The 57,671-nt window shown below is 66.1% G+C and carries 52 protein-coding genes and 2 tRNA genes (2 of these 54 running past the window's edge); 16 read left to right on the forward strand and 38 right to left on the reverse strand.

The features are described from left to right. The 4 genes from ptsP to tilS all read left to right on the forward strand — a co-directional run. Positions 1-249 carry the end of a phosphoenolpyruvate--protein phosphotransferase gene (ptsP, locus tag V5740_RS08560; protein WP_347302069.1) on the forward strand. Its footprint begins 2,022 nt before the window's first position, so the window shows 249 of its 2,271 coding nt (coding positions 2,023-2,271); the start codon falls outside the window, past its left edge; its stop codon occupies positions 247-249. A gap of 124 nt (positions 250-373) precedes the next feature. Continuing rightward, positions 374-1,258 (forward strand): helix-turn-helix transcriptional regulator, encoded by an 885-nt coding sequence (locus V5740_RS08565; protein ID WP_347302070.1) that lies wholly within the window; start codon positions 374-376, stop codon positions 1,256-1,258. An 81-nt stretch (positions 1,259-1,339) separates the two neighbouring features. Continuing rightward, positions 1,340-2,296: a tetratricopeptide repeat protein gene (locus tag V5740_RS08570; RefSeq protein ID WP_347302071.1), complete on the forward strand. Its 957-nt coding sequence runs from the start codon at positions 1,340-1,342 to the stop codon at positions 2,294-2,296. Next, positions 2,259-3,230 (forward strand): tRNA lysidine(34) synthetase TilS, encoded by a 972-nt coding sequence (gene tilS, locus V5740_RS08575; protein WP_347302072.1) that lies wholly within the window; start codon positions 2,259-2,261, stop codon positions 3,228-3,230. Before V5740_RS08570 ends, tilS begins: the two co-directional genes overlap by 38 nt. Positions 3,231-3,373: 143 nt before the next feature. Here tilS and V5740_RS08580 read toward each other — a convergent pair whose 3' ends face one another. The 8 genes from V5740_RS08580 to V5740_RS08615 form a co-directional block, all read right to left on the reverse strand. Beyond that, positions 3,374-6,163, reverse strand: a complete 2,790-nt coding sequence (locus V5740_RS08580) for a phosphoenolpyruvate carboxylase (RefSeq protein ID WP_347302073.1) — start codon at positions 6,161-6,163, stop codon at positions 3,374-3,376. Positions 6,164-6,191: 28 nt separating this feature from the next. Then, complete coding sequence (eda, locus tag V5740_RS08585) at positions 6,192-6,803, reverse strand: bifunctional 4-hydroxy-2-oxoglutarate aldolase/2-dehydro-3-deoxy-phosphogluconate aldolase (RefSeq protein ID WP_347302074.1); 612 nt, start codon at positions 6,801-6,803, stop codon at positions 6,192-6,194. Continuing rightward, complete coding sequence (gene glk / locus V5740_RS08590) at positions 6,800-7,786, reverse strand: glucokinase (RefSeq protein WP_347302075.1); 987 nt, start codon at positions 7,784-7,786, stop codon at positions 6,800-6,802. Before glk ends, eda begins: the two co-directional genes overlap by 4 nt. Further along, positions 7,783-9,597, reverse strand: a complete 1,815-nt coding sequence (edd, locus tag V5740_RS08595) for a phosphogluconate dehydratase (protein ID WP_347302076.1) — start codon at positions 9,595-9,597, stop codon at positions 7,783-7,785. Before edd ends, glk begins: the two co-directional genes overlap by 4 nt. Next, complete coding sequence (gene zwf, locus V5740_RS08600) at positions 9,590-11,014, reverse strand: glucose-6-phosphate dehydrogenase (RefSeq protein WP_347302077.1); 1,425 nt, start codon at positions 11,012-11,014, stop codon at positions 9,590-9,592. Before zwf ends, edd begins: the two co-directional genes overlap by 8 nt. Positions 11,015-11,191: 177 nt before the next feature. Further along, positions 11,192-11,992 carry a transglutaminase family protein gene (locus tag V5740_RS08605; RefSeq protein ID WP_347302078.1) on the reverse strand — a complete coding sequence of 267 codons (801 nt, stop codon included), beginning with the start codon at positions 11,990-11,992 and terminating at the stop codon, positions 11,192-11,194. A 48-nt stretch (positions 11,993-12,040) separates the two neighbouring features. Further along, complete coding sequence (locus V5740_RS08610; protein ID WP_347302079.1) at positions 12,041-12,442, reverse strand: GAF domain-containing protein; 402 nt, start codon at positions 12,440-12,442, stop codon at positions 12,041-12,043. 119 nt (positions 12,443-12,561) lie between these two features. Further along, positions 12,562-13,272: a GcrA family cell cycle regulator gene (locus V5740_RS08615; protein ID WP_347302080.1), complete on the reverse strand. Its 711-nt coding sequence runs from the start codon at positions 13,270-13,272 to the stop codon at positions 12,562-12,564. A gap of 201 nt (positions 13,273-13,473) precedes the next feature. Between V5740_RS08615 and V5740_RS08620 the strand changes: the two genes are divergently transcribed. Beyond that, positions 13,474-14,280, forward strand: coding sequence for an ABC transporter permease (locus tag V5740_RS08620; RefSeq protein WP_347304483.1), 807 nt, complete (start codon positions 13,474-13,476; stop codon positions 14,278-14,280). Here V5740_RS08620 and V5740_RS08625 read toward each other — a convergent pair. Beyond that, positions 14,277-14,696, reverse strand: a complete 420-nt coding sequence (locus V5740_RS08625) for a secondary thiamine-phosphate synthase enzyme YjbQ (protein ID WP_347304484.1) — start codon at positions 14,694-14,696, stop codon at positions 14,277-14,279. The genes V5740_RS08620 and V5740_RS08625 overlap by 4 nt on opposite strands. A gap of 65 nt (positions 14,697-14,761) precedes the next feature. Here V5740_RS08625 and V5740_RS08630 point away from each other — a divergent pair, with 65 nt between their 5' ends. The 4 genes from V5740_RS08630 to V5740_RS08645 all read left to right on the forward strand — a co-directional run bounded on the left by V5740_RS08630 (position 14,762) and on the right by V5740_RS08645 (position 21,134). Continuing rightward, positions 14,762-16,075: a DUF2254 domain-containing protein gene (locus V5740_RS08630; RefSeq protein WP_347302081.1), complete on the forward strand. Its 1,314-nt coding sequence runs from the start codon at positions 14,762-14,764 to the stop codon at positions 16,073-16,075. Between the two features lie 12 nt (positions 16,076-16,087). Then, positions 16,088-16,948, forward strand: coding sequence for a CoA ester lyase (locus V5740_RS08635; protein WP_347302082.1), 861 nt, complete (start codon positions 16,088-16,090; stop codon positions 16,946-16,948). A gap of 122 nt (positions 16,949-17,070) precedes the next feature. Further along, positions 17,071-20,013, forward strand: a complete 2,943-nt coding sequence (locus tag V5740_RS08640) for a TonB-dependent receptor (RefSeq protein WP_347302083.1) — start codon at positions 17,071-17,073, stop codon at positions 20,011-20,013. Further along, positions 20,013-21,134 carry a glycoside hydrolase family 43 protein gene (locus V5740_RS08645; RefSeq protein ID WP_347302084.1) on the forward strand — a complete coding sequence of 374 codons (1,122 nt, stop codon included), beginning with the start codon at positions 20,013-20,015 and terminating at the stop codon, positions 21,132-21,134. The genes V5740_RS08640 and V5740_RS08645 overlap by 1 nt, the downstream gene beginning before the upstream one ends. Position 21,135: 1 nt before the next feature. Here the strand turns inward: V5740_RS08645 and V5740_RS08650 are convergent, their stop codons facing one another. After that, positions 21,136-21,414, reverse strand: coding sequence for a hypothetical protein (locus V5740_RS08650; RefSeq protein WP_347302085.1), 279 nt, complete (start codon positions 21,412-21,414; stop codon positions 21,136-21,138). Further along, entirely contained in the window at positions 21,399-22,079 is a 681-nt protein-coding gene (gene lipB, locus V5740_RS08655) for a lipoyl(octanoyl) transferase LipB (protein WP_347304485.1), read from the reverse strand. Before lipB ends, V5740_RS08650 begins: the two co-directional genes overlap by 16 nt. Before the next feature lie 82 nt (positions 22,080-22,161). On the opposite strand from lipB, the gene V5740_RS08660 reads away from it, so the two are divergent. Then, positions 22,162-22,965 carry a glycerophosphoryl diester phosphodiesterase membrane domain-containing protein gene (locus V5740_RS08660; protein WP_347302086.1) on the forward strand — a complete coding sequence of 268 codons (804 nt, stop codon included), beginning with the start codon at positions 22,162-22,164 and terminating at the stop codon, positions 22,963-22,965. 13 nt (positions 22,966-22,978) lie between these two features. Here the strand turns inward: V5740_RS08660 and V5740_RS08665 are convergent, their stop codons facing one another. The 12 genes from V5740_RS08665 to V5740_RS08720 all read right to left on the reverse strand — a co-directional run bounded on the left by V5740_RS08665 (position 22,979) and on the right by V5740_RS08720 (position 34,510). Beyond that, positions 22,979-23,596: a methyltransferase gene (locus tag V5740_RS08665; protein ID WP_347302087.1), complete on the reverse strand. Its 618-nt coding sequence runs from the start codon at positions 23,594-23,596 to the stop codon at positions 22,979-22,981. Positions 23,597-23,803: 207 nt separating this feature from the next. Further along, positions 23,804-24,358: a (2Fe-2S)-binding protein gene (locus V5740_RS08670; protein ID WP_347302088.1), complete on the reverse strand. Its 555-nt coding sequence runs from the start codon at positions 24,356-24,358 to the stop codon at positions 23,804-23,806. A gap of 74 nt (positions 24,359-24,432) precedes the next feature. Further along, the gene (locus tag V5740_RS08675) at positions 24,433-25,227 is read right to left on the reverse strand and encodes a response regulator (protein ID WP_347302089.1); all 795 of its coding nucleotides are present in this window, start codon (positions 25,225-25,227) and stop codon (positions 24,433-24,435) included. A 341-nt stretch (positions 25,228-25,568) separates the two neighbouring features. Continuing rightward, positions 25,569-26,000, reverse strand: coding sequence for a response regulator (locus V5740_RS08680; protein ID WP_347302090.1), 432 nt, complete (start codon positions 25,998-26,000; stop codon positions 25,569-25,571). An 83-nt stretch (positions 26,001-26,083) separates the two neighbouring features. Continuing rightward, positions 26,084-27,232 carry an N-acetyltransferase gene (locus V5740_RS08685; RefSeq protein WP_347302091.1) on the reverse strand — a complete coding sequence of 383 codons (1,149 nt, stop codon included), beginning with the start codon at positions 27,230-27,232 and terminating at the stop codon, positions 26,084-26,086. Positions 27,233-27,252: 20 nt separating this feature from the next. Then, the gene (locus V5740_RS08690) at positions 27,253-28,077 is read right to left on the reverse strand and encodes a sterol desaturase family protein (RefSeq protein WP_347302092.1); all 825 of its coding nucleotides are present in this window, start codon (positions 28,075-28,077) and stop codon (positions 27,253-27,255) included. 289 nt (positions 28,078-28,366) lie between these two features. Then, positions 28,367-28,591, reverse strand: coding sequence for a hypothetical protein (locus V5740_RS08695; protein ID WP_347302093.1), 225 nt, complete (start codon positions 28,589-28,591; stop codon positions 28,367-28,369). A 152-nt stretch (positions 28,592-28,743) separates the two neighbouring features. Beyond that, the gene (lptG, locus tag V5740_RS08700; protein WP_347302094.1) at positions 28,744-29,844 is read right to left on the reverse strand and encodes an LPS export ABC transporter permease LptG; all 1,101 of its coding nucleotides are present in this window, start codon (positions 29,842-29,844) and stop codon (positions 28,744-28,746) included. 3 nt (positions 29,845-29,847) lie between these two features. Beyond that, positions 29,848-31,122 (reverse strand): LptF/LptG family permease, encoded by a 1,275-nt coding sequence (locus tag V5740_RS08705; protein WP_347302095.1) that lies wholly within the window; start codon positions 31,120-31,122, stop codon positions 29,848-29,850. 28 nt (positions 31,123-31,150) lie between these two features. Continuing rightward, a complete protein-coding gene (gene clpS, locus V5740_RS08710; RefSeq protein ID WP_347302096.1) occupies positions 31,151-31,579 on the reverse strand; it encodes an ATP-dependent Clp protease adapter ClpS in 429 nt (142 codons plus the stop codon). 142 nt (positions 31,580-31,721) lie between these two features. Next, positions 31,722-32,402 carry a phasin family protein gene (locus tag V5740_RS08715; RefSeq protein WP_347302097.1) on the reverse strand — a complete coding sequence of 227 codons (681 nt, stop codon included), beginning with the start codon at positions 32,400-32,402 and terminating at the stop codon, positions 31,722-31,724. Positions 32,403-32,617: 215 nt separating this feature from the next. Beyond that, positions 32,618-34,510, reverse strand: a complete 1,893-nt coding sequence (locus tag V5740_RS08720) for an alpha/beta fold hydrolase (RefSeq protein ID WP_347302098.1) — start codon at positions 34,508-34,510, stop codon at positions 32,618-32,620. Between the two features lie 143 nt (positions 34,511-34,653). Between V5740_RS08720 and V5740_RS08725 the strand changes: the two genes are divergently transcribed. The 4 genes from V5740_RS08725 to V5740_RS08740 all read left to right on the forward strand — a co-directional run bounded on the left by V5740_RS08725 (position 34,654) and on the right by V5740_RS08740 (position 36,880). Then, positions 34,654-35,853: an LL-diaminopimelate aminotransferase gene (locus V5740_RS08725; RefSeq protein ID WP_347302099.1), complete on the forward strand. Its 1,200-nt coding sequence runs from the start codon at positions 34,654-34,656 to the stop codon at positions 35,851-35,853. A gap of 123 nt (positions 35,854-35,976) precedes the next feature. Then, complete coding sequence (locus V5740_RS08730) at positions 35,977-36,657, forward strand: winged helix-turn-helix domain-containing protein (RefSeq protein ID WP_347302100.1); 681 nt, start codon at positions 35,977-35,979, stop codon at positions 36,655-36,657. 53 nt (positions 36,658-36,710) lie between these two features. Continuing rightward, positions 36,711-36,784, forward strand: a tRNA-Cys gene (locus tag V5740_RS08735). A 20-nt stretch (positions 36,785-36,804) separates the two neighbouring features. After that, positions 36,805-36,880, forward strand: a tRNA-Thr gene (locus V5740_RS08740). 251 nt (positions 36,881-37,131) lie between these two features. Here V5740_RS08740 and V5740_RS08745 read toward each other — a convergent pair. From V5740_RS08745 to V5740_RS08810, 14 genes are all read right to left on the reverse strand, one after another. Then, the gene (locus tag V5740_RS08745) at positions 37,132-38,307 is read right to left on the reverse strand and encodes a recombinase family protein (RefSeq protein WP_347302101.1); all 1,176 of its coding nucleotides are present in this window, start codon (positions 38,305-38,307) and stop codon (positions 37,132-37,134) included. Beyond that, positions 38,308-38,835, reverse strand: coding sequence for a recombinase family protein (locus V5740_RS08750; protein WP_347302102.1), 528 nt, complete (start codon positions 38,833-38,835; stop codon positions 38,308-38,310). Further along, a complete protein-coding gene (locus V5740_RS08755) occupies positions 38,828-39,238 on the reverse strand; it encodes a DUF2924 domain-containing protein (RefSeq protein ID WP_347302103.1) in 411 nt (136 codons plus the stop codon). Before V5740_RS08755 ends, V5740_RS08750 begins: the two co-directional genes overlap by 8 nt. Beyond that, entirely contained in the window at positions 39,235-39,402 is a 168-nt protein-coding gene (locus V5740_RS08760) for a DUF3489 domain-containing protein (RefSeq protein ID WP_347304486.1), read from the reverse strand. Before V5740_RS08760 ends, V5740_RS08755 begins: the two co-directional genes overlap by 4 nt. Before the next feature lie 40 nt (positions 39,403-39,442). Beyond that, positions 39,443-39,787, reverse strand: coding sequence for a hypothetical protein (locus tag V5740_RS08765; RefSeq protein ID WP_347302104.1), 345 nt, complete (start codon positions 39,785-39,787; stop codon positions 39,443-39,445). 387 nt (positions 39,788-40,174) lie between these two features. Then, positions 40,175-40,837, reverse strand: a complete 663-nt coding sequence (locus V5740_RS08770) for a putative 2OG-Fe(II) oxygenase (protein ID WP_347302105.1) — start codon at positions 40,835-40,837, stop codon at positions 40,175-40,177. Between the two features lie 54 nt (positions 40,838-40,891). Next, on the reverse strand, positions 40,892-43,618 hold the full coding sequence (locus V5740_RS08775; RefSeq protein WP_347302106.1) for a TonB-dependent receptor plug domain-containing protein: 2,727 nt from the start codon (positions 43,616-43,618) through the stop codon (positions 40,892-40,894). Between the two features lie 736 nt (positions 43,619-44,354). After that, entirely contained in the window at positions 44,355-45,158 is an 804-nt protein-coding gene (locus V5740_RS08780; protein WP_347302107.1) for a class I mannose-6-phosphate isomerase, read from the reverse strand. A 172-nt stretch (positions 45,159-45,330) separates the two neighbouring features. Next, positions 45,331-46,797: a glycosyl hydrolase family 28 protein gene (locus tag V5740_RS08785; RefSeq protein ID WP_347302108.1), complete on the reverse strand. Its 1,467-nt coding sequence runs from the start codon at positions 46,795-46,797 to the stop codon at positions 45,331-45,333. An 18-nt stretch (positions 46,798-46,815) separates the two neighbouring features. Then, on the reverse strand, positions 46,816-48,603 hold the full coding sequence (locus V5740_RS08790; RefSeq protein ID WP_347302109.1) for a glycoside hydrolase 43 family protein: 1,788 nt from the start codon (positions 48,601-48,603) through the stop codon (positions 46,816-46,818). 14 nt (positions 48,604-48,617) lie between these two features. Next, the gene (locus tag V5740_RS08795) at positions 48,618-49,502 is read right to left on the reverse strand and encodes an ROK family protein (protein ID WP_347302110.1); all 885 of its coding nucleotides are present in this window, start codon (positions 49,500-49,502) and stop codon (positions 48,618-48,620) included. Beyond that, the gene (locus V5740_RS08800; protein WP_347302111.1) at positions 49,499-51,373 is read right to left on the reverse strand and encodes a glycoside hydrolase family 97 catalytic domain-containing protein; all 1,875 of its coding nucleotides are present in this window, start codon (positions 51,371-51,373) and stop codon (positions 49,499-49,501) included. Before V5740_RS08800 ends, V5740_RS08795 begins: the two co-directional genes overlap by 4 nt. Before the next feature lie 59 nt (positions 51,374-51,432). Continuing rightward, on the reverse strand, positions 51,433-52,626 hold the full coding sequence (locus tag V5740_RS08805; RefSeq protein ID WP_347302112.1) for a glycoside hydrolase family 88 protein: 1,194 nt from the start codon (positions 52,624-52,626) through the stop codon (positions 51,433-51,435). A gap of 1 nt (position 52,627) precedes the next feature. Further along, a complete protein-coding gene (locus V5740_RS08810; protein WP_347302113.1) occupies positions 52,628-53,980 on the reverse strand; it encodes an oligosaccharide MFS transporter in 1,353 nt (450 codons plus the stop codon). A 332-nt stretch (positions 53,981-54,312) separates the two neighbouring features. On the opposite strand from V5740_RS08810, the gene V5740_RS08815 reads away from it, so the two are divergent. Together V5740_RS08815 and V5740_RS08820 are read left to right on the forward strand one after the other, a co-directional pair. Continuing rightward, on the forward strand, positions 54,313-55,323 hold the full coding sequence (locus V5740_RS08815) for a LacI family DNA-binding transcriptional regulator (protein WP_347304487.1): 1,011 nt from the start codon (positions 54,313-54,315) through the stop codon (positions 55,321-55,323). Positions 55,324-55,325: 2 nt separating this feature from the next. After that, positions 55,326-56,735: a glycosyl hydrolase family 28 protein gene (locus tag V5740_RS08820; RefSeq protein WP_347302114.1), complete on the forward strand. Its 1,410-nt coding sequence runs from the start codon at positions 55,326-55,328 to the stop codon at positions 56,733-56,735. On the opposite strand, the gene V5740_RS08825 is transcribed toward V5740_RS08820, so the two are convergent. Further along, positions 56,732-57,671, reverse strand: the end of a protein-coding gene (locus tag V5740_RS08825; protein ID WP_347302115.1) for a heparinase II/III family protein. 1,415 nt of this gene lie beyond the right edge of the window; only the last 940 of its 2,355 coding nucleotides appear in the window; the start codon falls outside the window, past its right edge — the gene reads right to left on this strand; its stop codon occupies positions 56,732-56,734. The genes V5740_RS08820 and V5740_RS08825 overlap by 4 nt on opposite strands.

Here is a 57,671-nt window from a genome sequence, read left to right on the forward strand (position 1 = left end):
CATGACGTGCGGCTCGGCGTCTGCGGGGAGATGGGCGGTCGCCGACTGGAGGCTCTGGCGCTGCTCGGTCTCGGCATTCGCCGCCTGTCGATCACCCCGGCAGCGGTCGGCCCGATCAAGGAACTGGTCCGCCGCGTCGACCTGCGGGAGGCGGAGGCGGCGATGACCGGCTGGCTGGCCTCGCCCCCGCCGAACCTGCGAGAGGTGATGACCCGCTGGGCGGAAGACCGCGGGATCGACGTGGATTGAGGACGGGGGACATTCGCGCTCCTGTTAACCATCGGGAGGCTGCGCTTGACTTGCCCCCCTTCCACCCGGCACTTGCCACCGACGCGGGCAGCAACAGGGACCGGCAGAACGTGCCGGATTTGGGATGAGCGACTTCGATCAGGCAACCGGCGGCACCCACGGCATCGGGGCTGAACTGCGCGCCGCGCGCGAGGCGCGGGGCCTCTCGCTGGAACAGGTGGCGGCCGACACCCGCATTCCGCAGCGGCACCTGGTGACACTGGAAAGCGGCGCCTTCCACACCCTGCCCGGCCGCACCTACGCCACCGGCTTCGCCCGGTCCTATGCCAAGGTGCTCGGCCTCGATCCCGATGTGACCGCCGATCGCGTCCGCGCCGAGATGACCGACGCGCGCGAACAGGATGGCAGCGCCTCGTTCGAACCGGGCGACCCTGCCCGCGTGCCCAGTCGCGGTCTGGTCTGGCTGGCGTTGGCCGCGGTGGTCCTGCTGCTCCTCGCCGGGTTCTTCATCATGCGTCCGCTCTTCGCGCCGGCGGCGGAACTGCCCAGCCTGGTCGAACAGCAGCAGCAGGAACAGGCTGCCCGGCAGGCGGCGCTGGCCCGGCAGCAGGCCGGCCGCGCCCCCGGCCAGCCGGCCGGCGCACCCGCGGGCCCGGTCGTGTTCACCGCGACCGTGGATGGCGTGTGGGTCAAGTTCTACGATTCCACCGGCCGCCAGCTCATGCAGAAGCAGATGGCCATGAACGAGCAGTACCAGGTTCCGGCCGACGCGCAGGGCCCGCTGCTGTGGACCGGGCGGCCCGATGCGCTGCGCATCACGATCGGCGGGCGCGAGGTGCCCCGGCTGGCGGATGACGACATGATCATGAAGGACGTGCCGGTTACCGCAGAGGCGCTGCTCGCCCGCAACCAGCCGACACCGACGCCAGCGGCAACTCCGCCAGCGTCCCCCGCGCCCGGCTTCGTTCCCTCCGCCGTGCCGCCGCGCCCGGCACAGCCGGTGCAATGATCGCGGCCGTTCAGGCATCGTTCCGCCCGTTCGCCGTAGTGGACGCGGCTCCCATGCAAGAGAAGGATTGACGTCTTGGCGATGAACAGCCGCATACGGGCACTTGTGGGTCTGGCCCTGCTCGGCACTGCGCTGGTGCCGGCCGGCGCGCAGGCTCAGGACAATTCGGAAGCCCGCCTGCGTCGTATCGAAAGCGAGCTGCGCGCGGTGCAGCGCGCCGTGTTCCCCGGTGGCGATGGCCGCTATTTCACGCCGGAGGTCGATACCTCCGCCCCGCCGCAGGGTACGCCCGCCCCCGTCGCCGCACCCAGCGGCGGCGCGGTGACCGACATCCTGGCGCGGCTGGATGCGGTCGAAAGCCAGATGGCCCGCGTCACCGCCCGCAGCGAGGAGCTGAGCTACCAGCTCACGCAGATGGAAGAGCGGCTCGGCCAGCTTGAGACCACCGGCGCCACCGCCGCGCCCATCGGCGCCGCACCCGTCGGCGTTGTGCCGGCCCCAACCACGTCCGCAGGCTCGCCTGCCGCATCGACGCCGACGTCCGGCACCACCACGCCAAGCGCACCCGCCGCGCAGACCCGCAGCGCCGCCCCCAGCCCGGAACGGGTTGCCGCGGTGCAGGCCGTCGCCAAGCCGCAGACCGACGATGCAGGTGACGATGAATACAGCTACGGCTTCCGCTTGTGGCAGGCAGGCTTCTTCCCGGAGGCACAGCAGCAACTGGCGCTGTTCCTGCAGCGTTACCCCAGCCATGCGCGCACCAGCTGGGGCCGTAACCTGCTCGGCCGGGCCTATCTCGACAATGGCCAACCTCGCGAGGCGGCAACGCATTTCTTCGAGAACTATCAGTCGAACAAGCAAGCGGACCGCGCGCCCGACAGCCTGCTGTATCTCGCCGAATCGATGATCGCCATCAACGACACCAACCGCGCATGCATCGCGCTGGCGCAGTTCGGCGACGAATATCCGGCGGTCGCCACCGGGCGGTTGAGGGAGCAATATGAACGCAACCGCAGCCGGGTCCGCTGCAGCAACTGATCCGGCGCTGGCGGCACGCTTCGCCGCCAGCCTGGCCCGGCTGCAGCCCACCGCCGGGCGGATCGGCCTGGCGGTCAGCGGCGGGGCCGATTCACTGGCGCTGTTGCTGCTCGCTCAGGCGGTGCGCCCCGGCGGCTTCGCCGTGGCCACGGTGGATCACGGCCTGCGCCCCGCCGCCGCCGCCGAATGCGCGATGGTCGCGGATGTCTGCGCCGCCCGTGCCATTCCCTGCACCATCCTCTCCGTCAGGCCCGATGCGGGCAATCTGCAGGCGCGCGCCCGCGATGCCCGATATGCCGCGTTGGGTGCATGGGCGTCAGATCATGGCCTTGGCGCCTTGCTGACCGCGCACCATGCCGACGATCAGGCCGAAACCCTGCTGATGCGCCTCAACCGGGGGAGCGGCACGGCCGGTCTGTCGGGCGTGCGTGCCCGCGGCAAGGTGCCGGGCAGCGACCTTCCGCTGCTCCGCCCGCTGCTTGGCTTTCGCCGCCGGGACCTGGCCGCGCTGGTCCGCGCCCATGGCTTGACGGCAGTGAACGATCCCAGCAATTCCGACATCCGGTTCGACCGGGTTCGTGTCCGCCAGGCGCTTGAACAAGCCGACTGGCTCGACCCCGCAGCCCTCGCCGCCAGCGCCGCCCACCTCGCCGATGGGGCGGAAGCGCTCGCCTGGGCGGCCGATCGGGAGTGGGCGGAACAGGTGAAGCAGCAGGGTTCCGCCCTGCGCTACCTGCCGCATGCTCCGCGCGCGATCCGGCTGGCCATCGTCACACGTGCGCTTGCCTTGCTGAGCCACGCGCCGCGCGGCGGCGATGCCGCTCGCCTGCTCGACCTGCTGGAAGGCGGCAGCGGCGGCAATGTCGCCGGTGTGCTGGCCCGTGCGCTGCCGGACGGCTGGCTGTTCACGCCGGAACCGCCGCGCGGCGGGTGAAGTCGGCCAAACAAACCGCTTTCCTACAGCCCCAGCGCTGTGGCCCAAGCGACCGCATGCACCGCCGCACCACCACCGCCGACCGCATCCGCCTCTCTTGGGAGGAGCGGTCGTGGGAGGTGTCAACTTAGTGTCAACTTCCGTTAACCATGCGCGCCGAAATGGTTGGCGATCGCGGTGCCGATGCGCAGTGACAGCTGGTATGCCCGGTCGATCGGCTCGATGAAGTCGCGCCCGATGCTGGCATAGCCGGCATCGCCGCCCTCCGGGTAATCGGCCGGTTCGCTCAGGGCGAAGTCGGCCGGCTTGGGGAAGCTGGTGGGGAAGGCGCGGCGCAACTGCGCCAGTGCATCGTCCACCCGCAGGGTGAACACCATCTCCAGCACGTCCTCCCGGCTGACATCGTTGGCCCGGCTGAAGGCCGGGATCGACATGACCCGCAGGAACATGTGCTGGAACAGCGCCAGCCGCAGCGCCTGCAGCGCGCCGATCGCCCGCCGCGTCTCTTCGCGGTAGGCATTGCCGTCCGCCGCCTTGTCGGCACCCGGCAACTGGCTCATCAACTGGTGCAGCTTCAATGCGTCCGCCCGCAGCCGGCTGGCGAGGCGGCGGAAGACACCGACCCGGTCGTCCTTGACCAGATACTCGGCCAGCGCCGCGCATGGCCCCATCAGATGGTCCTCCATCCCGCGATAGGGTCGGCTGGCCCAATAGGCGGAATTAAACAGCTCGCCATAGGCGGCCACCGTCTTGATGCTCGCCAGTGCGTTGGCACTCCGCACCAGCCGCAGGATCTGCTGCCCGCGCGCGCTGTCGGCCAGCAGCTCGACCAGGTCGGCACTGCCGCCATCGGCCGCACTGCCGATCCCGGCGATGACGTTCACCGGGTAGCCCAACTGCTGCAGGATGGCATTGTGGGGAATGGCGCGGATCTGCCGCAGTGACATCTCGCGATCCGCGGTGATGTCGCTCTGCCGCCGGCTGACGCGGCTGCCGGTGGAATTGAGCAGGCCCAGGCCGAAGGCGGTGACCGCACGGGCGTAGGTCCGGCTTTCCAGATGGCCGTGCTGATGATCGCGCACCGCGCGATAGAAATCGAGCGACAGGTCCGTCCGCTGGTAGAACGGGTCCTCCGCCGCCTCGGGATCGCCGGTCCTGGGCCGCGCCTCCGCGATGCGGGTCAGCGTCGCCAGCGCGAGTTCGGGCGTGGCAAAGAACAGGTAGCCGTCGCCACCCTGGAAGCTGACCTCCGGCTCCAGCACGATCCCTGCATCGGTGAAGCGATCACGCGCCCAATTGCTCAGCGGCCAGCTCAGCCGGTCGGCCAGGCTTGCCGGGTGGGCGCCGCGGCCCATGCTCTCGCCATGGGTGTCGAACACCAAAGCGGCCACGTCGGTCAGGCCGTTGGCAGCCATCGCCGCCGCCAGCCGCCCCTGCAGCCGCTCGATCGCCAGGCTCGCGGGCACCTGCCCGACGAAGCGGCCCGCATCGGAAAAGCCGGTCTGGATTGCCACCCGGCCGCGCTTCCGGGCGTAGGCGCGGTATTCCTCCTCCGCCAGCAGGGCGTCCAGCAGGCGGCCGCCATGCTCCAGCGCGTTCTCCGTCTCGAACAGCGGCGACACGTCGACCCGGTCGGCGATCCCGAACAACTTGGCGAAATAGAGCGCGGCCAGCACGGTCGCCGGCTCCTCGCATTCCGCCACCAGCATGCGGATCGGCGCGTCGGCATCGATGTGATGCAGGATCTGCGCCATGGCCAGGAACTGGCGGATGGCCGTGCTGCTCTCGATGGCAAGCGAGGCGAAATTGGCGCGCAGCGGCTGCACCTCCGCTAGGGCGCGGCGTAGATGGACGATCGCGCCCTTGCTGCTGAGGTCCAGCTGGCCATCGGGGTCCAGCCGCCGGCGCAGGCCATTGTGCAGTTGCTTGGCGTTAACCCGGAAATGGATCCACCCCATGCCGAGGCCGTCAGCCCGCATGGCTGCGGCCAGTACCTTCAGCTGGACGGCCCGCCCGCCGCCGACCTCCGCCGCTTCTGCCTCCAGTCGGTCGATATAGGTGGCAAGCGACAGCAGTTTGCGGGGGTCGGCCGCGGTCAGCCGGTTCGCCGCTACGGACAAGGCGGCCGGATCACCGAGGTCGCCGGCGAAGTCAACCGCCCGCGCGGCGGCATAATCAGCAGCCGGCCCCAGTTCCGCCAGCAGCGGATGGGCTCCATCGATCGCTGCCAGCTGATCGCGATAGCGGGCGAGCCGCTGCGCCTTCTCCGCCAGGCGGAAGCCGATGGAGGCGGACCAGGTGATGTCCGTCCGCCCGTCCATGTCGTAACCGACCCAGGTGGCGAACCGGAACGGGATCGGTTGGAACCGGGCCCATTCGTCGGGCCAGCATTCCTGCGCATGGGTCAGCAGGCGGGCGGTGATCGCGTCGCGGGCATCCTGCCCCCGTGCCATCGCGGCCATCGCCTCGTCATGTTCGAAGGCGAGCGTCACTGCCTTTCGCGTAGCCGGGGCGACACAGCTGTCCTGTCCGATCGCGCCGTCCTGGCTGGCTGCCTCCGCCACCGCGCGCGCTTGTGCCGGTGCGAGCAGGAAGGTCGGATGCGCGGTGAACACGGCGTGGAGCTGCGGCCGCTCCCACTCCTGGCGGAAGGCGCCGAAGTCCGTCGCTTCCAGCCCGGCACCCAGCGCGCGGTCGTTCTCCGCCACGGCAACCGGCGCCACCAGCCGCCGCAGCCGCTCGGCACGGCCAAGCAACGCGGAACATTCCAGTTCCCCGACCAGCACCTCGCACTCGTCCAGCGTCATCCCGCCACCTTCCAGCAGGCGGGACAGGTCGAGCGAGAGCTGGAACACCGGGTTGAACAGCGGCGTCTCGGCTGTCCGGCCATGCAGTTCCAGCAGGCGTTCCGTCAGTGCCGCGACCGTCTTCATGCCGGTATTCCCTCTCGCATCGATCATCCTACCGGGGCAGCTTCGCTGCTGCGGCCGCCAGCTGCTCGATCTGTTCGGGGCTGCCACCGCGCGGCGCGACCCAGCTGCCACCGACGCACAGCACCGGCTCCAGCGCCAGCCATTCGGCGGCATTGTCGACCGAGATGCCGCCGGTGGGGCAGAAGCGTACCTGACCAAACGGCGCCGCCAGCGCCTTCAGCGCGGGAATGCCGCCCGCCGCAGTTGCGGGGAAGAACTTGAACTCGCTGAGGCCCAGCTCCAGCCCGCGCATGATGTCGCCGGCATTGGCGATGCCAGGCAGGAACGGTACGCCCTTGGCGATGGCCGCGCGGCCCAGCGTCTCCGTCAGGCCGGGGCTGACGATGAACTCGGACCCGGCGGCCACGGCCTCGTCCAGCTGCTGCGGATTGGTGACGGTGCCTGCGCCGACAATGGCGCCAGGAACCTGCTTCATGGCGCGGATCGCATCCAGCGCGGCGGGGGTGCGCAGCGTCACCTCCAGCACGTTGAGGCCACCCGCCACCAGCGCGCGGGCCAGCGGCTCGGCTTCGGCCACATCGTCGATCACCAGCACCGGGATCACCGGGGCGGTGCGCATCACCTGTTCGATCGGGGTCACGCCTGCTGCTCCTTTGGAAACTGACACTGGAATGCGGCCACGGCGCCGTACAAGCCGGGCTGCGGATGGACGATCAGGCGGACCGGGATGCCCGCCATCATCTGTTCGTACCGGCCCTTGAACCGGAACCGTTCGGCAAAGCCGCTGGTGGGCAGCAAGTGCTGCAGGCGCAAGCCCAGCCCGCCGGCGATCACCACCGCGCTGCTGCCATGGGCCAGCGCGTAATCGCCCGCCACGCTGCCCAGCGACAGGCAGAACCGGTCCAGCGCCGCCACCGCCAAGCTGTCACTGCGTTCCAGCGCACGGGTCCAGATGACCCGATCGTCCAGCTTCTCCGGCTGGCGTTTCTCCAGGGTGGCGAGCGCATCGTAGATCTCGCAGATGCCGGGACCGGCCACGATCCGCTCCACCGAGACGCGGCGGTGCCGGGCGCGCAGGCGTTGCAGGATCAGGTCGTCGATATGATCCATCGGGGCGAAGTCGACGTGCCCGCCCTCCGTCGCCTGCACGTGGTAACCGCCGCCGGGCAGATGCAGGAAATGCGCGACGCCCAGACCGGTGCCCGGGCCGATCACGCTGACCGTACCGGCAGAGGGAAGGTTGCCGCCGGGCCCGCACAGATGCACCAGCTGGTCCTCCGGCGCGCGAGCCACCGCATGCGCCACGGCGGCGAAGTCGTTGAGCACGGTCACCCGGTCGATGCCAAGCTGTTCGTCCAGAGCGCCGGTGTGCAGCACCCAGCTGTTGTTGGTCATCCGCACGGTGCCGCCGGTGACAGGGCCGGCAATGGCGATCGCGGCGGCGCGCGGCGCCTGCCGGCCGATGCGCCGCTCGAATTCCTCCCACGCGGTCTGCAGGCTGGCGAAGTCGCTGGTGCCCAGCGTCACGGGCTCGCCCAGCGCTATGGTGCCGGCAGGCTCCAGCCGCGCCAGAGCGAAGCGCGCATTGGTGCCGCCGATGTCAACCGCGACAAGTTCCGTCACAGGCCGGCCAGCGCCAGCATCGCGGATCCGCCCTTCTCCGCCTCGTCCGCGCCGTGGCGGAACATGGCGAACAGCTCGCGCGCGGTGCCCCCCTGAGGCAGCGGAGCGGCGGCATCTTCCCGTACCGACAGGTCGGCACTGGTGCTGAGCGTGCCGTCTTCCGCGCACAGGCGCACGATGTCGCCGTCACGCAGGCGAGCGAGCGGTCCACCGCCCAGCGCCTCCGGGCTGACATGGATCGCGGCGGGCACCTTGCCGCTGGCGCCGGACATGCGGCCGTCCGTCACCAGCGCCACGCGGTAACCGCGATCCTGCAGCACGCCCAGCGGCGGGGTCAGCTTGTGCAGTTCGGGCATGCCGTTCGCCCGTGGTCCCTGGAAGCGGACCACCACCACGACGTCGCGATCCAGCTCGCCCGCGGCAAAGGCCTCGGCCACCTGCTTCTGGGTCTCGAATACGCGGCACGGCGCCTCGATCGTCCAGCGCGACGGGTCGACCGCGCTGGTCTTGAAGCAGCCCCGGCCAAGATTGCCTTCGACCAGCCGCATGCCGCCATCGGGCTGGAACGGCTCGCCCACGGGACGCAGCATAGCCTCATCCCCGGTCGGCCCGATGTCGCGCCAGGCAAGCTGGTCGCCGTCCAGCCATGGCTCCTGCCCATAGGCGGTCAGGTCATCCCCGCCGACGGTCATGATGTCGCGATGTGCCAGACCCGCATCCAGCAGTTCGCGGATGATGTAGCCGATACCGCCGGCCGCGTGGAAATGGTTCACGTCGCCCGCCCCGTTGGGGTAGACGCGCGCCAGCAGCGGTACCGCGTGGCTCAGTTCCGCCAGATCGGTCCAATCGATCTGGATGCCCGCGGCGCGGGCGAAAGCGGGGATGTGGATCGCGTGGTTGGTGGAGCCGCCGGTCGCCAGCAGGCCGACGGCGGCGTTGATGACCGCCTTCTCGTCCACGCAATGCGACAGCGGGCGGTAATCGTTGCCGTCCCGCGTGATCTCAGCCAGCCGGTGCGTCGCCGCACGCGTCAGCGCCTGCCGCAGCGGGGTGCCCGGCTGCACGAAGGCGGCGCCCGGCAGATGGAGGCCCATCAGCTCCATCATCATCTGGTTGGAGTTGGCCGTGCCGTAGAAGGTGCAGGTGCCCGCCGAATGGTAGCTGCCGCTCTCGCTCGCCAGCAGTTCCGCACGCGTCGCCTTGCCCTCCGCATAGAGCTGGCGGACCTTCTGCTTTTCCTTGTTGGCGATCCCCGTCGGCATCGGGCCACCCGGCACGAACACCGTCGGCAGGTAGCCGAAACGCAGGCCGCCAATCAGCAGGCCGGGCACGATCTTGTCGCAGATGCCCAGCATGGCGACGCTGTCATACATCTGATGGCTGAGACCGACGGCGGTCGCCAGCGCGATCACGTCGCGGCTAAACAGCGACAGTTCCATGCCGTCCATGCCCTGCGTCACGCCGTCGCACATCGCCGGCGTGGCGCCGGCGACCTGCGCCGTTGCGCCCACTTCGCGCGCCCACAGCTTCATCTGCGGGGGATAGGCACCGTATGGCTGATGCGCGGAGATCGTGTCGTTATAGGCGCTGATGATGCCGATGTTCGGCCCCGCCTTGGTCATGATGGAGGCCTTGTCCTCCCCCGCCGCGGCAAAGCCATGGGCGAGGTTGGAACAGGGCAGCGCCACGTTGCGGTCGCGGTGCTTGTCGCCTTCTTCCGCCATCAGCGCCAGATAGGCGGCGCGACTGGCGCGCGAGCGTTCAATCACGCGGTCGGTCACGCGCTGCAATGCGGGATGCAGATTACTCATGCCAGCTTACTCCGTCGCGTTCGGCGAGTGCGATGGCGGCGCTCGGCCCCCAGCTGCCCGCGCTGTAAGGCTTGGGCGTCAGCCCTTCTTCCTGCCAGCGGGCGCGGATACGGTCGATCCAGCTCCATTGCGCCTCCACCTCGTCGCGCCGGACAAACAGCGTCTGGTCGCCATGGATCAGGTCCAGAAGGAGCCGTTCGTACGCCATGCGCCGCTCGTGCCCGGTCAGTGCGTCGGGCATCGCAATGTCGAGCGGGATTTCGCGCAGCGCCATACCCTTGCCCAGGCCCGGCACCTTGGCCATCAGCGTCAGCGTGACGTCTTCCTGCGGCTGGATGCCGATCACCAGCCGGTTGGCCTTCAGCCTGGCGCCCGCGAAGATGGAGTGCGGCACCGGGCGGAACTGGATCACGATCTCCGTCACGCGGGTCGGCATGCGCTTGCCGGTGCGCAGGTAGAACGGCACGCCCTTCCACCGCCAGTTATCGACGTGGGCCTTGATCGCGACAAAGGTCTCCGTGTCGCTTTCGGCTTTCAATTCCTCGTCATAGCCGGGCACGATCTTGCCGCCGGACGCGCCGCCGCGATACTGGCCGGTCACGCTCTCCCCCGCGGCCACCGGGCGCAGCGCGCGCAGCACCTTGACCTTCTCGTCCCGGACCGCGCCCGCATCGAAGGTCACGGGCAGTTCCATCGCCACCAGCGCCAGCAATTGCAGCATGTGGTTCTGCACCATGTCGCGCAATGCGCCGGTCTGGTCGTAGAACTCCGCACGGCTTTCCAGCCCGACCGTCTCACCCACGGTGATCTGCACGTGTTCGATATGCTGGGCGTTCCACAGCGGTTCGAACATGATGTTGCCGAACCTGAGCGCGATCAGGTTCTGCACCGTCTCCTTGCCCAGGTAATGATCCACCCGGAAGATGCGATCTTCCGGGAAGGCGGCGGCGACGGCGTCATTGATGTCGCGGCTGCTGGCGAGATCATGGCCGAGCGGCTTTTCCAGTCCGATCCGCGTGCCGTCACCCGCGAGACCGCAATCGGCGAGGCCGCTGATCGTCGCCTCGAACAGGCTGGGCGCCATCGAAAGGAAGATCGCGACATCACCGCCGCCGACCTTTTCCGCCAGCGCGCGGTACCCTTCCGGGTTGGTGGCATCCAGCGGCTGGTAGCTCAACCGGTTGAGGAAGTCGGCCATCCGGCCACGCCGCTGCGCCGGCAGGAACTTCTCCACCGCCTCCCGCGCGAAGTTGCGGAATTCGGCATCACTGTATCCGTGGCGAGCGGTGCCGACGATGCGAAGACCTTCCGGCAGCAGGTCATCGGCGGCAAGCGCGCACAGCGACGGCAGCAACATGCGCTGCGACAGATCGCCCGTCGCGCCGAACAGCAACAGCGTCCCGGCTGCCTGCCTCATCGCCATCCGCCTTGCTCTCCTGCCGCCACAATCATGCGCATCTCCCGTGCTGTGCCCACGGCGCTACAACCCCGTGCTGCGATGCGCAATGGCACGGACAAACTTTCTGCAATCGATTGCGTACACGGTTACATAGATGTGACATTGCTGCACCGCCGCGTGCGGCGTAACATCCGTTCAGCCGTCAGCAGTGACGGTAACCGTCTTGCCTTCGAACTGGGCGGGGCCGAACGTCGTCATGAAGCTGACATCGGCGGCGTCACGCCCGACGCCGATCTTCACGGTCTGCGCCGGGTCGGCCATGGCGGTCGCATCCAGGATGTGCCAGGCGCCGCCGCCCGGGATGGTCGGATCGGCGAGGAACACCTCCGCCACGGCGTGGAAGTCCTGCGGGGTCACGCCAGGGGCGTAGCAGCTGACGAAGCGCGCCGGCACCGCACTGGCGCGCGCCAGAGTAATCATCACATGCGCATAGTCGCGGCAGATGCCCCGCCGTTCGACAAAGGTGTCCATCGCGGTGGTGGTCGCATCGCTGGTGCCAGGGACATAGGAGAAGTTCTGGGCCACCCAGTCGCGCATCGCCAGCATCCGGGGGCCACCGCTCAGATGGCCAAACTCCGCCTCCACGAAGGGTTGGAAGCGATCGGCCGGGCAATACCGGCTGTCGAACAGGTACTGCACCGCCTCTCCCGGCAGCTCGTGCGGCTCCAGCCGCTCCAGCTTGGACAGGTCGGCGAGCAGGCGGTTCACCTCCACGCGGGCCTGATAGCTGACTTCGAACCGGCCTTCGCTGCGCAGCCAGATGCGCTGCCCGATATTGTCCTGCGCCGGTATGCGGGCCAGGTGCGCCGCATCGCTCATCCGGCTGTCGGCCGAGATGATCGTCTGTTCCGGGATGGCGGCGGCCTCGAACTGCAGCAGCGCGTCGCAGGGATCGTGCAGGCTGAAGCTGAACTGGGCGGAGATGTCGATCGGCATGATGCCCGCCCAACGCGGCACCCGCCCGCCGGTTTCGCGCTTGCGAAATCAGTCGTGGCGGGTCGGGCCGCACAGATGCACGGCGATCCCGGCCAAGCGGCGCATCATCTGCAATTGCTCGCCCGAAAGCGGCCGCTCGGCCCCGTCCATCGCCGCCATCGTGCCGATGCAGCGACCCGCATCGTCGCGAAGCGGCAGGCCGGCATAGAACTGCATCCCGTGGGCGCGGGCGGCGAGCGGATTGGCGAGGCTGATCGCGCCTTCACCGTCGGCAGCCCCCTGTCGCCGAGCGCAGGCACCGGGCGCATCCGCGAAGCTCACGAGCGCCACCTCACAATCGAGATAATGCTGCAGGAACAGCGTCACCTCGTCCAGCGAGTGGAGATCGGCGGGCGCGCCATCCAGCATGCCGATGGCCTGACCGTCCGTGAACTCCGCCCTGTGCGCCATGCGACCCATGATGTGCCCCCGTTAACCCTGTGGCACATCTTTAGCCGCCCGGCGCACCCCTTCGCCATTCGGGGTCTTTGCCTAGCTTTCCTGCCGCACCCCTACGGACAAATGCGTATTCAGCGGACGCGCGGGCCGCCGAACGGTAGCGGCGGAGGGGGACGGCGCGCACCGCGGGGCAGCTGCGCCTGGTAGGCCCGGCCGCAATGTTCGACGCAATAAGGGAAGCCGGGATTGACCGACTTGCCGCAAAAATGGAAGTCCGCCTCGCCCGGATGGCCCATCGGCCAGCGGCAGACACGATCGCTCAGGTCCAGCAGGCTGGTCTTGTCGGCAATCTCCGGGCTGGGCTTGGCCGGCACCAGGCGACGCGGCGGGGCTGGCGGGATCGGAGCCTGCTGGTCGCCCGGGCCCTGCCGCAGGAAGCCGCCCGGCCCCACGGAGACGATGCGCGGCATGTCCGCCTTCGGAGTCGCAGGTGCAGCTTCCGCTGCCGCCGGCGCAGGCTCCGGGCGGGCTGCCGCGGGGGCGGGTGTCGGCGCGGGAGCCGGAGCGCGCGGAGCCGGGGTTGGCGCAGGAGCCGCCGGCTCCTCGCTCGCGCGCGGCTTGGCGGCAGGCTTTGCCTCCGCCTCGACCGGATCGGCGGCCTTGTCGGCCACCTTCTCGTTTGCCTTCACGGGCGACGGGCGCGCCTTCAGGCCCAGGCGGTGCGCCTTGCCGATCACCGCATTGCGCGACACCCCGCCCAGTTCATCCGCGATCTGGCTGGCGGTGGAACCGCCTTCCCACATGCGGGTCAGGGTGTTGATGCGTTCTTCGGTCCAGCTCATCGGTGTATCCGCCAAATTCATTCCAATCATGGACGGACGCCGCAGCGCGTCCGACGATACTGCCCGCCCCGGCCTTGCCATGCCCCGTCGCGGCCGATAGGCGCAAGCGCCATGGCCGATACCATCCGGAACACCGCCGATACGGAGCGGGAGCCCGACCCTGCCACCGTCGCCGCCCTGCCCGCCGGGAACTTCCCGCCGATGGGACAGCCGCGGATCACCGGGATCAACCGGATCGGGCTGTGGGCGCTCTATATGAAGGAGGTGCGCCGGTTTCTCAAGGTGCAGACGCAGACCGTCTGGGCGCCTGCCGTCACCACCCTGCTGTTCCTGATCGTGTTCACCGTCGCGATGGGCCGCGGCGACCGCATGGTGCTGGGCGTGCCCTTCGCCACCTTTGTCGCGCCGGGGCTGATCATGATGGGCATGATGCAGAACGCCTTCGCCAATTCGGGCTTCAGCCTGCTGGCGGGCAAGCTGCAGGGCACCATCATCGACATGCTGATGCCTCCCCTGACGGAGGCGGAGCTGATGGCCGGCATCATCGCCGCCGCGATCACCCGCGCCATCATGGTCGGCTGCGCGCTGGCGCTGGCCATGGCGCTGTGGCCGGGCGTCACCCTGTCCGCCGCGCATCCATGGGCGATCGTCTGGTTCGGCCTGATGGGTTCGACCATGCTGGCGATCGGCGGCCTCCTGACCAGCCTATGGGCCGAGAAGTTCGATCACAACGCGGCCGTGACCAACTTCGTGGTCGCGCCGCTCACGCTGCTGTCGGGTACCTTCTACGTCGTGCACGACCTTGCGCCCGCGTTCCAGGTGGTCAGCCGGCTGAACCCGTTCTTCTACATGATCAGCGGATTTCGGTTCGGCTTCCTCGGCACCAGCGACATCGGCGACACCAACAGCGCCGTGCTGAGCGCGGCGCTCGGCGCGGGCGTGCTGAACCTGGTGCTAGGCGGCATCTGCTACGCCCTGCTGCGCAGCGGATGGAAGCTGAAGAGCTAGCGCTCCCCCACCACATGCGCCACGACCTGCCGGTGATGCGGTGCGTGGCGATGTTCCGCCAGGTAGATCCCCTGCCAGGTGCCCAGCAGCATCCGCCCGCCCGCCACCGGCACGCTCAAAGCCGGGCCGGTCAGCAATGACCGGAGATGCGCTGGCATATCGTCCGGTCCTTCCTCGTCATGTTCGTAGCCGTCGCTTTCGGGCGCCAGTCGCGCCAGCCAGCGGGCAAGATCACGCCGCACCGCCGGGCTGGCATTCTCCGTGATCAGCAACCCGGCGCTGGTATGCCGGCACAGCAGGTGGACCATGCCCGTATCGACACCTGTGCCGGCGAGCCAGCGGCCAATTTCGCCAGTCAGCTCGACGAAGCCGATGCCCGCTGTCGGAACGGTGAAGATGGTCTGCGCCTGCTGCATGGCCTGGTCATAGAGCTTCGACACGCTTCCGCGAACCCGATGCGATGCAAAGCGTTGCTGCCCGCATGAGCGAACTGCGCTGGTTCTGGTCCCGGCTGACCGGCAATTACTGGTTCTTCCCCACGCTGTTCGCGCTGGCGGCGACCGCGCTCGCCTTCGCCATGCTGGCGCTCGATCGCGCCGGCTCAGCTGCGTGGCTCAACCAGTACGAGTTGATCGTTCCGGCCCGCCCGGATGGTGCGACAACGATGCTGTCGACCATCGCCAGTTCCATGATCGGGGTCGCGGCGACGGTGTTCTCGATCACCATCGCCGCGGTCGCCTATGCCAGCGGCAGCTACGGACCGCGCCTGCTGACCAACTTCATGCAGGACCGTGGCAACCAGCTCAGCCTCGCCACCTTTATCGCAACCTTCGTCTACGCGCTGGTGGTGCTGCGCGCTGTGCGGGCGGAGGATGAGGCAACCAATGCGCAGGATGCCGCCGCCACGGCCCTGCCCGGCTTCGTGCCGCAACTGTCGCTGTTGGTGGCCTTCGGGCTGATGGCGCTGTCGGTCGGCGTGCTGGTCTACTTCCTCAACCACATCCCCGATTCGATCCGCATCAACACCGTCCTGCGCGGCATCGGCCGCAGCCTGCTGGACGAGATTGACGAGATGTACCCGGATCATGGCAGCGGAGAGGATCAGCGTGACACCCGCGCCGGGCCGCCGATCCGCGCCGATCGGGCTGGCTACATCCAGTTCATCGATTATGACGACATCACCTCCGCGGCCCGAGCCAGCGGCTGCTGCGTGACGATGCAGGTCCGTACGGGCGACTTCATCCATGCCGGGCTGGTGCTCGCTCACGTGGTCGGCGGTGCGCCGGACCATGATGTCGTGCGCGCCTTGCGCCGGGCGATGACCGTCGGCTCCGCCCGGACACCCGCGCAGGACCCGCAGTTCCTGATCGACGAGCTGGTGGAGATCGCCCTCCGAGCCCTGTCGCCCGGCATCAACGACCCGTTCACCGCCATCACCGCGTTGCACTGGATCGGCGCCGCGACGGCCGAACTGGCTCGCCGCAACCTTGCCAAGCATGTGGCAGACGAGCCGGCGGAAAGCCGCAGCGTGATACCGCTGGCCGACAATTTCGCGCATTACGTGGCCCGGGGCTTTGGCGTCATGCGCTCCGCCGTGGCGACCAACCGCCCGGCCGCGCTGGTGATGCTCGATTCGCTGCGCAATGCGGCAGGGGCGATCAATCATGAAGGCCGCATCCACCTGCTGCGGGAACAGGGCGACCTGCTGCTGGAACAGGCCCGCCTCTCCCTGAAAGGCCCTGACCTGCGGGAGGTGGAGGAACGCCACGGCCTGTTCGCCCGTGACCTCGGCTGATAGGAACCGTCGATGACCGGCACCCCGCAACGATCCTGGCTGTTCGCCCCCGGCGACAGCGAACGCAAGCTGGCCAAGGTCATGAGCTGCGGCGCCGATGTGGTGATCCTCGATCTGGAGGATGCCGTCGCACCCGCCAACAAGGCTCGCGCCCGCGCCATTGCAGCGGAATGGCTGCCGGAGAACCCCGGTGCCTGGGTGCGGATCAACCCGCTGGACGGCCCCTTGTGGCTGGATGACCTGACCACCGTACTTCCCGCCGCGCCAGCCGGCATCATGCTGCCCAAGGCCGCCGGTCCGCAGGACGTCGCCCACCTCGCCACTGCGATCGGCGAACGGGCAGGCGACGCTGCCGGACCGCTCATCCTGCCTCTTGTCAGCGAGACCGCCGCGGCCGCGCTTACCATTGCGAACTATGCCACCAACCCGCCGCCGCGTCTCGCCGGGCTGACCTGGGGGGCGGAGGATCTGTCGGCCGTGCTCGGCGCCACGCGCAAGCGGGACGGCCGGGGACAGTGGACCGACACCTTCCGCATGATCCGCGCGCAGGTGCTGCTCGCCGCCCATGCCGCCGGGGTGGCGCCGATCGACACCCTGCATGCGGATTTCCGCGACAGCGCCGGCCTCGGGCGCATCGCTGCCGAAAGCAGCGCCGATGGGTTCACCGGCATGCTGGCGATCCATCCCGATCAGGTGCCCGTCATCAACGACGCCTTCTCACCCGGCGCCGAACAGATCGCGGAGGCGGAGGCCATCGTCGCGGCCTTTGCCGCCAGCCCCGACGCCGGTGCCGTGCAACTCGACGGACGCATGCTCGATCAGCCGCATCTCGCCTTGGCCAAGCGCGTATTGATGCGCGCAAAGCATGGCTGACGTAGTTTACTTGTTCAAAGCAGCGTGCTAAATCCTGCCACGACATCCCACATAATGGGATGCGTACAGTGGGGAGGTTTACGTTGCGTCATTCAGGTCGTTTTGCGTCTGCGGCTGTTTCGTTGCTGGCGATCATCGCTGCATCCGGTGTTGTCGCACCCGCCGCCGCACAGACCCAGACTCCTCAGCTTGAGCCCGGCCGCGCCGCGGACGAGCAGGTCGATCCGGCCAACCCGCCCGGCAGCGGCGAGATCGTCGTCACCGGCTTTCGCGCCTCGCTCGACAGCGCGCTGGAACTGAAGCGCAACGAAACCGCCGCGATCGACAGCATCGTGGCGGAAGACATCGGCAAGTTTCCGGACAGCAATCTCGCCGAATCGATGCAGCGCATCCCCGGCGTGGCGCTGGCCCGCGGTGATGGTGGCGAGGGGCGGAACATTTCCGTCCGCGGCCTTGGCGCGCAATTCACTCGCGTCCGGCTGAACGGGATGGAGGGCACGTCACAGACCGGCGGCTCCGACATCTTCGGCGCAGGCAACACCGGCCGGTCCTTCGACTTCAACACCTTCCCGACAGAAATCTTCAGCCGTCTGACCGTGCGCAAGACGCCGTCGGCGGATGTGGAGGAAGGCTCTCTGGGCGCCACGGTCGACCTCACCGCGCCCAAGCCGTTCGACAATGACGAGGACTTCGTTCTCTCCATGACGGCGCGCGGCGTGTATAACGAAGTCAGCAAGCAGGTCGATCCGCGCGCCTCGCTGCTCACCTCCTTCAAGTTCAACGACGATTGGGGCGTGCTGTTTTCCGCAGCCTACCAGCGCCGCAACCTGCGCGAGGTCGGCTATGCCGCGGTGGACCTGCTGCCGGCGGACATCAATGGCGGCTTCTGCTCCCCCATCGGCTTCACCCCGCAGAACCCGGCGAACAACGCTGCCAAGGGCGTGACGCCGACCATGTGCAGCACGGACAACCCGCGCACCGGCACCGTGGCGGCGTATCAGACCATCCGCAACCTGACCCGCCCCGATGCCAACGGCAACCCGATCCCGGGCGGCGGCGCGTTCTTCCCGCGCATCCCGCGCTACGTGAATTCGGAACAGGACCAGCAGCGTATCGCCGGCACGCTGACGCTGCAGTACCAACCGTCTGCCGACACCGACATCTCCGTCGATCTGCTGTTGTCCGAGTTCGAGGTGGAGCGGCGCGACAATTACATTGCCGGCCTGTCCTTCGCGCGCTCCATCAGCAACAATGGCCAGCCTATGGTGTCGGTCCGCGACATCGAGTTCGACCAGAACGGATCGCTGGTGTACGGCCTGTTCGACGGAGTGGATGTGCGCTCCGAAGGGTTGGTGGACCGCTTCACCACCACCTACCAACAGGCGAACCTGAACGTCCGTCAGCGGCTGGGCGATACGCTGGAGTTCACCGGCCTGGTCGGCATCAGCGAGAGCCGGCTTGACGGCCCCAGCCGCCTGCAGACCTTTATCGACGCGATTGATGTTGACAGCTTCTCCATCGACTACCGGGATGGCAACGCCACGCCGGTGATCAATTACGGCTTCGACGTATCGAACCCGGCCAACTTCAACTACGCCCCCGGTCGCGCCGACGGCACGGTCCTGGGCGGGTTCAGCCTGCAGGGCCGGCCACTGCGCAACACGATCGACAACTTCACGGGCGAAGGCAACCTCGCCTGGGAGGCGAGCGACACCGTCACCTTCAAGGTCGGCGGGCAATACCGCGAAAGCGAGTTCCGCGGCCGGTTCTACGCGCCTTACACCGCAGACATCCAGGTACGCCCTCTGCCCGCCGGCGTCACCCTGGCCGATATCACGACCCAGATCGAAGGCGTGGGCGACCTGTGGGGCAACGGTGCGCCGGACAGCTGGGTGGCGATCGATTCAGACGCTTTCCGCGACGTGTTCAACTATGACGACATCCGCCTGTGCGACGCATCCTGCGGCGGTGGCGACACCCGCATCCGTGAACGGATCGCCAGCGGCTATGCCATGGCAACCTTCGATGCGACCGACCTGGTCGGCATCGGGGTCCGTGGCGATATCGGCGTGCGCTACGTCCACACCGATCAGCGTTCGTCCGGCTATGTCACCATCTCCGCCCCCGGCCAGACGCCCACCAATGTCCGGGGTGACCTGCGGGTCGCGGAACAGAGCTATGACGACTGGCTGCCCTCCGCCAATCTGGTGATCGAGCCGGTCGACAGCCTGTTGCTACGCCTGTCCGCCGCCAAGGTGATGTCGCGGCCGGAACTGCAGCAATTGACGCCTACCAGCGGGGTCAACCCGATCACCCGCTCGGGTAATGTGCAGAACCCGTTCCTCGAACCCATCCGCGCCAACACCTTCGATGCGGCGGTGGAATGGTACTGGGCGCCGGGCGCGCTGCTGTCCGTCGCGTTCTTCTACAAGGACCTTCAGTCGTTCGTGCAGACGATCAACAGCCTTGTGCCGTTCACCGACCTGAACCTGCCGGAAGAGCTGCTGATCGGGAGCAATACCGGCCCCAACGAGCTGTTCAACGTGTCCCGCCCGACCAACACGGACGGCGGTCCGCTGAAGGGTGTGGAGGTGAATGCGCAGATCCCGTTCAGCGCCTTCGCCGATGGCTTCTTCAGCAATGTCGGCGTGCTGGCCAATTACACCCATGTCACGTCGGAGATCGAATATTGCCTGCAGAGCAGCGCGGGCAATTGCATCCGCAGCACGACCAATGACCTGGTCGGCCTGTCGCGCAACACCGCATCGGGCACGCTGTATTACGATGACGGCAAGTTCTCCATCCGCTCCACCGCCAACTGGCGCGACCGGTTCCTGCGCGGCATCCCCGCCTCCACCGGCAGCGACATCCAAGGCAATGCACCAACGCTGTTCGTGGACGCCTCGGCCTCTTACGCCATCAACGACAATGTCGGCCTGATCCTGGAAGCGCAGAACCTGACGGACGAGCAGAACCGTTTCTACATCGACTCGGTGCGGGAGGACACGCTGTTCCAGACGCGGTTCGGCCGGACCTTCACCGCCGGCGTGAACGTGCAGTTCTGATGGCGCGGAACCACCCGGTGCGGCATTGGCGCACGGCGCTGCACCGGGCGGTCGCCGCCGCTGCACTCTCGCTCGCGCTGCCGGGCTGCACCGGCACTCCACCCGTCGCGCAGCAAACCGCCGCCGCCGATCCCATGGCGGCCTACCTGTTCGCCTACTTCAAGGGCAGCGGGCCGGAGCGGGAAAAGATCTACTTCGCCATCAGCGAAGGCAACGACGCGCTGCACTGGCGCGAACTGAATGGCGGTCGCCCGGTCCTGGAATCGACCAAGGGCACGCGCGGCCTGCGCGATCCGTTCCTGATGCGCTCGGCCGAAGGCGACCGCTTCTTCCTGCTGGCGACCGACCTGTCCGTCGCCCGCACCACCTGGAACGCGGCGGTGCGGCAGGGCAGCCATCACCTGGAGATCTGGGAATCCAGGGATCTCATCGACTGGGGAGAGCAGCGGCATGTGCCGGTGAACCTGCCCAATGCCGGGATGACCTGGGCGCCCGAAGCCATCTGGGATCCTTCGGCGGGCAATTACGCCGTCTACTGGGCGTCCACCCTCTACACCGACGGGACGCGTACGCAGGACGACGGCAACGGTCCGCAGATGCTGCTGTCCACCACCCGCGATTTCCGCAGCTTCACTCCGCCGCGGCCATGGATCAAGTCGGCGGACCGGGCGGAGCTGCAGCCGGGCAGCGAATTGATCGATTCGTCCGTGCTGTTCGAGGACGGCCAGTATCACCGCTTTACCAAGGTTGCGGCGTCGGGCGACTGCGCGGTGGCCGACATCATGCATGATCGGTCGCCCAGCCTGGCGGCACCCGCCGCGAACTGGACGCTGGCGGACCGCTGCATCGGCCATGACGCCGGCACAACGGAGCTGGAGGGTCCCTCCATCCTCAAGGCCAATACCGGGGACCGCAGCGGACACCGCTACATCCTGTTCGTCGATCGCTTCCGCGATGCCGGGCTGATCCCGCTCGTGACCGATTCCCTGTCCGACGACGTCGAATGGAGGGTACCTGCGGACTTCGCCCTGCCACCGGGCGCACGGCACGGCACCGCGCTGCCGATCACTGCGGCTGAGCGTGATGCCCTGCTCGCCCGCTGGGGCGCCCCGCCCAAGTAGTTCAGTCGGTGGCAGTGTCGGTCGTGGCTTGTTCCGGCGATGCCGTCTCCACCGGCTCTGGCGCAGCTGCGGCTGCCGGCGACGCGCCCGCCCGTGTCGTTTCGGCGGGTTCGGGCGGAGCAAGCGGCGGCTGTGAGGTCACAGTCGCCAGCGGCAGCATGGCATCGTTAGCCGTGCCTTCCAGCACCTCGCCTCCACCTGCCACCGCATCGCCCGCAGGCTGGTCGCCACCACACGCCGCCAGCAGCCCCGCTGCCGCCATCATCAACCAGCCGCGCATGTCGCCTCCTTGCCTTCCAGCTTCGCCAGGAACGCCCCCGCACGCGCCTGCAGCGCCGCGTCCCATTCCGCTGCGCTGACCTGCAGGCCCAGCCGTGCCAGGCTGGTCACACCATATTCGGCGATCCCGCATGGCACGATGCCGCTGAAATGGGTGAGGTCAGGGTCCAGGTTCACGGCAAAGCCGTGCATCGTGACCCAGCGCCGCACCCGCACGCCAATCGCGCCGATCTTGGCCTCCCGACCGTCCAGGTCGCGAGTCCAGATGCCCACCCGCTCCGGAACAGCCCATGCCTCCACGCCGAAATCGTCGAGGGTCGCAATCACCCATTGTTCCAGCCCGTGGACGAAGCAGCGCACGTCACGCCCGCGCTGCGCCAGGTCCAACAGCAGGTAACACACGCGCATGCCCGGGCCGTGGTAGGTGTAGCGTCCACCGCGTCCCGTCTGCACCACGTCGAAGCGCGGGTCGATCAGGTCGCCCGCCTCCGCGCTGGTGCCTGCCGTGTAGACCGGTGGGTGCTCCAGCAGCCAGATCAGTTCGCCAGCCTCGCCCGCACCAATCGCTGCGTTGCGCGCCTCCTGCGCGGCCAGCGCCTCGCGATAGGGGACGGGGGCGGCAGACTGCCGCCACTCGATCGGCTTCCCCGGCCAGTGCTGTTCGATCGCTTCGCTCACGCCCGATTGCCTGCCCGGTCCCTTCGCGCTTATCAAGGGCGGTGCAGCCGATGAATGGAGGGGAAGCCGCATGAAGTTCGACATGAGCCGGGCGTGGAGCGAGGCGGTTGCCATGATCTCCGCCAATCGCGAGGTGCTGCTGATCATCGCCGGCATCTTCTTCTTCCTGCCCGCCGTGCTGCAGGGCTTCGTCATGCCGCCGATGTCCGAATTGTTGAGCGGCAGCGACCCGCAGGTGATGCAACGGCGCATGCTGGACGCCTATGGCAGCTATGGCTGGCTGATCAGCCTGGTCGTACTGGCGCAGGTCGTCGGCACGCTGGCGATGCTGGCCCTGCTGCGACACGAACGGCGCCCGACGGTGGGTGAGGCGATCGGCAGTGGCGTTGCCGGGCTGCTGCCGGTGATCGGGGCCTACCTGCTGCTAGGCCTCGCCTTCACGCTGCTGGTGGTGCTGATCGTGGCGGCGGGACTTGCATCGACGGCACTGGGCATCGTGCTGGCGCTGCTGATCGGCATCGCCTTCATCTACATCTCGGTCCGGCTCACGCTGCTGCTGCCGGTGATCGCCATCGATCAGGTCCGCAACCCGCTGACCGCGATCAAGCGCAGCTGGGCCGCCACGGGCGGCAATGTGCTGCGCATCCTGCTGTTCTTCGTGCTGCTGTCGATCGCCTACATCGTGCTGGCACTGGTGATCGGCTTCCTCGTCGGCGGCATCGGCCTACTGCTGGGCCAGGGCGGAGCGCTGGTCCTGGAAGGCCTCGCCGCAGGCGTCATCGGCGCGGTGGCGACGATGGTGTTCACCGCCGTCAGCGCCGCGATCCACCGGCAGCTGACCGGCCCCGCACCTCAGCCCGCGCCCTACGAATAGGGCGCGGCGCGGCTCAGGCCGCTTCGGCTTCCGTCGCCAGGTTCGGCGTGTCGCTCACCTCGTCCTGCCAGCCCCAGGCAAGCAGGCAAGGCGGCACGTTGCGCCAGACGAAATGCGTCTCCACGCGGGGGAAGTGGCGGGCGGTATAGTCGCGCGCGACCGCGCTGAACTGATAAGTGAGGAAGGCGCCGCCTGGCCGCACCACGCGGTGCGTCGCTGCAGCAATCGCCGGGGCGACACCTGCCGGCAGGGTGGAGAACGGCAGGCCCGACAGGACATAATCAGCCCCGTCATGGCCGATCCCCGCCACATGCGTCTCCACATCGGCGGCCGAGCCCAGCACCGCATGGAAGCGGCTGTCGCGGTAATTGCTCCGCAGATAGTCGATGAACAGCGGATTGGTGTCGATCACCAGCAATTCGCCGCCCCGGGGCAATCGGTCGAGCACCGGCTGGCAGAACGTGCCGACGCCCGGGCCATATTCCACGAACAGCTTGCACCTGTCCCAGTCGACCGGCCGCAGCATCCGTTCGATGACCCAGCGGCTCGACGGGATGATCGATCCCACCATGCGCGGATGTTCCACAAAGCCGCGGAAGAACACCCCCGCCGGGCCAAGCGCCTGCCCCATGCGCCGCATGAGCCCGGAGCGCGACCGCTCTCCGGCCAGTTCACTGCCATTCATCGGTTCGGGGCCACTCCGTTGATGGATCCGTCAAAGGCGCCGCTCGATCCGGCGGCCGAAGCAGCCGGACTGGCAAATGTGCCAACCATTTGCAAGCGTGACAGTCCTGTTACGGCCAGCCGCGTCGAACCTTCCCGTTCAGGAACAGTCACATCAATCATCCGCTGGCGCACCTACAGGGTTCAGCGCCGGCAATGCGCGCGCCGCATCGGCTGGGTCGATGCCGGGTACTGGTGCAGCGTCCACCCGCTCCGCCCGGGCGGCGATGCGCGCTGCCTGCTGCACGGCCGCGATCAGCCGGGAATAAACGCCGCAACGGCAAAGATGGGGGATCGCGGCCGCGATCTCCGGCGGCGCGGGATCGGGATTGCGCGCCAGCAGCGCGGCCGCCGCCATGGCAATGCCCGGCGTGCAGAACCCACACTGGATGGCGCCCTGCGCCACCAACGCCTGCTGCACCGGATGACTGCGATCGCGCGACAGACCCTCGATCGTCACGATCTCCCGCCCCTCGGCCTCTGCCAGGGTCACCAGGCATGATCGCAGTGCCGCACCGTCCACCAGCACCGTGCAGGCGCCGCAATCACCGTTGCCGCAGCCATATTTGGTACCGGTCAAGTTGACGCCGTCGCGCAGCGCCCACAGCAGCGGAGTCGCATCGTCCATGGCGATGCGGAGCGGCCGGCCGTTCACGACAAGGTCGGTCATGTCACGGTTCTAGGACGCGCACCGATGCGCGGCAATCGCCGGGGCCGCGCACCGACCCCGGCCTGCCAGCAGCGTCAGCCGACCGGGCGGGCCGAATTGAAGAACAACGCCTGGCTGATCGCCGCCCGCACCGTATCCTCGTGAAACGGCTTGGTGATCAGATAGGTCGGCTCGGTACGATCGCCCGTCAGCAATCGTTCCGGATACGCGGTGATGAAGATCACCGGCACGCTGACCGACTGGAGGATATCGTCCACCGCATCCAGGCCACTGGATCCATCGGCGAGCTGGATGTCGGCCAGCACCAGGCCGGGGGTCTTCTCCGCGACCACTTCCTGGGCCTGGGTGCGCGTGGCCGCCGTACCGCAGATGTCATGACCGAGCGAGCGGACCAGATCTTCCAGCTGCATGGAAATCAGCGGCTCATCCTCGATGATCAGCACGCTGGTGGTCGATTCGCGCTCGATCTCCTCGACGGCGTCGGCAACCAGCCGGCTGACATCGTCCGCCGACACGCCCATGATCTCCGCCGCTTCGGACGGCGAAAAATCTTCCACCGTCGTCAGCAGCAGAGCCTGACGGTTGACCGGGGTGATCTTCTTCAGCTGATCCTGGGCCGCACGCTCGTGCAAGCCACCGCCGCTATTGTCTTCGCCGATCTCCATATAGGCGCTGGACCAGACCTTGTTGAACGCGGCGTAGAGGGGCACGCGCCCTCCCTTCAGCGTGTCGGCCAGGTCCTCGTCGGCCAGCGCCGCTTCCAGAGTGGCCTGGACAAAGGCATCGCCGGTGCTTTGCGACCCGGTCAAAGCGCGCGCATAACGGCGCAGGAACGGCAGATGAGCGGCTACTTCGGCCCCGATGGACATTTAGACCCCTTCCCGGTGAAACTCGTCGGTGAACAACGACAAGCGGGCAGCCTTGTTCCCTTCAGCCCGCAGGATCTACTAACAAGGTTAGCCAGGTAAAAATTTCGGGAGCGGCGGAACCAGCACGTGGTCCGCCCATTATAGCCATGTCACCGCCGAGACCCCCCCTCCCGTCCAAGCGGCTGGTGATACGATCCCGAGAGGCCCCCGCTCCCTAGCCGGAGCGGGGGCCTTTTTTTGACCGGCAGTAATGGCGGCCACCCGTGACGAAACCGCCGGTGATGAACTCCGGAGACGCAGGTATCAGTCAGGTTGTAAGTTGCGCGGCACAGCTCGCGCCGTCAGCCCAGTGCGCCGCGCAGCCTGGCAAAGAAACCTTGCTGCCGCCCACCAGCCAGCGCCTTTGCCAACTCGGCAGGGTCGTAGGGCTTTTCGAACACCATCCCCATCTCGGCAATGGTGGGCGGGATGGCTTCGGGCGATCCGGTCGAGAAGACGATGTGGGGACGACGCGGGCCAAGCTGATCGACCAGTTCGGCCAGCGCCCAGCCATCATCGCGATCGGTCAGATGCACATCCAGCACGATGGCGTCCGCCTCACCCTGTTCCAGCGCCACCATGGTGCAGGCGATGCTGGGACAGACCACCACTTCCCGCGCCCCCGCCGTGAGCAGCGCATCCTCGATCGACAGGGCCAGCACCGCGTCGTCCTCCACCACCAGCACGCGGCCAAGGGGTTGGCTGGCACTATCGGCTGCGGTGATGCGGCTCATGGCGTTCCCGGACGTATGAGGTACAGGAACGTCGCCGCTCCTGCCAAGGGCAACGGGCATCGCCGCGCGGCGGTTCCGCCCGGCTACAACGTCTTTTCGTAGATGCGGAATTCCTTGTTCACGGTGCTGCCGATCGCTTCGGCGATGGCGATCATCCCGCCATTATCGTCCAGCACCCAGCCGATCTCGCCTCGGCTGGCGCCATGCTCGCTGACCGCGACCCGGCGGATATACTCGATCATCATGAAGGCGATCTGGCTCGCCAACCGGGAGTTCTGCAGCCGCTTGCGCACACCCATCAGCGGTACGCGGAACGTGCGCACCTGCGGCTTGCGCAGCCACCACAGCAGCTTCGCCCAGTTGAACGGGAACAGCCGGCCATTCATCTTGATCAGCTGTTCGTTGAGGTCGGGCCAGGCAAGCATGAACGCGACGGGCTCGCCATCGAGCTCCGCGATCATGTTGGTCCGTTCCATCGTGATCGGCTTCAGCTTCTTGGCGCCGTAGGCCTTTTCCGCGTCAGTGAACGGGACGAAGCCCCAGTTCTCGCTCCACGCATCGTTCAGGATGTCGATCGCGATCTCCGCATCGCGGGCGAAGTTCTTCATGTCGACCGTACGCAGGGTGATCCGGCTGTTGCGTTCCCCACTGGCCACGATCCGGTCGATAAGCGGCGGAAAGCCCTGGTCGATCCGAACCTCGTAGGTCAGCAGCGACTTGGCGCTGTGATAGCCAGCCCTTTCGATCCAACCCTGATGCTCTGGCGGATGGTGGCCCATCATCATGGTCGGCGGATGATCGGCACCGCGTACCAGCAGGCCAGGCTCCTCCCAGATGGACAGGCTGATCGGCGCCAGCACGCGGGTCATGCCCTGCTCGCGCAGCCAGGCCTCCGCCCGCGCGATCAACGCCTGCGCGACACCCTCGTCCTCCGCTTCCAACAGGCCCCAGTTTCCGGTGCCGGGACCAAAGCCCTGATCTGCCGGCTGTGCCAGCGCCAGCTCGTCGATGTGGGCCGAGATACGGCCCACGACCTGCCCACGGCGACGCGCCAGGAACAGCTGCACCCGCGCATGTTCATGAAACGGATTGCGCCCGGGTGTCAGCAGTTCGACCATGTCGCTGCGGAGTGGCGGCACCCAGTTGGGATCGCCACGTCGCAGTCGATACGCCAGTTCGATGAACAGCCCGAGTTCGCGCCGGCCGGACACCGGCGTGATCGTCACCTCCATGCCCGCCCCCCTGTTTCGCGTCAGGCCGAGGCCTGCGGCCCCTTCGCCGGATCGTAGCCTTCCTTGCCCGCCACGCGGCGCCGTGGATGGCCACTGGCAATGCCGCCAGACAGGTCCTTCACATACGGCCACTGCGCCGCGACCGTCTCGTCATAACCAAGGTTGAACACGGTGGGCGAACGCTTCGGCCGATCCTTCTTCACGTAGTACGTGCCCAGCAGCCGGTCCCACGCATAATTCGTGATCCCGAAATTGCCGGTCTCGTCGAAGTAATGATGCTCGTTATGGCGCTGCTTCATGTGCTGCACCCACTTCCACTTGGGCTTGAACGCCAGATGCTGGATGCAGTGCATGAACTCATAATAGCAGGTCGTCAGCAGCCCTGCCGTCAGCGCTGCCGCAGCCCCGCCGAACCCACCGATCAGCCAACCGATAGGTACGGTCGCGATCGCGATGGTCGGCAGCGTGGTGTGCAGCGCGCCGAAGAGGACGGACAGGTTGTTCGGATCCTGGTGGTGGTCGTAATGGATACGCTTCCACGTCGGCGCCAGCCACTTGTGGCGCCACATCCACTTGCCGTGCAGCACATACTGGTGGAGCAGGTGCCAGACGAGCGGATAGACCGCCACGCCCGCCGCGAACGCGACGGCCGCAGGCAGCGGCGCTGCCGGACGCCAGATGAACGCCGCCGCGCTGATCGCCGCGATCACCAGATAGGCGACGATCGTGTAGTGCTGGAAATAGGCATGCACCAGCTCCCGGAAGGTCATCCGGTCGAGGTAGTGGGTGCGCTTCCAGAACGGCAGATCGGACTGGTCCGTCTGGGCAGTGGCGTTGTGCGACACGGGCGAAATATCCTGTAACTGTTGCGGCGCCTTGCAGCCGCACCCGGCAGATGCGCCCGGCGTGGCCAATGTGCAAGGGATCGGGTCACCATGCCCGGCGCTGCCTGAACCCTTCGTGACACTTGCGTCACACTGTGTCCGCCGACGCACCGTGCAAATTGGAACCGGCAAACGAAAAAGCGCGCCGTCGGGCCTGGGGCCGGACGGCGCGCTCTTTACGCGATCACGCGGGATCACGCCACCTCCCGGACTGCAAGGCCGTTGCCGCCCCTGCCATCCGGCAAACCGATTACATCTCGGTCGAGGTCTCGGTGGTGGTGGTCTCGGTGGTGGTCATGGCCGTGTCGGTCATCATGGCCGTGTCGGTCATCATGGTGGTGTCGGTCATCATGCCGGTGTCGGTCATGGGCTCGACAGTGGTCTCTTCGACGACGGTGGTGTCCTCGGCGGCCTCTTCGGCGCAAGCGGACAGAGCGAACAGGGCAGCGGCCGAGGCCAGAGCAATCATCTTCATAATCCGAACTCCTTAAGCGGGCCCGGAAAAACCTAAGCCCCAGAGAGAACTCGCAGCGGCGCGAGCCGGCTCTCAAATAATGGCCGCAATGTGGCGACGCAAGAACAGAATGTGGCAGCTCGCCGCATTGTGCAGCGCACCACCGCCTTGCGCTACTCCTCCGTGCGGATCAGCACGGTCTCGCCGATCAGCGCGAACAGCACGAACGGGGCCCAGGCCGACAGCAATGGCGAGTATCCGCCGAAACTGCCCATGGCGAGCGCGGCATTGTCGACCACGAAATAGGCAAAGCCCAGCGCCATCCCGATGATCGCCCGTACGAACAGCCCGCCGGACCGGGCAAGGCCGAATCCAGCCACCGCGCCCAGCAGCGGCATCAGCAGCGCTGCCAGCGGACCGGAGATCTTGTGCCACCACCGGCCGCGCAGTTCCGACGTGTCGCGGCCGGCCGCATCCAGCATGGCGATCGATTCGCTCAGCACCCCGATCGGTTCGGCATCCGGGTTGACCGGCCGCAGGTCCAACCGTCCCGGCGTCAAACCGGGTGCCACGACCATCGATGGCACGGGCCGCGCGGCGGCCGCGGTGTCGACTTCGAAGATCCGCGGGTTCTCCAGCCGCCAGCCCGCCCCTGTGTAACGGGCACTGTCCGCCAGGATGCGCCGCCGGATCATCAGTTCGTCATCCCGGTCGTAGAACGTGACGCCCGTCAACACAGTGGCCGCGCCGCGTCCGGCGGCAGTCGCCGCCAGCAGGATATCCGGCCCGTCGTTCAGGTAGACATTGCCCCGTACGGTCGGGTCATCGGGTATGGGGCCAAAGTCGTTCGCCTCCCACGCGGCGAGCTGTGCCGTCGCGCGCGTCACGACCAGCTCGTTGAACAGGAACGACGACAACGACAGCAGCCCGGCGGTCAGCAACAGCGGCGCCAGGATTTGGTGGGCCGACATGCCGGCCGCCTTCATCGCCGTCACCTCGCTGTTCTGGTTCAGCGCCAGCAGCGTGATGATCGTCGCCAGCAGAACCGAATAGGGCAGGAACTGCGCAACCAGTTGCGGCAGGCGCCACCCGACATATCGGAGCACGTCGGCTTGCGTGTTGCCCGGCACGGCCAGGATGTCCCCGCTGGTGCCCAGCAGGTCCAGCATCATCAGCACCAGCACCAGCATGGCCAGCACGGCGACGATCCGGCTGAGGAACGTCTTGCCCAGATACCAGGTCAGCCGGCGCGACGGGAAGAAATCGAACAGCATGCGTCAGCCGGCAGTCAGCGGCTCGCCCGCCCGCGGGCCGGTTGGATCTTCCACGACATTGCGCTGGGATCGCCGGCCGCGCCGGACCAGCCGGCCGAGGCGGCGCACGGTCTTGGCATAGACCGTCTCCAGCGCGCCAATTGCCTGACCACCCGGCACGAAGGCAACCTGATAGTACATCCACAGGATCAACGCGGCGAAGGCAGCGAATGGCCCCCATAGGGCCAGCAGCGGGCTGGCCCTGCCCAGCGCGGCAACGTCGGCGCCGTACTGGTTGACCTTGTGATAGGCGACGACAAGGATGATCGAGACGAACACGCCCAGGGCGCTGGTCGACCGCTTCGGCGGAATCGCGAGCGCGACCGCCAGCAATGGCAGCAGCAGCATCATCACCACCTCCACCAGGCGGTAGTTGAAGTCGGCCTGGCTGTCGGCGCGCATGGCGGCGCTGCTTTCGTCGCTCCAACCCATGCGGGCAAGCTCCGGCAACAGGTATTCGCGGCTCTCCTCGCCCCGGGCACGGAAACGTTCGATGGCCGGAAGGTCGATGGGCAGATCGTGCTGGCTGAAGGAGAGTACCCGGCTGGGCTGACCCGGCGTGTCATGGACGATCGTGCCGTCCAGCAGACGCAGGATGATGGTATTGCGGTTCTCCGCACTCGCCAGGAACTGCCCCTGCCGTGCGCTGATCGCCAGCACCTGCCCACGCGGGCCGTCCTCCGCGATTCGGGCAAAGATGCCGGACAGCTCGCGCCCGTCATCCCGGCTACCTTCCACACGCAGGGCCACTCGGTCCTCCAGCGTGACGAACTCGCCCACCTTGATCGACGCGCCCAGCGCACCCGATCGCAGCTCAAAGTCGAGCTGTTCGTAGCCGTAGCGGGCGAGCGGCTGCAGATAGCCGACAATCAGGAAGTTGATGACCACCAGCACCAGCGTGATGAGGTAGGGTACGCGAAGCAGCCGCGTGTAGCTCCACCCCACGGCGCGCATCACGTCCAGTTCGCTGCTGGTGGCAAGCTTGCGGAAGGCCAGCAGCACGCCCAGCATCAGCCCCAGCGGAATGGCAAGGCCGGCATATTCCGGCACCAGGTTCACCATCATCCGGAACACCACGGTGACGGGCCCGCCCTCGGTGGAGACGAACTCGAACAGGCGCAGCATCTTCTCCAGCATCAGCAGGGATGCAGCCAGGACAAACACGCCCAGCATCGGAACGATCGTCAGCCGGAAGATATACCGGTCGATCGCGGTCAGCGGGATGCGGAAAAAGCGCAAGGGTGCGGGGGCCGTGCCGCGGGCGGCGTCAGGCCTTCTCCAGCGTGCATTGCAGCGGGTGCTGGTTCTCCCGCGCGTAGTCCATGACCTGCGTCACCTTGGTCTCGGCGATCTCGTACGGGAAGATACCGCACACCCCCACGCCCTTCTGGTGGACATGCAGCATCACGCGCGTGGCCTGTTCCAGATCCATGCGGAAGAACCGCTTCAGCACCATGACGACGAATTCCATGGGCGTGTAATCGTCGTTCAGCAGCAGCACCTTGTACTGACTGGGCTTCTTGGGCCGGGTGCGCGTCCGGGTGGCGAGGCCGACCTGTCCCTGTCCGCCATTGCCGTTGTCGTCGGCGCCGTCCTCGTCTTCCGAACGCACCTCGGCACGCGGGACCGCCGAGAGTGCGGCGTCGAGGGCCACGAGATCGTGGCCCGCCGGCGAAGGATCGGTATGGCTGCGCATTGCGCGGGAATATCGCATCGCCTGGCTTTGCTTCAAGATGCAAGCGGCAGCTATTTGCCACGGCCGGGCGTGACTGCCGGACGCAAGAAGGGCCGGGTGGCATCCCACCCGGCCCCTCCTGTGATTGTCGCTGAACCGCGGATCAGATCTGCGGCTTGGACATCTTGTCGGCAGCGACGGTCATCCGGCCGGAAATCGGCTGAAACGCCTCGTTCGCCAGCTTCATCATCGCCTCGGTGTTCTTGGACGTGGTGGCGACCACCATGTCGAAGTTGCGGCGCATGATCTTGCCCTGCAGCTGGAACAGCTCGGTCGGGCTCTTGATCGCGGCCACTTCCTTCATGTCGGCGGTCAGCTGCTCGTAAGCGGCCTTCGCCTCTTCAGCGTAGGACTGGCCCAGCGACTGCAGGCCGCTCGCCAGGATGCGGCTCGATTCGACCAGCGCCTCGACATTGCCCTTGGCAAAATCGGTCGCTTCGCCGGCGGCGGCGGTGCCCTTCTCGTAAGCTTCGCGAGCCTTGCCCTGGGCGTCGTTCATCGCCTGGGTCATGGAGGTGACGACGGTGTCGTTGAACTGCTTCGCGTCTTCATTGGTGGGGGCGGTGGCCATGATCTTTTCCTTGAGCTGAGCGATGGTGAGCTTCACTGGGTTGTTGCCCTGCAAGACCGGCTCATCGCTGGTCGCCGGCGGGGCGGCGGCTTCACTTGTTTCGGAAAGTGCAGCGTCATCCGCGGCAAGCTCCGGCGCCATCTCGGCCGCGGGTACTGCCAGCGGCGCGCTATCGTCGGCAGGCCGCGGCGCTGCGGGCGCCGGATCTGCCATCACCGGGAACGCAGGAACAGGTTCCTGCGGCTTGCCTTGATCATCCATGTTCTCTCCCTCCGTTCAGGGCACCGAAAATCATGCGGAGCAGCTTGATGCTGCACTGCACAAATAACTCTTTACCAGCTTATGTCAACGTTATTGTGCGCTGCAACACGTTGTTACGATGCTAAGCAACTTGCAAACGTTTACAGCCTACTCGGGCGCACCAGATTTCACCGCAAACCGACATACCGACCGGGCGCCGGCTCCAGCGCACCCACTGTCGAATCACGCTGATCGGAGACTTCCACCAGCTCAGGTGCGATCGCGGTCAACCAGCCCATCCAGTCGCCCCACCAGCTTCCGGGCTGCTCGCTTGCGCCCGCGACGAAATCGTCCAGCGTGCCCGCAACCGGGCCATCGACCCAGAACTGGTACTTGGCTGCCTCCGGCGGGTTCACCACCCCGGCGATGTGACCGCTGCCGGCCAGAACGAATCGCGTCGGCCCGGTGACGTGCCCAAGCATCCGGAACACGCTTGCCGGCGGGGCGATATGATCCTCGCGCCCGGCCTGAACGTAGATCGGGGTCGCGATGCGTGACAGGTCGATGGGTGTGCCATCCGCCTGCAATCGGTCCGCCACCACCAGCAGATTGTCGCGGTAGAGGTCGCGCAGATATGCCTCATGCCACAATGCGGGCAGGTTCGTGACGTCACCGTTCCAGTGCAGCAGGTCGAAGGTCGGGTAATCCTCTCCCAACAGGTAGTGGTTCACGACCGTGTTCCAGATCAGATCCGGCCCGCGCAGCAGGTTGAACGTCGCCGCAAGGTATCGCCCGTCCATGTACCCGGCCTTGCTCGCCTGCCGGATGACCTCCATCTGCGTTTCGTCAACGAACAGCTTCAGTTCACCGGCGACTTCGAAGTCGACCTGCGCGGTCAGAAACGTCGCGCTGGCGACCCGGTCGCTCTCGCCCCGCCGGGCCAACACCGCCAGCGTCGCCGCCAGGGTGGTTCCGGCCACGCAATAACCCAGCGCATGGACCGCCGGCACGCCCAGGCGAGCACGCACATGCTCGATCACCTCGATCTGGGCACGGATATAATGATCCCACTCCACATGAGTCAGACTCTCGTCGGCGGATCGCCAACTGACCATGAATACGGTCAGGCCCTGCGCCACGGCCCAGCGCACGAAGCTCTTCTTGGGGTTCAGATCCAGGATGTAGAACCGATTGATCCACGGCGGGAAGATCACCAGCGGCGCCGCCAGCACCTCGTCGGTGGTGGGTGAATACTGGATCAGCTGGTACAGTTCGGTCTCATGCACCACATGGCCGGGCGTTGCCGCGATCGTCTCGCCCAGGCGAAACGCGGTGCTGTCCACATGGGTCAGCTGCCCACGCTCCAAGTCGGCGGCCAAGCGCTCCATGCCGCGGCGCAGGTTCTCGCCGCCCGTTTCCATCGTGCGGGCCAGCACCTGCGGGTTGGTCATGGGGAAGTTCGCCGGGCTCAGCGCATCGAGCATCGCACGGGTGGCGAAACGCAGTGATTCGCGCTCGCCTTCTCCCATTCCCTCCGCCTCGTCGACTGCCTCCAGCAGGAACTCGCCCAACAGCAGGTAGGATTGGTGCAGGATGGCGAAGGCCGGCTGTTCGCGCCATTCAGTGGCGGCGAAGCGGCGGTCCTTGCGTGGCAAACGCACCGACGCCCCTTCATCCGCCGCGGCCTGGAACTGTCGGGCGAGATCGTCCCACAGGGCAGCCAATTGTTCCGTCAACCGCTGCTGCCGCTCAGCCGTCAGGAACGGCAGCGCCCGTGCCCATTCACGCACGAGCTGCAGCCAACGGGCCGGATCGGCGAACAATGGCACGGGCACCGCATCCGTCCCGAGGCCGGGCGCGGAGCCTAGCGCCGCCAAGGGGCGCTGCTGTTCCAGAAAGCGCGCCCATTGCTCCTGCAATTGCTGCACGGCCGCGCTCCATTCCGCGATCGCCGCGCTGCCGGGCACGGGGTCCGCTGCATCCGGCACCAGCGTCTGCAATGCCTGACGGGCCAGCTCCGCCTGTGCCTGCAGCATCTGCGTCATCAGCTCGCCCGCATCCCGCGGCAGGTCGTGCGCCATCAATCTCTCCTTTGCCCCCGGCATAGCACGGGGTCCCGGCACGCCAAGCGCATTGCGTGTGCGGTTGCCTTCCGGCAAATGAGTCGCAGGGGTAACCATATTGCGCGCACCGCCCCGGCGCCGTCAGCAAATTGCACGAGGCCATGGACACCGAATTCTACCGCATCAAGCGACTGCCGCCCTATGTCATCGCCGAAGTGAACGCGATGCGGGCAGCCGCGCGGGCGGAAGGGCAGGACATCATCGACCTCGGCATGGGAAATCCCGATCTGCCTCCGCCGCAGCACGTGATCGACAAGCTGTGCGAGGTCGCGCAGAAGCCAGACGCCCATGGCTATTCCCAGTCCAAGGGCATTCCGGGTCTCCGCCGCGCACAGGCGAACTACTACCAGCGTCGCTTCGGGGTGGAACTCGATCCGGACAGCGAGGTCGTGGTGACGCTCGGGTCCAAGGAAGGCCTTGCCAGTCTCGCCACTGCGATCACCGCACCCGGTGACACGATTCTGGCACCCAACCCGTCCTACCCGATCCACACCTTCGGGTTCATCATCGCGGGTGCCACCATCCGTGCGGTGCCGACCACTCCCGACGAACGGTATTGGGATGCGTTGGACAAGGCGATGCGCTTTACCAGTCCGCGCCCTACGGTGCTGGTGGTGAACTACCCCTCCAATCCCACGTCGGAGATCGTCGATCTCGCCTTCTATGCCCGGCTGGTCGAATGGGCGAAGGAGAACCAGGTGTGGGTCCTGTCGGACCTTGCCTATTCGGAACTGTATTACAACGGCCAGCCCACACCCTCCATTTTGCAGGTACCCGGGGCTAAGGATGTGGCGGTGGAGTTCACCAGCCTGTCCAAGACCTTCTCCATGGCCGGTTGGCGGATCGGCTTCGCGGTTGGCAACAAGACGCTGATCGCCGCGCTCACCCGCGTGAAGTCGTATATCGACTATGGCGCCTTCACCCCGCTGCAGGCCGCCGCCTGCGCTGCGCTGAACGGGCCGCAGGACATCGTCGAAAACAACCGCCTGCTCTACCACAAGCGGCGCGACGTGCTGGTGGAGAGCTTCGGTCGCGCCGGCTGGGAAATTCCCGCCCCGCCCGCGTCCATGTTCGCCTGGGCCCCGCTGCCGCCCGCACTGCGACATCTGGGCTCCATGGAATTTGCCAAGCAATTGCTGACCCATGCCGGGGTCGCGGTCGCGCCGGGGGTTGGCTACGGTGAGGACGGCGAAGGCTTCGTCCGCATTGGTCTGGTGGAAAACGAACAGCGTTTGCGGCAGGCCGCGCGCAACATCCGGCGTTATCTGCAGAGCATGGGGGTGAACAGCTCCGCCGCCTGACCCCGCCGACACACGGGGACAGGCTCAGGTTCGCGGCTGCCCAGCCGCGAACCGGCGATCCGGTGCGCTGTCACCCTTGTCGCGTTGGCAACCAAGGGGCGTGCTGTGGACCGGTTCTGTTGGATGACGGAAAGTGGCGGCCTGCCGCCGGACTGGGACCTGCGACGATGCGGGTGGGAATTGTGCACCCATGAAGGCGGGATCGACCGGCCGTGCGCCCACCCGCTGCTGCTGGACGCTCGCGGCCTGACGGACAGTCTGCTTTCCCAGTTGCCCGGCCCGTTCTGTGGCACCCGTCTGGTTGTGCTGGGCATCACCTGCAGCACCAGCCGGGCGAAACTCCTCGCCCGCGGCTGTGCGGAGGTGCTGGGCAGCACGATCGGCCTTGCCGAACTCGCCACCCGCGTGCGCCGGGTGCAGGCGGCCCGTACCACGCTGCCCCGCGCCAGACATGTCGGCCCGCTGCTGCTGGACCTGCTGCACCGAGATGCGCGCCGCGGCAGTACCTGGCTTGGCCTGCACCCGCGCGAGTTCGGCGTCCTGTGGCGACTGGCGGACGAACCCGGCAAGGCGGTCACCCGCCGCACCCTGCTGCAGGATGTCTGGCGCATCCATCACGAGCCGGAGACCAACAGCGTTGAGGTCCACGTCTCGCGCCTTCGCGGCAAGCTGGCACTGGCGGGCTGCGGCGATCTGGTGCGCACCGCCACCAGCGGCGGGTACCGGCTGGACGCGCACATCGTCCCCGTTCTCACTCCCGCGGCGCACGGTCCTGAGACACCGGAACGGCTTGTCGCGATCTGACACCGAATGCCCGTTGCGCTTGGCCGCGGGCTTCGCTACTTGCGCGCCACTCCGGCCCGATGGCGGAGTGGTTACGCACCGGACTGCAAATCCGTTTACGCCGGTTCGATTCCGGCTCGGGCCTCCATACCCCTCCGCACCGGGGACGCCGCTTTAGCTCAGTTGGTAGAGCACATCATTCGTAATGATGGGGTCACGTGTTCGAGTCACGTAAGCGGCACCACTCTCTCGCTCTTTCCGGGCTGGAATTTGCAGGCGCCGCGGAGTGGGCGAGAATGGCGCAGTTCTGCGCCATTCCATAGGTCAGGTTCCTGGTTATGTGGTCTCGAGACGCGCAGACCGCTGCTCATTCGGCATGTGAGCCGCTAGCGTCCCAGCGCCGGATTTCACTGACCCCACACTCTGCCCGGTCGCTCTTGCAAATGAAGAAGAACGCCAGCAGCTGAGCGGTCGTGTAGCGCTGACCAAAGGCAACTAGGCGAAGCGCAGCGCTGCGCGCTGGCTATCCCAGCTCAGCGGAAGGTTGGTCTCGAGCAACACACGGGGCGTAAGCGTGGGCGGGTGCCGTCCTTCGCAGATGTCGGCGACGATGCTTGGAGCGAGCCAGGCAAGCCGAAGCAGTCTGGCGAAGCGCTTACGGCATTGCTGGCTTGCCGCGGCGATCTGCTCGATTGACTGCTCACTGGCGGTGGCGACCATGCGCTGCGCTGCGCGCGCCTCGGCCAGCAACCGTACGAGCTTGTCGTCCACAATGCATGATCGATTACTCGCCTCGGCAAGTACCAGCTTCGTGGCCGTGCCCTGACACATCTTTGCAGCCGCACTCACGAGCTGCAGATCAGCATCCTCAGAAATGGCGACTTCGAGACGAGCGGCCAGCGCTTGACGGTGGAGCGACACGCGAATGGCGTCATCGTCCAGGCGGACGCGGTCAACCAGACCTTCGATTACAGCGCGCCGACCATAGCTGGTCTGCATCATCTCTGCCCCTCGCGTCGCTGCCGCGATGGCACCTGCAATCTCGGTGGCATCCGTCGTCGCGAGCGCCTGCCGAACTCGCCGGGCGTTCGTCAGCCAATCGCCCAGGCTGTGTGCAACCGCATCTTCGATGTCTGTTGCCGGCAGCCGATAAGCAGCGGGCTCTCCCTCGCGCAGCTGAGAGGCATGGGTGACATAGTAGCGATAGCGCTTGCTGCCCTTCCGGGTGTGGCTGGGCGTCATGCGCCGGTCGAGCGGATCGAACAGGACGCCAGCCAGCAGGCTAGTGGAACGAACATTGTTCGAGCTGTGGCGCGCCACCCGCTTGGCTGCGATCTGCTGCTGGACAGCTTGCCAGAGTGCAGGAGCAACGATCGCTTGGTGCTCACCCGCATGCACCTCATCCTTGCAGGCAATCTGACCGGCATAGATCGGGTTAGTCAGCAGGGCGAACAGCGAGCCACGCTGGAATGGGACACCGCCGACCGTACGGTCACGCGCGGTACGCTGGCGCGTGCGGTAGCCATCCGCCCGCAACTCTTCGATCAGCGCCCGCCCGCTGCCGAGCACCGCATAGCGGGTGAAGATGTGCCGTACCGTAGCAGCCTCGGCCTCGTCGATGATGAGCTTGCGTTCCACGACCCGGTAGCCGAGCGGCACCGGACCGCCCATTCACATGCCCTTCTTCTTCGACGCGGCGATCTTGTCGCGGATACGCTCCCCGGTGACCTCGCGCTCGAACTGGGCGAAGGAGAGGAGCACGTTGAGCGTCAGTCGCCCCATGCTGGTGGTCGTGTTGAGCGACTGGGTCACTGACACGAAGCTGGCTTCTCGGGCATCGAGCACGTCGACGATCCTGGCGAAGTCGGCGAGGCTGCGGGTCAGCCGGTCGACCTTGTAGACGACGATGACGTCGACCTTCCCGGCGGCGACATCCGCCAGCAGCCGCTTGAGCCCGGGCCGCTCCATATTGCCACCGGAGAAGCCGCCATCATCGTAGCAGTCCTTGATCCTGATCCAGCCCTCATGACGTTGACTGGCGATGTAGGCGGAGCAGGCCTCTCCTTGCGCATCCAGGCTGTTGAACTCCTGCTCAAGCCCTTCCTCGCTCGACTTGCGCGTGTACACCGCGCAGCGAAGCTGCCGCTGCGCCATTGCGGGCGCGGTTGCGCCGCTCGCCAGAGTGCTGCGCTTAGCCACGCCCGGTCAGTCCGAAAAAGCGCGGACCCGACCATGCAGCGCCGGTCACAATGCGAGCGATTGCGGTGAGGGAGCGATAGACGGTCCCTTCCCACTCATAGCCGCCCGGCACCACTGCGACGCTGATCGTGCGTCCATTCCAGCTGCGCACCAGCTGGGTACCGGGCGTGAGGATCGGAGCGGCGGCCGCCTTGCCTTTCCCGACACGGTCCAGTTGGCGGGCGTATCGTGCTGGCAATTTGCCGCTGGCTTTCACCTGCAGGGCATAAGCAAGACCCATGCGCATCAGCTCGGGCGAGAGGCGAGGTGCGGGAGCGCCATGCAGGCGCTCCCACTCAGTGCGGAGGTCGGCGGGCAGCAGGATCGCCAGTCCTGCGAGTTGCGCTTCGAGCCGCAACGTCACGCCGCGCCGGCCAGCGAGTAGCAGGTCACCTCGTCGCGGGTGCTCTTGGCGATATCGTGGCCCTTCTTGCGTAGGCCGGTCAGCGCAGCTCGGGTAGTGTGAGGCAGCCAGCCAGTCGCGCCGATCAGCTCCGTTAGCGTGGCGCCTTCGTCGCGGCGGAGCATCGCAAGCACCAGCGCCGCCTTGGTTGTTGCCGGCTTCTGCTCAGGCGGCGTGGTAGGGACGCGTGTTGGTCGCAGCTGGCGCGTCGTTGACCGCTTCAAGGATGGCCTTGTCTTCGACGGCGCCCATCGGCTCAATGCCGATTGCGGCTCCGCCGGCATCCGTTATGGTCACACCCCAGTGCTGGTCGCCCTCGCTGCGCCATGCGCGATCTGTTGCAGTTACCTCGATCTCGGCAGCGAGCGCCCGCTTGATCAGCATCTCGACAGCTTTGCGAATCCGGGGCGTCACGGCGCCGATCGTCTCGGGCGGGGGCAGAAGGCTACCGTCGTCGCGCTGTGAAGCGGTCGAGAGCAGAATGGCTTGCATATCGGTGAGCTTGGGCACGGGTACTCTCCTGGTGCGAGCAGCACCAGCGCTGCCCTCACCATCCACAGCCCCGTCAGCCAGGCTGATCGAGGCTTGCCGCTGCCCATTGATTTGGGTCGCGTGCTCCCGAACACCAATGCTCCGATTAGTCGTGAAGTCGAATGGATTTATCCGCCTCGCCCGAGTCAGCTGGTCATTCGCAAGCTCCGCCCGGTCGCTGCTCAACAGCAAGACCTCATACCGGTTACTTAGCGCAGCTTTGTCGCTGTCCTAAAGCGGTAATTTGTTCATCGCGACCGTGCATGACGCCAAGCGGCCAATCATTTGCGTTGCAGCCGACTTACCACCCGGTTGCCGGCGCAATCGCCATGAGGTCTCAAGAGAAAGTGGTGCTGAGGCTTGCATCTAACGCAACGCGATGTTGATGGCCACTGAGCGTCGGATACCTGAAGACCGGAACGGGTAGACACAGTGCAGCATCCATGATGGCCATAGGTAGAAGTCTCCGACCGCAGGCTTAACGGTGAAGAGGTTGCGGACACCCACTGCCGTTCTGCTGTCGATGAACTGAAGGCAGCCCGCTGTATTCTGGCGCGCCTTGTCTGCCTCAAACTCGGCCGGATAATCCTCCGGCAGAGCGAGGAAGCCGACGCTGCTAAACACACAGCCCTGATGATAGTGGACGGGATTGTAATCTCCGGCCACCATGTCGTTGATCCAGGCTTCCTTGATCTCGATCGAAAGCCTGGTGTTCTTCAGTTCGTCGGTATGCTTGTATTCGCTGAAATGCAGCAGGGCGTTCTCGCAACGATAGGTGAAGGTCCGAGCTAGGTCATGGATGAAGTCTGAGATGACGCTGGCATCCTTGACCAAGTCGGTGATCTGCAACTCGGAGCTGACCACGCCGGCCAGGTTGCGGGACCAATCCCGCCGCCTGACCTCGTCGGGATCGCTCCTGATCGCATCAGCGTGCGCGTTCAGCGTCTCCACCAGTTCATCGCTCATGCGCGCCTTGAGGATGGATGGGCTGAACGGCGCCACGATGCGCATGTCGTGATCAGCACTCATGCGATGACCCGCGATAATGTGAACGGGCGCATGGAATCACCGGCTTCGGCCGCATCAGAAGTCCCGCCGCACCGTGAGCCAGAAGGATCGTGGAGCGTTCCGCTTCAGCAGAAAAGCCGATTCCGGAAGCTGCGCCACCACGTCGTAGAGCTGCACATTTGCCGGCAGATCGCGGCTGATCACCGGATCGTAGGCGGAGATGTATTGGGTATCCATGACGTTGCGCACATCGAGCGTGATCAGCGTGTTCTCGAGGCCGAGGAACTGGACCGATAGGTCCAAATTGTCCTGTTCCGGCAGGTATCTTGTATCCAGCGTATTCGCGTTCAGCTTGCGCCGGTCCATGAACCGGTGGCGCGCATTGAAGCGGAAGTCTCCAGCGCGCAATGACAGCACGTTGCTGATGGTCCATTTCGGCGATCGGGCCAGGATCCCGGAATCGATCCGCAACACGTCGTCATCCGGGCCGAGGCCATTGGCGCCGGTGTTCAGCCAGTTGTAGGTCTCGACCGTGCGGCCGTTCAGATAAGTGACCGACGGACTCCAGTCGAGCCAGCTCTGGACCCGGACCTTGGCCCATGCCTCGACGCCGCGAGTGTAATAGGTGTTGAAGTTGTCGGGCAGCAGATAGACGGATACGTTGTCCCGGTCGATCGCGGTCGGGTAATCATTCACCGCGAAGTCCTGCTTGAAGTAGGTGACCGCGCCGTTGATCCACGGCTCCGCAAAAGTATACGAAATCTCGTACCCCTTCACGTAAGCGGTCGGGCCGAGCGGCCGCGCGAGCGTCGCTTCGGTCGAATAGCGATTGATGATGCCTGCCGCCGGCTGCTTGCCGTCGGTGTAGCGCACGTAGATCTTGTGCCGCTCGCTGAAGTTCAGGCCGGCGGAGACGCTATAGTTGAAATTGTTCACGCTGCGGCTTGCCTGGATGGACTTGTTCGCGGCAAGCACCGGATACAGATTGTCGTAGACGGTCAGCGGATTGCCATCGAGGCCGCCGTTTGCCAGCGAGCCTGCACCCGGGTTCCTGGTGTCGTAAGTGTCGGAGGACGTTTCGGCGCTGACGTGCTGGTACTTGATGCTCGCATTGAAATCGAGGAGGGGAATGGGCGCCCAGAACACGCCCGCATAGGGCGACACCTCCATGATCCGCGCCCGTTGCCGCACGGTCGTGAACAGGCCGCTGCCATAGCTGCCCCAACCACCTTCACCGGTGAGCTGGTAAGTCGTCCCCGTTGCGGTGACGTAGCGGACGTCGAGGTTGCGCACCTGCCCATCGGCCCATGGCGCCACGCCAAGCCCGTTTGCCCAGTTGTCATTCACCTGCCGCGAATGGGCCAGGTACACGCCGCCGTTCACGCCGAAATTGTCCGACCGGTAATTGGCGGTGAAATTGGCCATGTAGTCCTGTGACGACCGGTAATTGTCTTCCGATCGGGTCAGCAGCACCAAATCGCTGGTCGAGGTCGCGTTCGGGACGATGCCGGAGTTAAAGGAGCCGTCCGCACTGGGGATCGTGGCGGTCACCAGCCCGCCCCGGACATCGACATCCCGGTTGGGCAGCGTGTTCGCGACGAGACACAGGCTGCTGTTCTGGAACGTTGTCGCGGTCACCCGCGGACATGCACTGCCGGTCCGGTAATTGGTGCCGAGCTGTGAACCGGCAACGTTGTTGGCGACCCGCGCGACCAGGCCGCCATCCGGGCCGTAAAACTCGTAATATCCGGGGGTGCGGTCCAGGTTGTTGACGTTCAGGCCGAACCGCTCGCGCGTGGCGCCGGCCGAGCCAAGCGATTGGAGCGCCTGCGGCTTATACGACTGACCGCGATAGCGCGACTTCTGGGCCCGCATTGTCGCACCGAAGGACCAGCCATTGTCCGTCGCATGATCCCAGCGCAGCCATGCGGCATCCTGGCGGTAGCGGTAGCCGTCCGTGGGATCGAGCTCATGCGTGCCGGGGCTAAAGAAGTTCGGGACGGTCTGCTTCCCGTCGATCATGAACAGGTTCACATCACGCGGGAAGCCGGGGATTTCCCCGCCGCCCTCGTAGCCATAGGCCGGCTGCTGGAAGGTGGTCAGTTCGGCGTTGGTGTCGTCCAGGTGCTTGAACGACAGGCTCAGCGTCCCGCTACCGTTCCCGGCCGTATAATCGTGGAAGGCGTTGATCCGGAACTGGCCGCCCTTGTTCAGATTGTAACCGGGATCGACCTGCCCGTTGGAGGTGCGATAGAAACCGCTGACCCCGATGCCGGCGTCCCCTGCCTCGTTGACGAAGCCCAGCCGGGCGTCGAGCTGCCGCCAAGATAGGTGCAGGTCCTCGCCCTCGAATCCGATCCTGGCCTGGACCGCCCCGCCCGGCTCGACCCGACCAGTGAGATAATTGAACGTGGCTCCGATCGATGTGGTCACCGCAGTGGCGGACGACCCACCACGGACGGATTCGACCCGATCTGTGGAGATATCCGCGCGATAGAAATAGCCGTCCTGAAAGCCGCTGAACTTGAAGGGCACCACCGGTAGGCCGTCCTCAAGAATAGTGGTCCAGAAATAGCCGGAGGTGTTGGCACCGGTGCCGATCGTCATGCCACGCGTAAAGACTTCATTGCGGGCGACACCGTCATTGCTCTCGACCACCACGCCCGGCATATCGCGCAACATGTCATCTGCGCTGATCGGCGTGAACTTGGACATGTCGTCCTCATCGAGGACGGAATAGGACACGTTTGCCTCGCGGGCCTCGGTGCTGGCGCCCACGCCGGTGACGATGATCTCGCTCATCACCGCATTCTCGTCCGCAGCGGGCGCTTGCCCCTGAGCGGGCTGTGGCGGAACATCTGCCTGCGGTGGGAGGGGCGGGCGTGGCGAGGCGGTTTGTGCGGTTGCTTGCGGAGCCTCCTGCGCCTGTGCTGACGCAGCCATCGCTGCAACAGACGCGGTCGACATCAGCAGCAACCCCGCTCTGCCGATCGGCACGGCAGTGGACAGCAGGTCGCAGCGACGCATCATGATCATTTCCCCAATCCTCTCCTGAACCCTGCTCGTTGGCAGACGCAATTGACCGCGTTCGACGTTTCGACTCACGTTTGTGGTATCGATATCTGATTAGCATCCAAGCGCAAGCGAGAAACGACGTTTCGACGTCTGAAGCAGACTGCTCATCAAAGCGGCGAGAGGTGCATTGATCAACCAGATCGCGTGACAGAGAGGCGCTTGCATGTTGTGAAAGTTTGCCGCGGCCCAAATGATACCGATAACGCCAGGCTCCAGCTCTCAGCGCTCAAGTTCATTGCTCAAGGATGTGCGATGGCGATCCGCGTCGTGGGCCTGCATGCCGGAGGGGCTCCGCTCTGCGTGAAGCGCGGGCGATAAGGCGTCCATTCAGGTCACGGCAGACGCCTGATTGAATCGAAATAGGCGAGCCGGCTCGTGCGCACATGTTCGCGGCTCAAGCCCTGCTGCGCGTCTCGGCCACTCACGCTTGAGCTCCCGCCTCGCGAGGGTGCAAACGCTAGCGCTACTTTATCGGCTGTGTGATCAGGCAGCTGCTGCCTTCGGCGAACCGCACAGCCGCGATTGTCGGCGCCAGCGCGCAGCTGCCCGGCTGGACCTGCTCGCCCTCCACCATGGCCGCGCCCTCGCGAGGGATGACCAGCAGCGGGCCTGAATAGCGCGCAGCGGTCGCCGCATCGGGCTGACCATCTACCCGGTCCAGCCGGAAATGCGGGCCATCGACCAGCGCCACGTCGCCGCTGTCCGGCAGGTGGCGGCGGTTGGCCGGATCGTGCACGCCGGCCTGCGACACCGCCACGCCATCGTCCAAGTGCAGTTCGCGCGGGCGGCCGTAATCGTAGAGGCGGTAGGTGATGTCGCTGTTTTGCTGGATCTCGATGATCGACACCCCGCCGCCGATGGCGTGGACGGTGTTGGCGGGGATGTAGAAGAAGTCGCCCGGCTTCACCCGGTGCCAGATCATCAGCTGCTCGATCGAGCCATCCTCCGATGCGGCGCGCAGTTCCTCCGCCCCCAGCTGGTGGTTGAAGCCGATGCCCAGCGTCGCGCCTTCATCGGCGTCGATCACCAGCCAGCATTCCTCCTTGCCCTGCTTGCCGAGGCCCATGCCCTCCGTCTGCGTGTCGGAGGGATGCACCTGGATCGACAGCTTCTCGCTCGCGAAGATGTACTTCACCAGCAGCTGCGGCAGCTGCTCGGGCGGCTCGAACCAGATCTCGCCGATGCGCTTGCCGTCGGGTGCCGCGAACGGGGTGGGCAGCGTGTCCATGCCCCAGGGCTTCTCGACCATCTTCGTCGGCAGCAGCATCGATAACGTCCCTTGTATGCCCATCCCGCGTACTGGGTGCTCGAACCCGCTTGGTGTCGGGTCGGCGCTGGAGCGCGCGTTCTCGGGTTGCTTGCTATTTCCGCGAAGTCCTCATCATCGTTGAAAGCTCCGGGTGGAACCCGAGGCACGACGATGAGCTCTTCGGATGTGGTTAGCGGATTATGAGGTCGGACACCGCGCCCGAGACCTCCAAATTCGCCTGCTCCGGAGTACGGACCTGCGTTCCGTCGATGGCAAGATTTTCGATGAGAACGTTGCGAACCGCCGTCTCATCTGAAAGGCCGCGCAGGATGGACATGCTCGGCATGCCCTTGCCGGTGTAGCGCACGTTGCGGATCGTCACGCCATCGATCCCACGGCCTGGCGCCTTGTTGTAGCGCTGGTTGTTGCCCGCCACGATGTTGATCAGCTTGCCTTCCTCAATCCGGTCCACCCGAATGTCGTTGAAGGTGATGTTGCGGATCAGAGTGGAATCGCCGGAGAAGATAGCCATGGCCCCCTCCCAGTCCGGGTCGTCTTCATCCAGGTTCGCGATGTCGATGTTCTGGAAGGTGACATCTCGGATCGTGCGCGGATCTGCATTGTCGCCGAAGTGGCCGATGTAGAGCGCGTGCGCCACATCGACCCACAGGCGCAAGTCGCGCACATTGATGTCGAACGTGTCGCCGGGAGGGTTCGGATCCGCGATCCCGGTCCGCGCCGCGCGCTCCCGGCACAGCGGACAGTCTGCGACCGAGTAGACCACCACTGCATCATCGGACACACGAAGATAGCCCCCGTCCACCGTGACATGCCGCGAGGTCGAGATGTTGATGCCGTCGGACCACTTTCCGGACGTGAACCCCGTGATGTCGGCGACCTCGACATTCTCGGAATTGCGAATGTTGATGACCCGCGCCGCCGGCATCCTGTCAGAGTTCACGAGGATCAGATCGCTGATCCGGATGTTCTCTGCTCGCTCCAAGTCGATCGCCTGACCCGGATCCCATAGCATGCCCCTGCCCGCGATTGTCACGTCCCGGACATTGTCCAGGCGGAAGGCCCCGCGCATGACCGCGCCGCCTTCCATGTAGATCGTGTCGCCCGAGTTCACCGGAAAGGTATCGCTTCCTTCCGGCGGCACGTGTTGGCCGGGTCCGAAGTAGCGAACGTTCTCGCCCTCCGGCCGAGCCGCCGGCAAGGAACCGGCGAGAATGTGCAGATTGTGGAGGCGATCGTCATCGAACTGTAGGGAGAAGCTCTCGGGCTTGGTCAGTCTGAACCGCAGCACATTGCCGAATCGCTCTGGAGTGATCTCGCTGGAGAGCGGCGCAACGCTGACTTGAGTGAAGGTGCCATTGTTCACCAGCACCTCTACATCGACCTCTCCTTCAAAGTCGAAATAAACCATAGAGGCGTTCTGCTTCGTGTCGGTGTCAACACGCACGCTATATTCATAAAGGTCCTGCCATGGTTCTCCCGGCTGACGGACGCGAACTGTGTAAGCGTCGTTATGGGCCGAGTAGAGCAGTTCCCGCGCCACCGGGTACACCCGCAGTTCGCTATCGGACTGCGCGCTAGCCGTCGTCGTCAGGCCACAAGCGATTGGCGCCAAGATGCCAAGGTACCTGCTCTTCATGATCACTTCTTCCCTGAGCTAGCGCAAAGGCGCGGCGCAAGCCGCATGCGAATCGTGCGCATTGGGTTGGGCCGGAACGTCGGCCATGCGGAACCAGTCGAAGTCGGCATGGCCCACCGTGGTTGCTGAGTACGCCGGCGTACCGGCAGGGGCCTGCGCGAAGATCGCTAGTTGCGCCCCTACCCAGCGGCCCGGGCGGCTTTCGAACGAAGGCCCAAGCAGATGGAAGGTGACGCCATCAAGGCTGTACTCCATCGCCACCCTCGCATGACGCGAGCGGAGCATGGACGGCCACCACGGGCTAAAGCTTGGTTCCGGCTCAGCCACGGTGATCGGTGCAAGGGTAGCGCGCAGCCACAGGTCCTGTCCGGGCTGGACAGCCGGTCCCGTCACGATCTCGGCAGGCGCTTGAAGATGCGCATTGCGGCGAGTTTCGCGGGTCAGCAAGATCGCCTCGCCCTCCTTGCGCGCGCCGATCCAGCCATAGTTCATGCCAAACACCGCCAAGCCCGCGCGCTCTCCCTTCCTCAGCGGGCTGAAGCGCATCCGGGTGGTGGCCTGGAAGCGCTCGGCAGGCAGCTTGCGCGACAGCAGATTGCCCGCATCCCACAAGTTCTGTGGGGTTGCAGCCGAGCGTAGGCGAAGCCAGCCGTCAGGCCCATCATCGGAAAGCCAGTCGGCATTGGGGTTGGCCTGCCATTGCCAGGTCAGGTTATGACCCTCGTCGAACTCATCATCAATCTCGGGCGTGATCCGGGTCTGCGCCGGTGCCTGCGGCTTTCGGTAGCATAGTACCGGCTGCCCGATCCCGTCTCCGTCCGGATCCACGCCGATGACCGGCCAGCCATCCTGCCAGCTCATCGGCTCAAGATAGAGCCGGCGACCATAGCTATCCGTGTCCTGGAAGTGGAGGAACCAGTCCTCCCCTTGCGGCGTCCGCACCCAGCTGCCCTGATGCGGCCCGTTGATCTCGGTCGCCCCTTGGTCGAGCACGTTGCGCCCTTCCCACGGCCCTTCGATGGTCCTGGCGCGGAACACACCCTGCCACCCGCCCTTCACGCTGCCGGACGGCGCGAAGATCCAGTACCAACCGTCATGCTTGTACAGCTTCGGTCCCTCGGTAGTCTGCCAAGGGCGCTGGCCGATGCTGGTGGCCGGAGCGGGCAATTCGTCCGCTGCAATGATCCTGACAGGCTCGCCAACGGTGCGCGTGCCTTCGGAATCCAGCTGGCGCAACTCGATGACGTTCTGGAAACCGGCGCGGCTCTGCGCATAGGCATGGACGAGCCAGGCGCGGCCATCCTCTTCGAACAAAGGTGAGGGGTCGATCGCGCCCTTGGTGTCGCTCACCAGAATGGGATCCGACCACGGACCTGTTGGGTCGACCGCGCGCACCATCTGGATGCCATAATCTGGATCGGCCCAGTAGATGCGGAACTCGCCCGCATGATGCACCATGGCAGGCGCCCACACGCCGCCGCCGCGGCGCGGCGTCGTGAAATGACCCTCCGGCCGATTTCGCGGCAGGGCATGGCCGATGATGCGCCAGTTCACGAGATCGCGCGAATGAAGGATCGGCAAGCCCGGCGCGTTGGCGAAGGAGGAGGCGGTGAGGTAGTAATCATCGCCGACACGGATGACGTCAGGATCGGAATAGTCGCTTCCGACCACCGGATTAACATATGTGCCGTCGCCCTGATCGGCGACCCATGAAGGCAAGTCGTCGGCCATCGCAGCACCCGCCGACGGCAGGAGGGTGGCGGCGCAGGTGAGCGCAAGGCTGCCCAGGATGGTGCGGAAGCGCATGGCGAATTTGCTCCTCAGGCCTGCATGGCCGCCGCTCTGGCGAGCAGGAAGGCACCGACCAGGCCGGGGGGCTCGGCACATGCGGGCGGCAGGATGCGGCTCTGCAAGGCTTCTTCACTCGCGTCGGGGACATAGCCGCCCAGGCTTTTGGCCGCAGCGGCGCGGATCAGCGGAAACAGGCGTTCCTGCTGCATGACCCCGCCGCCGAAGACGACCGCGTCCGGCACCAAGGAAAGGATGAGCAGGGAAGCGAGTTCGCCCAGCGCGCTTGCCTGCGCTGTCCAGGCCGGATGGTCCAAGGGCAGGCCTGTCAGGCTTATGCCCCAGCGTGCCTGGATGGCCGGGCCGCTGGCGATCCCTTCCAGGCAATCACCATGGTATGGGCATACTCCGGCGAACTCACCCAAGCCGGTCGGTTGCCGAACACGGATATGTCCGATCTCGGGATGGCCGTACCCGGCAGAGGTGCGTCCTGCCACGGCGAACCCGACACCGATGCCAGTTCCCACAGTGACATAGGCCAATCGGCCGCAATCACGTTGTCGCGCTTCGGCTAGGGCTGCGACGTTGACGTCCGTGTCGATCGCGACCGGCACGTCGAACCGGCTGCCGAGCCGATGCGGCAGATCGACCCCGCTCCAGCCCGGCTTCGGGGTTGTCGTGATCCGGCCATAGCCGGGCAGTCGCCGGTCAAGTTGCAGCGGCCCGAAGCTGCCGATGCCGATCGCCGCGAACGACCCGTGCCGTTCGCTCGCTGCGGTGAAGAAGGCCTCTACCTCGCTCATGGTCGTTTCAACGTCACGGGTCGGGATGGTCGCCTGCTCGATCGAACCCTGCTCGGTTCCGACCGCACAGACGAACTTGGTGCCGCCCGCTTCGACTGCCGCGAACAGGCTCATGCCGGTTCGAAGATCAGCGCCTGACCACCCGAAGCGGCGAGGCTGAGTGTCATGGAACCGCCCGCCTCGACGATCTCGGTCGATGGCATCACCGGCGTCTGCCAGATCTGCGCCGCCGCCGGCCCGTCGGCGAAGCGCCGCACCCGCCAGCGCCCGGTCTGCAGGAAGCCGAGATCGATCACCAGGTCACGTGCCTGCTCGTTGGTGATCGCGCCTGCGAACCAGCGGCCATCGGCTGCCCTCCTGGCGACCGCGCAATGCTCGCCGATCGTGCCCGTCAGGGCCACCGTCTCGACCCAGGTCGTCGGGCATTCGTCGAAGAAGGCGAGCTCCGGCCAGTCGTCGCGATGGGCGTAGCGATCGGGCTTATCGTACCAGTAGAGCAGCGTCTGCGGACTGTAGTAGATCGCCAGCAGTGCCAGCTGATGCGCGTTGGTGGTCTTGTTCCGTGATTGCGCATAGCAGATCGTGTAGTCGAGCGGGCCCGACAGCATGCGGGTGAACGGCAGCGTGCAATTGTGCCCGGCGGTGGGGAACTGCTCATTGCCGCGCACGCCTTCCAGCGTGACGTAATTGGGCAGGGTCCGCTCCAAGCCGGCAGGGCGCAGATTGTCGTGCAGGTTGACCATCAGCTGGTGCCGGCCGCAGGTCTCGACCAGGTTCGTGATGAAGTCGACGTCCGACTGTCGCCCCTCCCACATGAAGCCGAACTTGATCCCGGCCACGCCCCATTCCTGGTACGTGCGGACGATCTGCTCAAGCTGCCGCATGGCCGGCACGCGGTCGACGTAGAGGATCATGCCGATCCCCTTGCCCTTGGCGTAGTCGATCACGCGCCGGATATCGATCTGCGGGATCGCGTAGCTAGCATCGCTCGGGTCGGTGCCGTCACCGTACCAATGCGCATCCCACAACACGTGGTCGAGCTTGCGCTTCTCGGCGAAGTCGATCGTCTCCAGCCCGGCCTGAGTGGTGTAGTCCCGGATCCGCATGGCGCGCCCGGGCCTGATCCACGACACGTCGCCCAGGCGGTTGGGCGTCGCCAGCGTGGGGATCAGGTCCTGCCGCTCGATCAGCTTGTGCAGCGAAGGGGCAACGATCACGACACGCCAAGGCGTATTCGACGGCGCCGGGACCGTGAACGATGTTTCCGGCGGAGTATCTCCCGGGCCCGAATAGCCTGTCGCGCGGCCCGGATATTGCATCAGGCGGGTGACGACGCCGCCCTCGTCGCTCCTGAACATGGTCCGCGGGTAATGCAGCCGGTCACTTTCGGAGATCAGCAGACCAGTCCCGTTGCGCAGCTCTACAGTCAGCGGACTGTCGGCGAGGCCGAGCGGATCGGAGCTCTGCGTGAGGTCCGGATGCGGCGCAGGTGCGATCCCCGTCTGGATGGTCCGCTGGAACACGCCCTCATCCCGGCTGCAATGCAGCACGCTCTCCGCCGGCAGCCGGAACGCGATCTCCTCACCCGCCAGCTCCAGCGCGTCGCCGGCCGCGGAGCGGATGGCGAACCGGATCGCCCCGCCGGCATCATAGGCCCGCACGATCAACGCGAAGCGGATCTGCCGGGCCGCGTCCTCCATCTCGACCGTAAGCTGCCCGCACGCTTCGGTCGAACTGGCGCGGATGCCGAACGGCGGGGTCCAGGTGCCGCGCAGGTCTTCAAGCTGCGTGTCCACCACCCGCGCCCCCCGACCCAGCCGGCCACCGTCGTGAAGCAGGAGTGCGACGGGCGAGCGCGCCACCACCTCCCGCCCGTCATACAGCATCGACCATGCCGGTTCGTCCGGGTGTAGCCTGACGACCACCCGCCCGTCAGGCGATACCGCCTCGGCCGCCCTCCCCGGCAGTTGTGCCAGGCTCGGCATTGCGGCCGCGCTGCCAAGGGAGATGATGGCAGAGCGGAGGAGATCACGACGCGATGGTTTCATAGCCAGTACGGCACCCACACTTGCCTCAGGCGGATCAGCGCCTCGAGGTAGAAATAATCGCCCCAGAGGCAGCACTCACCCACGCCGATGCGTTTGGGCATATGGTACACGCCGTCGGCGAGCAGCCCGTTGGACGTATCCAGCGCCGCCAGGTGCGCCCGGTCCAGCTGCTCCACCATCGCCCAGGCGATCCTGGCATACAGATCGCGGTGCGGATCGCCGAGCGGCAGGTGGCGCACGAGTTCAAGCAGACCGCAGGCCGCCACCGCCGCTGCCGAGGTGTCGTAGGGCTCGTCGCTTCCGCCATCGAAGATCAGGTCCCAGCGGGGGACCAGCGTCTCGTCGCACCGGTTGATGAAGTAGTTGGCCAACTTCTTGGCCAGCGCCACAAGCCGCTCCCGCCCGCTCAGCGCGTAGCCCAGGGTAAAGCCATAGATGCCCCAGGCCTGTCCGCGCGACCAGCAGCTGTCGTCGGCGAAGCCCTGATGCGTCGTACCGCGCAGGGGGGCACCGGTCTGCGTATCCATGTGAAATGTGTGAAAGGTCGAGCCATCGGGGCGCACCAGGTAACGCTCGGCCTGCGCCAGGTGGCGATCGGCCGCCTGACGATAGACCGCCCGGCCCGTCTCCCGGCTCGCCCAGTAGAGCAGCGGCAGGTTGAGATTGCAGTCCATGATCATGCGCCCGGACTCCGCCGGATCGGTCAGATCGCCCCATGCCTGGATCACGCCGGTCGTCGGGTCATACCGGCGCATCAGCAGGTCAGCCGCCAGCAGGCCCGCCACCCTTCCCGCCTCGCTGCCCGTCAGCTGCCAAGCGGCGCACGCCGAAGGGGTGTACAGGAACCCGAGGTCATGGTGAGCGACGTTGACCTCGCGGCGGGCGCGTTCGAGGAAGTCGGCGACCTGCAGCTCGGCAGCGGTCCGGTAATCCTGAGAGCCGGTGAGCTGCCAGCTCAGCCACAGGATCCCCGTCCAGAACCCGTTGGTCCATTCGCTGTTGTCCATGGCCGGGTACATCTGGCCTTCGCTCGAGGGCGCGGGAAAGCTCTGCCGGAAGTCGGGCAGGCTCCGCCCCACCCGCGCAATTGCGCGCGCTATCGCGCCCTCGATACCCTCCGCGGCAGGCATAGGAAGCTGCGCGAAAAGGGCTTGCTCGCGCAGCGGTTCGAAAACGATATTCGGCTGCATGTCAGACCACCTGCCCCGGCGCGAGTTCGGGCGTCAGCGGCGGCGCACCGCTTGTCTGCGCGGCTGCTGGCCTGGCGCTCTCCAGGGGACGCCCCGCCATGTCCGTACGGGGGGTGTGGGACAGGGCAAACCAAGATGCGATCCAGAACACCAGGGCGCCGCCCGCGATCATCAGGTACGTGGTCTGGTAGCCGAAAAGGTCGTACCCACGGCCGACGATCGGCGACAGGACCGCCAGGCCGAGCGAGTGCCCGAAGCTGACGCCCACCAGGTAAACGGTCGAGGCGAAGCGCGCATCGAAGTGGTAGGCGATGTAGCGGAAGATCGACACGATAAGGACGGGCAGCTCGAGCGAGTGGAGCATCTTCACCACGGAAATCGCCAGCGGCCCGTCAGCCACCGCCGATCCGCCGATCCGTACGATCATGATCGCCGTTGCCAGCATCAACCCGTTCTTGGCGCCGGTCTTCATGACCACCCAGGGCGCGATGATCAGCATCACCGCCTCCACGAAAATCTGCGCCGAATTTAAGTAGCCGAACATCTCGTTGCCGCGTTCCGGCGTCTCGAACATAGACGCGAAGTAGACCGGGAACTGCTGGTCGAACACGAGGTAGAGGTTCGTCACGCCCAGGATCAGCACCATGAACCGCCAGAATTGCGCCTGGCCCAGCACCGACAGCGCGCCGCGCGGCGTCACGGTGGCGGTCGCTTCTTCCTCGCCGGCATCGGGCGCGATACGCGCAGCCAGGATCAGCGGCAGGCACAGCAGGCCAGCGGCAGAAGCCAGGAAGAAGTTGATGCGCGGATCGATGTTATAGAGCTGGCCAGAGAACAGGGCGGCGGTCGCGAAGCCGAGCGATCCCCACAACCGGGCGCGGCTATACTCGAAACCATACCGCCGACCTACGCGATCGACATAGGACTCCAGCGCGAAACTGCCCGCGACGAAAGTCAGCCCGAGATAGAGGCCGCCGACCGCCGCACCGAGCAGCACGCTGACCTGCAGCAGCGGCGCGTAAACGAAGGCAAAGAAGAAGCCGCACAGCAGCACCATGATGCCGAGGAACAGCGGCACGTGGCGCTTGAGGCCGAACCGGTCAGAGAAGTAGCCATAAAGCGGCTGACAGACCATCGCGGCGATGAAGTTCGCCGAAAACACGGTTCCCACCTGCGCCCCGCTCAGGCCGATCGGTCCCTTCAGCCAGATCGCGAGGAAGGACATTGCGCCGGCTTGCGCGAAGAAGAACAGGAACAGAAAGGCGCTCAGCAGAATGTAGTTGCGCTTCGCCGCGTTGCCGCCGAGCGGAGCAGGCGCTCCGATGGCGGCACCGGACTGACCGACAAATGCCATATGCTCTCTCCCTAGCGCGTGCCCGTCGCCAGCAATCTTGCTTGTTTCGATATCGATATCAGCCAGCCAGACACCTTGCAAGTGGCCTGCGCATCGATAGGCCAGCTCTCCCCACGAAATTTGGCTAGTTACCGCGTATTTTGATAGTATGTATTGACTGATATCGTCATCACAGCTTCAAAGACGCGGTCGCAGCGTAAGCGACGCCCGCCTTCGGCGTATCGAGAGAACGCTGGCGATCCATCCGGGAGAATGCAGTGGCAACTGGAAACGGCACCAACGGTGCAGCGGATACGGGTGGAACTGCATCCAGCCGGCGGGCTTCGGTGACCGTGCATGACGTCGCCCGCCATGCAGGCGTATCGTCGATGACCGTGTCGCGCTTCGTCAACGGCGCGAATGTGCGCGCGGATTCGAAGCGCAAGATCGAGGCGGCGCTGAAGGAACTGCATTACGTGCCGAACCTCGCGGCGCGTGCCGCCCGCTCCGGATCGCACCGCCTCGGCATCCTGTTCAACAATCCGCGGTCTTCAAACCTGGGCGACTTCTTCATGGGCGCTTTCCGGCAGGCGGGAGAAGACGGTAACCAGCTGCTGATCGAGCCAGTGGCCGGTCATGCCGACCCGATCGACGCGGTGCGCAAGGTGCTCGATGCCGGGGTCGCTGGCATCATCCTGCCTCCGCCGTTGTGCGATTCGCTCGATGCGCTGGAACTGGTGTGGCAGGCCCGCGTCCACGCGCTCAGCTTCGCTACCGCCGATCCACGCTCGCACTCCTCGGCCGTGCTGATCAACGACTTCGAAGGCGCGCGCGCCATGACGCGAGCTTTGATCCAGCTCGGCCACAAACATATCGGCTTCGTGCGTGGCGACGTCACGCATTCCCCGGCTCTTCGGCGTGAGGAGGGCTTCCGCGCCGCAATGGCGGAAGCCGGTTATTCCACCAGGCCGGATTGGATCATGAGCGGTGATTTCAGCTACCGGTCAGGGCTGGAAGCCGCCACGGCGCTGCTCGCCCTTGAAGAGCGTCCCACTGCGATTTTCGCTAGCAATGACGACATGGCAGCGGCCGTCCTCGCCGTTGCGCTGGGTAACGGCCTCAGCATCCCCGCCGATGTCAGCGTCGCAGGCTTCGACGACACGCCGATCGCATCTTTGATGTGGCCGCAGCTCACCACCGTACACCAGCCGATTGCGGAGATGGCCGCTGCCGCCGTCGGAATGCTTGATCGATTGATCCGTGACCGTCGGTCCGAAGGTCTACCGCCGCATGAGCATCTCGTGGTGCCCTATGAGTTGAAGCTGCGCGAATCGACCGGCCCTGCGCCCCAGAAGGGGCGTTGATCGTGGCTCAAGCAGTGACGGGGTGGCGCCTCGCACCTCTGCTGCTCGCAGCCGCGCTGTTCCTGCCCAAGCCTGCCAGCGCCCAAGATTTGACGCTGCAAATACCAGCGGTGCCCAGCGGCGGTTGGTTCTGGAGCGCGGAGCGGGATGACTATACTGTCCGGGTCCGTCGGCCCGGCGGGCAATGGCAGGATCTCTACGAGTACAAGGTCCGCGTGGACAGTGACACCAAGAGCCTTGCGACCATGGTGTTCTTCAACAGCGATGGTCCGGTTGAGCTCTCGGTGCGCAAGAACAACGGCGCGGTCCACCAGGTTTCGGTTCGACCCTCCAGCCGCCAGGTTCCGGTGCGGATCGAAGGCGACATCGCCTACCTCACCCTCGCCGGCCCGACGAAGCTGTCGGTCGAGTTCGACGGCGACCGCCTGACCAATCTCCACGTCTTCGCCGGAGCGCTACGCCCAGAACCGCAGGCAGGCGCAGGCGTCCGAATTTTTGGCCCAGGTGTGCATGAGGCGGGCGAGGATCGCCTGTTCCACTTTGCTTCAGGCGAGACGGTTTACCTGGCGCCGGGTGCGATCCTCAATGGCGGGGTGATGATCGAGGGTGCCGACGATGTCCGCCTCATCGGCAACGGGCTCATCTACAATGCGCCCGATCACGGGATTACGATTAACAATAGTCGCGAGGTAGTCATCGACGGGCCAACGGTCGTGAACCCGTCGCACTACTCGCTGTCATGCGGCCAGTCGCGCGGCATCGAAGTGGCCGACCTGAAAGCGTTTAGCGAAGGCAGCTGGACTGACGGGATCGACATGATGGCCTGCTCGGACGTCGACATCGACGACGTCTTCCTCCGCAACTCCGACGACACGATCGCGATCTACGCAGGCCGCAAAGGCTTCACCGGCGACGCCCGCAACATCACCGTCAGCAACGCCGTGCTCTGGGCCGACATCGCGCACCCAATCCACCTCGGCATTCATGGCTCGGTCGGCGGGCAGGAGACGATCGAAGAGGTGACGTTCCGCAATATCGATGTGCTCGAACATGACGAGAATGATCGCGACTATCAGGGCGTGATGGCGATCAATGCCGGCGACAACAACATCGTCCGCAAGGTGCTGTTCGAGGATATTCGCGTCGATCGGGTCGAGGAGGGCCTGCCCTTCTTGTTGCGGGTGGTCTTCAACGAGAAGTACAGCCACACGCCGGGCCTAGGGATCAGCGACGTCACGCTGCGCAACATCCAGTTTCCCGAAATACAGGACCGCCGCGCCCTGATCGAGGGCTTCGCCGCCGACCGAGAGGTCAGCGACGTCCGCCTCGAAAACGTTACGATCGGCGACCGTCCCTTCACACGGGACGACCTGATGATCGGCGATCACGTCGGCGCCGTGACGATCCGCTAGCAGCACCGCAGCCGGATCGTGTCGCCTCCAGTATCGGGGTGCAGCGTCGCGCCGTTGACGGTCACTTGCGCTGCCTGACCCGGCAACCGCAGTGTGAGCGCCGTATTGTCCTGCCCCTGCACCCAGTACTCCGGCTGCGGCCCCGTGAAGCTGCCGATCAGATACCGCTTGGACAGGCTGTCCAGCCAGACCTCACCATCGCGCCGCAGATAGCTCCCGTTGGCGAGCAGCAGTCGCTCGATCGTGCCCGTGGCGGAGTAGGTAACGGCTACCATGTAGGCGTCCGTCTCCCAACCCATCACGGTAGCGATGCTGTTACGGTGCTTGACGCTGCCGTCCGCCGTCAGGTTCATGTAGACTTCGGTCACCCGCTCGCCGGCGCGCACGCGCACGCCGATCATGTTGGGCCCGGCCAGCCGCTCCAGCTCCACTGCCGGGCCGACTTCTTCCGGAAGAATGGCGGTGATCAGCTTCTGCCGCTGGGCCAGCTCGGCAGGCTCGAACCGATAGAAGGTCGTGCGCTCCTGCGGCGCATGGTCCTTGTATCCCTGCAAGGTGGTGAGCCGCACATTCTCCGGGTAGTCGGTCGGCAGCCCCGCATCCGGCAGCGAGGTGGGATAGATCGGCCGCACCTCGACCCGAGCGCCGCCATTCTCCACGTGGAGCGAGGTGCCTCGGCGCTGCACGGTGCCTTCAGCATGCAGCTGGAAGGCGAACTGCCCGGGCTCGCGCGCGAGCAGATCGTCATAGACCAGGATCACGCCGTCATCGAGCCACAGGAAATGCCGGAAGTTGCGCTCGAAATAGGCGGAGGTCGGCCCGGTCGCGTCAGCCATCAGGTATCGCATGCCCCCGCCCACCAGCATGTGAGGCAACGCACCAGTGAGGTGTGAGCCGCTGTAGGTATGCGCCTCTGGCTCGTTGCGACCGTTGAAG

Origin of the sequence: Croceibacterium sp. TMG7-5b_MA50 (assembly GCF_039830145.1) — a bacterium.
Taxonomy (GTDB): domain Bacteria; phylum Pseudomonadota; class Alphaproteobacteria; order Sphingomonadales; family Sphingomonadaceae; genus Croceibacterium.

Bases quoted from the DNA above. Each gene is read 5' to 3' on its own strand.
- V5740_RS08630 (WP_347302081.1), top strand. From the start codon at position 14,762: ATGAGCGAACTGCGCTGGTTCTGGTCCCGGCTGACCGGCAATTACTGG.
- V5740_RS08665 (WP_347302087.1), bottom strand. From the start codon at position 23,596: ATGGGGCAGGCGCTTGGCCCGGCGGGGGTGTTCTTCCGCGGCTTTGTG.
- V5740_RS08580 (WP_347302073.1), bottom strand. From the start codon at position 6,163: ATGAAGACGGTCGCGGCACTGACGGAACGCCTGCTGGAACTGCATGGC.
- V5740_RS08650 (WP_347302085.1), bottom strand. From the start codon at position 21,414: ATGCGCGGCTGGTTGATGATGGCGGCAGCGGGGCTGCTGGCGGCGTGT.
- V5740_RS08610 (WP_347302079.1), bottom strand. From the start codon at position 12,442: ATGGCGCACAGGGCGGAGTTCACGGACGGTCAGGCCATCGGCATGCTG.
- V5740_RS08800 (WP_347302111.1), bottom strand. From the start codon at position 51,373: ATGCCGAGCCTGGCACAACTGCCGGGGAGGGCGGCCGAGGCGGTATCG.
- V5740_RS08675 (WP_347302089.1), bottom strand. From the start codon at position 25,227: ATGTCCATCGGGGCCGAAGTAGCCGCTCATCTGCCGTTCCTGCGCCGT.
- V5740_RS08635 (WP_347302082.1), top strand. From the start codon at position 16,088: ATGACCGGCACCCCGCAACGATCCTGGCTGTTCGCCCCCGGCGACAGC.
- V5740_RS08720 (WP_347302098.1), bottom strand. From the start codon at position 34,510: ATGGCGCACGACCTGCCGCGGGATGCGGGCGAGCTGATGACGCAGATG.
- clpS (WP_347302096.1), bottom strand. From the start codon at position 31,579: ATGCGCAGCCATACCGATCCTTCGCCGGCGGGCCACGATCTCGTGGCC.
- V5740_RS08730 (WP_347302100.1), top strand. From the start codon at position 35,977: ATGACGGAAAGTGGCGGCCTGCCGCCGGACTGGGACCTGCGACGATGC.
- tilS (WP_347302072.1), top strand. From the start codon at position 2,259: ATGAACGCAACCGCAGCCGGGTCCGCTGCAGCAACTGATCCGGCGCTG.
- V5740_RS08725 (WP_347302099.1), top strand. From the start codon at position 34,654: ATGGACACCGAATTCTACCGCATCAAGCGACTGCCGCCCTATGTCATC.
- V5740_RS08745 (WP_347302101.1), bottom strand. From the start codon at position 38,307: ATGGGCGGTCCGGTGCCGCTCGGCTACCGGGTCGTGGAACGCAAGCTC.
- V5740_RS08810 (WP_347302113.1), bottom strand. From the start codon at position 53,980: ATGGCATTTGTCGGTCAGTCCGGTGCCGCCATCGGAGCGCCTGCTCCG.
- V5740_RS08775 (WP_347302106.1), bottom strand. From the start codon at position 43,618: ATGAGCGAGATCATCGTCACCGGCGTGGGCGCCAGCACCGAGGCCCGC.
- V5740_RS08790 (WP_347302109.1), bottom strand. From the start codon at position 48,603: ATGCGCTTCCGCACCATCCTGGGCAGCCTTGCGCTCACCTGCGCCGCC.
- V5740_RS08770 (WP_347302105.1), bottom strand. From the start codon at position 40,837: ATGAGTGCTGATCACGACATGCGCATCGTGGCGCCGTTCAGCCCATCC.
- edd (WP_347302076.1), bottom strand. From the start codon at position 9,597: ATGAGTAATCTGCATCCCGCATTGCAGCGCGTGACCGACCGCGTGATT.
- V5740_RS08760 (WP_347304486.1), bottom strand. From the start codon at position 39,402: ATGCTCCGCCGCGACGAAGGCGCCACGCTAACGGAGCTGATCGGCGCG.
- V5740_RS08565 (WP_347302070.1), top strand. From the start codon at position 374: ATGAGCGACTTCGATCAGGCAACCGGCGGCACCCACGGCATCGGGGCT.
- V5740_RS08715 (WP_347302097.1), bottom strand. From the start codon at position 32,402: ATGGCAGATCCGGCGCCCGCAGCGCCGCGGCCTGCCGACGATAGCGCG.
- V5740_RS08570 (WP_347302071.1), top strand. From the start codon at position 1,340: ATGAACAGCCGCATACGGGCACTTGTGGGTCTGGCCCTGCTCGGCACT.
- V5740_RS08685 (WP_347302091.1), bottom strand. From the start codon at position 27,232: ATGGAGGTGACGATCACGCCGGTGTCCGGCCGGCGCGAACTCGGGCTG.
- lptG (WP_347302094.1), bottom strand. From the start codon at position 29,844: ATGCTGTTCGATTTCTTCCCGTCGCGCCGGCTGACCTGGTATCTGGGC.
- V5740_RS08625 (WP_347304484.1), bottom strand. From the start codon at position 14,696: ATGCAGCAGGCGCAGACCATCTTCACCGTTCCGACAGCGGGCATCGGC.
- V5740_RS08660 (WP_347302086.1), top strand. From the start codon at position 22,162: ATGAAGTTCGACATGAGCCGGGCGTGGAGCGAGGCGGTTGCCATGATC.
- V5740_RS08620 (WP_347304483.1), top strand. From the start codon at position 13,474: ATGGGACAGCCGCGGATCACCGGGATCAACCGGATCGGGCTGTGGGCG.
- V5740_RS08615 (WP_347302080.1), bottom strand. From the start codon at position 13,272: ATGAGCTGGACCGAAGAACGCATCAACACCCTGACCCGCATGTGGGAA.
- V5740_RS08785 (WP_347302108.1), bottom strand. From the start codon at position 46,797: ATGAAGAGCAGGTACCTTGGCATCTTGGCGCCAATCGCTTGTGGCCTG.
- V5740_RS08670 (WP_347302088.1), bottom strand. From the start codon at position 24,358: ATGACCGACCTTGTCGTGAACGGCCGGCCGCTCCGCATCGCCATGGAC.
- V5740_RS08645 (WP_347302084.1), top strand. From the start codon at position 20,013: ATGGCGCGGAACCACCCGGTGCGGCATTGGCGCACGGCGCTGCACCGG.
- V5740_RS08605 (WP_347302078.1), bottom strand. From the start codon at position 11,992: ATGCCGATCGACATCTCCGCCCAGTTCAGCTTCAGCCTGCACGATCCC.
- V5740_RS08780 (WP_347302107.1), bottom strand. From the start codon at position 45,158: ATGCTGCTGCCGACGAAGATGGTCGAGAAGCCCTGGGGCATGGACACG.
- V5740_RS08805 (WP_347302112.1), bottom strand. From the start codon at position 52,626: ATGCAGCCGAATATCGTTTTCGAACCGCTGCGCGAGCAAGCCCTTTTC.
- V5740_RS08795 (WP_347302110.1), bottom strand. From the start codon at position 49,502: ATGAGCCTGTTCGCGGCAGTCGAAGCGGGCGGCACCAAGTTCGTCTGT.
- V5740_RS08695 (WP_347302093.1), bottom strand. From the start codon at position 28,591: ATGAAGATGATTGCTCTGGCCTCGGCCGCTGCCCTGTTCGCTCTGTCC.
- V5740_RS08680 (WP_347302090.1), bottom strand. From the start codon at position 26,000: ATGAGCCGCATCACCGCAGCCGATAGTGCCAGCCAACCCCTTGGCCGC.
- zwf (WP_347302077.1), bottom strand. From the start codon at position 11,014: ATGAGGCAGGCAGCCGGGACGCTGTTGCTGTTCGGCGCGACGGGCGAT.